Source organism: Enterobacter cloacae complex sp. 277I4, assembly GCF_050031465.1.
GTDB classification, from domain to species: Bacteria; Pseudomonadota; Gammaproteobacteria; order Enterobacterales; family Enterobacteriaceae; genus Enterobacter; species Enterobacter cloacae.
Genome location: NZ_JBLGWC010000001.1, coordinates 4341471 through 4397211, shown reverse-complemented (window position 1 = coordinate 4397211; position 55741 = coordinate 4341471). Strand labels below are relative to the sequence as shown.

The following is a 55741-nucleotide window of genomic DNA, read 5'->3' as shown; positions in this document are numbered from 1 at the left end:
CATCGGTGATGTTCTATCAATGACGATGAACAAAACCGCTGCCGACTTTGACGGGCTGAGTGATGCGCTGACCTATGCCGCGCCGGTGGCGAAAAATGCCGGTGTCAGTATCGAGCAGACCGCCGCGATGGTCGGCGCATTGCACGATGCCAAAATTACCGGTTCGATGGCGGGAACGGGTAGCCGTGCAATCCTGAGCCGCCTGCAGGCACCGACCGGTAAAGCGTATGAAGCAATCAAAGAGCTCGGTGTCAAAACCTCTGACGACAAAGGAAACACGCGCCCGATATTTTCCATCCTGAAGGAAATGCAGCGCAGTTTTGAGAAAAACAATCTCGGTACCAGCCAGCGCGGCGAGTACATGAAAACAATCTTCGGTGAAGAGGCGAGTTCGGCGGCAGCGGTGCTGATGACCGCAGCGTCGACCGGCAAGCTCGACAAACTCACCGCGGCGTTTAAAGCCTCGGACGGGAAAACTGAGGAGCTGGTCAAAATCATGCAGGACAACCTCGGTGGCGACTTTAAAGAGTTTCAGTCCGCTTATGAGGCCGTGGGTACAGACCTGTTTGACCAGCAGGAGGGCGCACTGCGCAAACTCACGCAGACGGCCACACGATATGTTTTAAAACTAGATGGCTGGATCACACGCAATAAATCACTCGCGACCACTATCGGTGTTATTGCCGGTGGCGCACTGGCATTGATTGGCATTATCGGCGGAATTGGTCTGGTGGCGTGGCCGGTGGTGATGGGTATCAACGCGATTATCGCCGCAGCGGGTGTGCTGGGAACAGTTTTTACAGTTACAGGCGGCGCGATAGCGACAGCACTCGGGGCAATCAGTCTGCCGGTGGTAGCGGTCGCCGGTGCGGTGGTGGCCGGGGCGCTCCTGATACGCAAATATTGGGAGCCAATAAGCGCATTCTTTTCGGGCGTAGTGGAGGGACTTAAAGCGGCCTTTGCGCCGGTGGCGGAAATTTTCGCACCGCTCGCACCGGTATTCGATTCTTTCATGGATAAATTGCGCGGGGTCTGGCAGTGGTTTAAAGACCTGATCGCGCCGGTTAAGGCCACGCAGGATACTCTCGACAGTTGTAAAAATGCGGGTGTGATGTTCGGTAAAGTGCTGGCAGACGCACTGATGTTACCGCTCAAAAGTTTCAATAAATTGCGCAGCGGCGTTGACTGGTTACTGGAAAAGCTCGGGGTTATCAATAAAGAGTCGAGCGACCTTGACCAGAAGGCAGCAAAAGCCAGCGCCGCAACGGGCTCGCAAAACGAGCCATACATCAGACCAAACGCGGCTTACGGTGGTTTTCAGTGGTATCAGCCAGTTCCAGCTCCCGCCGGAAAGACTTACGTCGACCAGAGCAAGCCTGAATATAACATTCACCTGAATGGTGGTATCGCGCCGGGTAGCGACCTCGACCGTCAGCTCCGCGAGGCTGTCGATAAACTCGACCGAGAAAACCGTGCGCGTCAGCGCTCAAGTATGCGTCATGACTGAGGGGGGGGATAAAGCATGTTAATGGTGTTAGGTTTATTTGTATTTGAACGCCGCACTCTGCCGCATCAGTCGATGCAGTATTCGAAGGACTACCGCTGGGCGTCAAATGACCGCATCGGAAAACCACCGGCTTATCAGTATCTCGGGGAGGGCGAAACATCTCGCACGCTTTCGGGCGTGCTGTACCCCGAAATCACCGGCGGACGTCTGTCACTGACAGCCATCGAGCTGATGGCCGATGAGGGCAGAGCGTGGCCGCTCATTGACGGTACGGGCATGATCCACGGCATGTATGTCATCGATAAAGTGACCCATACACACACCGAATTATTCAACGACGGCGCGGCAAGAAAAATTGAGTTTAGCCTTTCGCTGAAACGGGTCGATGAGTCGCTCGCGGCCATTTATGGCGACCTGAAAACGCAGGCTGACAATCTGGTGACGTCTGCCGGTAACTGGCTGGGAGGGCTGGCGGGGTGATTACAGGTATGAATATTCAGGCCGGGGCAAAGATAGCCCCGGCTTTTATGCTCAAGCAGGATAACGAAGATATTACGCAGGATTTTAGCGACCGGTTAATCAGCCTGACCATGACGGACAATCGCGGATTCGAGGCCGACCAGCTCGATATCGAGCTCGATGATACCGACGGGCAAATCGCACTGCCCCCGCGCGGCGCAACGTTAACGCTGTGGCTGGGCTGGCAGGGTAGCGGCCTGATAAAAAAAGGCACTTTCACGGTCGATGAAATCGAGCACCGGGGTGCGCCTGATACGCTGACCATCCGGGGGCGCAGCGCTGATTTTCGCGGGTCGCTGAACTCCCGCAGGGAACAGTCATGGCACGACACCACGCTCGGCGTCATTGTTGAGACCATCGCGGCGCGCAATAAGCTGGAGGCCAGCGTAGCCGACACGCTGAAAGCGATCCCCGTTCCCCACATTGACCAGACTCAGGAATCCGACGCGGTGTTTCTGTCCCGCCTGGCTGACCGCAACGGTGCGTCAGTATCGGTGAAAGCGGGGAAACTGCTATTCCTGAAAGCTGGGAGCGGTAAGACGGCCAGTGGGAAATCCATTCCACTGATGACTCTTGAGCGCGGCGATGGCGATCATCATCAGTTTGCCATCGCTGACCGCGAAGCCTACACGGGCGTTACGGCGAAATGGCTTCACACCAAAGACCCGAAGCCACAGAAGCAGAAGGTGAAACTTAAGCGCAAGCCCAAAGAGCAGCACCTTCGAGCGCTGCAGCACCCGAAAGCGACCAAAGCCCCGGCAAAGACAAAAGCCAAAAAAGAGCAGGAAGCGCGGGAGGGTGAGTACATGGCCGGTGAGGCTGACAACGTGCTGGAATTGACGACGATTTACGCCACAAAGGCGCAGGCCATGCGAGCCGCTCAGGCAAAGTGGGATAAGCTGCAGCGCGGGGTTGCGGAGTTCTCAATCTCGCTGGCGATTGGCCGTGCTGAATTATTTCCTGAAATGCCGGTGGCGGTAAAAGGCTTTAAGCGCATCATAGACGAACAGGCTTGGATAATCAGCCGGGTGGTGCATAACCTTAACGGGAGCGGCTACACGACGGGCTTAGAGCTTGAGGTTAAGGTTTCGGATTTGGAATACACAACGGAGGAGATGAAATAGGGGTGGGCTTCCAAAATGGTGAATTATTGGATATCATTTATTCACTAACGGTGAATCGAGGGTGTTGAATGTTCCATTGTCCGAAGTGCAAACATGCGGCTCATGCTCGCACAAGTCGATATCTGAGTGAAAACACCAAAGAACGGTATCATCAATGCACAAACATAAATTGCAGTTGTACCTTTGTGACAATGGAATCCGTGGAGAGATTTATTGTTACACCTGAATGCGTAAATCCAGCGCCTCCGCATCCGCTGCCTACAGGTCAGCGTCAGTTATGGATGTAAAAGAACCCGCTTAGAGCGGGTTTTTTTACATCACGAGGGTCATAATATCCAGATATTAACCGCCATTTCATCGCCACTACAAATTGAGCCAACAAAAAAGCCACTCGCTAGAGTGGCTTAATTATATGATTCTAAAGCTAAAATTTGGTGGCCCCTGCTGGACTTGAACCAGCGACCAAGCGATTATGAGTCATAAAATTGGCATGTTTTTAATTGTTCGGGATTGTCTCTGTTTGTATTTTTAATTGCTTATAATCAATTAGTTATGAAATTATTTTTGTTTCTGATTGGTTCTCTCATTTCCCCATTGTACTATCCTTACCTGACCCGTTACCTGACCCGAAATGGGCATCGGGTCAGGTAACGCTTATCCTTAGAAAGGTAAACTCATGGCCGCTAATCTTACCGAGACTGCTATACGTGGATTGAAGACAAAAAGCACGGCGTACTACGTATGGAGCAACAGCGCTCAACGTGGTACTGGCAGGCTTGGCGTTAAGGTTCAGCCTTCAGGCAGCAAAGTTTTTTATTTCCGTTACTACGTTGAGAAAGGGAAGAAAGAGAAGTTCATCCAGTTGGGCATCTGGCCTGAGATGAAACTGGTGACGGCCAACGAGCTTGCGAAAAAGTATGGTGCCTGGCTTGTTGAAGGGAAAGAACCCCAGCAAGAACTTGAGCAACAACGCCTGGCCGAGCAGCACATTATGCAGATCCATCGCTCTCAAGGATCGTTTGAGGAGCTGGTGCATGGCTACGTTAACAAGATGAAGCTCGACAATAAGCGGACCTGGGCTGATGTTCTGAAGCGCCTTGAAAAAGAGTGCTACACGGTTATCCCTCGCGAAACTAAAGCGAAAGATGTAACACCTCTTCAGGTCAAAACCATCCTCTCAGGCATTATCCAGCGTGATGCGGTAGTCCATGCAAACCGCATTCGTTCCTACCTGATGGCGGCATTTAACTACGGCCTGAAAGCCGATAACGATCCGATGAATACCAGCGTGGGTATTACGTTTGGTCTTGAAGTAAATCCGGTATCGGCCATACCGAAGCAGTCCTCGGCGGAGAAAGTGGGTGATACATGGTTAACGCTGGAAGAACTGCGTTTTGTCATGGAGCAGTTCGCACAGGCCACTAATGTTGGGCCGCTGATGCAGCATCTTATCCGCTTCTGTGTCTATGCTGGTGGACAGCGCCCGTTTGAAATGATTGCCAGCCAGTGGAGTGCTATTGATTGGCAACAGAAGACGTTGCTGGTCATAGCCGATGTATCGAAAAACAAGCGTGAGCACCTGATCCCGCTGACTGAATCGGCACTACAGGAATTAGCCTCAGTTAAAGAGCTGACTAAGGAAAGTAACAGTCCCTATATTTTTCCGTTATCAACGAACGGTGAGCGCCCAGTGCGCACGGATAGTCTGGCGCGTTCCATCATGTATTTTCGGGCCTTTAATCCTGAGTTTAAAGTTTTCACGGCGCGAGATTTACGCCGTACCTGTAAAACGCTGATGGGGGAGGCGGGGATCAGCAAAGAGATCCGTGACCGTATTCAAAATCACGCTTTGAACGACGTTAGCTCGAAACACTATGATCGTTATGATTACCTGCCTGAAAAGCGTAGGGCGCTTGAGATCTGGGAAGACCGGGTTAATAACTATCAGCGGCAGCATGAAAACAACGTTGTGAACCTGTTTGGGCGGAGGTAAGGGCTTGTCAAAATATGAGCTTAATTCAGCAGAAGAGCGATATCAGCCAGGCTCAAACGACCTAGTGCTTGCCAATAAGCTGGGGATCATTGATGAGCAGGAAATGGAGGCGCTGGAGTCTGGCTTGCTGCTGATGTTGTATGAGCAGCTATTTATTGAGGGCAAGCCGCCTGAGGCGCTGGCTTTTGAGCACGTCAGCAGGTGGCATCGCCAGTGGCTAGGGAATGTGTACGATTGGGCAGGGAGGCTACGTAACGCTAACCTGACTAAGGACGGCTTTCAGTTTGCGGCTGCCGACAGGATTCCGCTGCTGCTTGATGGTTTCGAGAAGCAGTTTCTTTCTCGGTCTGGTGAACTGAAATCCCTGGCTCGTCCGGAGCTGGTTCGTTATCTGGCTGAATGTCATGTGGAATTTATTTTGATCCACCCATTCAGAGAAGGTAACGGGCGTCTGTCGAGATTGCTTTGCGATGTGTTGTCGGTACTGGCGGGGAAGGGCTTATTGGACTACAGCCTGTGGGATGAGCACAAGGTGTTTTACTTCAAGGCAATACAGGCAGGTGTCTCAGGGAACTACAGCCCTATGATGCAGCTGATGAGCGATATCTTGCCAGACTAGCGGGCGAGGCCAACGGCTTTCGCCTGTGCCTGATTTTGTTTCAGTTGCTGCTCAATTTTTGGGATAGAAACACCCGTTTCGATTGCAGTTGAACTGGCAACGGCACGGAGGATTTTTGCTTTAGTTACTTGAGATGATGTATGTTTTCTCATGAAAAATTTCCTGATGGCTGCTGCTAGTATTGTAGGTGTTTGACGATAGTTTGGTCCAGTTAAATTCACATTGCTTATCGTAATTTTTTTTGGTTGCAAGATGTTTGTTGATTTTAAAAGGATAAAAAATGTTTGATAAGTCTGATTTGACACGAGAAAATTTTGAGGAACTACTGAGGATAAATAATGCTTTAAAAAGCGAAAACAGTAATCTTTTAGATGACATAAAAAAGTATCATAAAGATATGGAAAACTTCCTTGTTGATAGAGGAAATTTCATCAAAGATATTGAAATGCTTAGAAGTGAAAATAATGAGTTGAAAAAAGGGTTGTCAAATAATGGCGCGACATCAAAAGTTAAAAGCTCTGTCCCAAGAGCAGGAAAGGCAACAGTAAATGCAATTTATCTTCTCATTAAAGCTCACTATGGAATGGATAAGTTTGTTGCAAAGGATTTAATTAAAAAATTCGATTCCATAGCAAGGTCACATGATATTGTTTACTCCTTCCAATTAAAGACTGTTGAGTCTTGGTGTACAGAATTCAAAAAAATGGATGCTAAACAGTAATCTCTTTAAATCTGAGAGTTACTTATCAGTACGCTTGTAATTCTCAGGTAATACAAGGTTCTTGAATTTATTGAAAGTCGTTTCAGCAATCATCCTTCAGCTCTTCTCCAGCATGAATCTTTCACATATTATTTCTGTGATATATGGTTTGCTGTGTGCAATTTATCTCAGTCATATCATAGCACCCCTTAATAAGGGAAAATGCATGCATGGCATAACCTGTTGATAGTAAAGTTTTTTATTTTGTTTTAAGTTCTCTTTTCCTTAATGAGAATCGTGAATGTTGCGCACGTATCTTGGCTCGACCATTATAATTTCACGCTATCAACAAGGAAACTCAAATGATGCCTTTCAAGTTAACAAATGAACAACGTATAAAAGTATTAAGAGATTATGGTGAGACTTGCGATCGATTAGTACGAGAAAAAGAACGGCAATATATTACTTCAATTTCCCGCTCTACCGCGTGGAAACTGGAACAGGTTGGTAAGTTTCCGCTACGTAAGCCTATTGGCCTGAAATCCTGCGGATGGCTATTAAGTGATCTGCTCTATTGGATCAATGAACGTTAGTTTCAAGGGAGATCATTTTCTGAGTGACCCGCGTTAACCCTGCTACTTCCGCTATTAATAGCGGAATAGCAAATTGTGCGGGAATTTTTAACGTGAATTGTATTAGAGGTGTTATATGTTTAACGGTCGTCCTTTCCCTGTGCATGTGTTCCCGCAGATCATCAGAAATGCTGTATATGAAGCGGAGCAGCAGACCCAGGCTCCCCAAGCTTTGATTGCTGCATCGGTATTGGGAGTAATTTCGCTTGCCTGCCAGAACCGGATTGATGTGTGCAGATTGAATAATCTGCGCAGCCCTGTATCGCTTTTTTTACTGACACTGGCTGATTCTGGTGAGCGCAAAAGCACTGTGGACAAACTACTGATGAAGCCAATGTATCAACTGGAAGAAGAATGGTCTAAAAAATATACCCAGGACCTAATTGTCTGGAGGAATGAAGAAACGGTTTTTAATATTGAAAAGAAAGCACTGATGTCAAAATTGAAATCCGATATTCGCCGTAATAAAGATCACTCCACAACGAATGAACGGCTGAAAGTGTTACTGGCTGCGTCTCCAAAAGCACCGGTCCGGTTAAGGCAGATATACAACGATGCCACACCTGCGGCGATAAAAGACTCTCTCTGTGGACGCTGGCGGTCCATAGGACTTATGTCTGATGAAGCTGGCACTATTTTTGACGGCTATGCGCTGAATGAACTGCCGTTCATCAATAAAATGTGGGATGGCGCAATGTTTCCCGTGGAAAGAAAAAGCGAGCCAGATAAATTAATCAAAGATGCCAGAATGACGCTGGGGTTGATGATTCAGCCTGATGTGTTTAAAAAAGGGTATCTGGAACGAAAAGGCGATGCCGCGAAAGGGATCGGATTCTTCGCCCGATGTTTGATATGTCAACCGGGTTCAACACAGGGCAACAGGCAAATTACCAGTCCGGTTGTCTCAAATGAGCATCTGCCGGTATTTCATCAACGACTGATAGACATTGTTAATGAGAGCATTGCGAGAAATGAGGAAAATGAGCGTCAGTGTCTGCGTTTCTCTCCCGAAGCAGAAAAACACTGGCTCGAATTTTATAACAAAGTCGAGTCAGAAATGGGGTTGCTTGGCTTCCTGTCTGATTTTAAGGATTATGCATCTAAAATGGCGGAGAATATGGCGAGGCTTGCTGCCTTACTACATTACTTCAGTGGTGATGAGGGCGATATATCTATTGCCGCTGTAAAAGCAGCAGTGGATATAATGGCCTGGTATATTGAAGAATACATCCGTTTGTTCTCCAAAAAAGAAAAGTTTTCTTTAGATGTTGCGGAAACAGATGAGCTTTACTGCTGGATAAAAAACTATTGCATTCGTTATTGTAAACCTTTTATTACGAAAAACACCATACTCCAATATGGTCCTAATAAATTCAGGAATCGTAGTAAAGCAAATGAATTACTCAGTACATTATTCTCTCAAAATAAAATCCTTGTAGGAAAAAAGGGGAAAACCACATTAATAGCTATCGCTGGCTTGAACTCCTCAACTTCATTCTGATTAATTGTTTTTAATTCAAGAGCAAAAATGAATAATTAGCCCAGTTCAGTTAATGGTTTGTTGTCATGATAGGTAATATATATTAAATCCATCACTTACTCCAATATCATCAAACAGGATGCTATATGACATACGATAGTGAATTCGGATCACACATATCCCTATATCGGGATAGAATCAAACAGGTTATTGAAGACTCCCTCAATGAACATCCTAACTCAATGATTCTTCGTGTTGATCTGCATGACCCAATTGATACAGAAGAAATAGATAACCCATTCTTTCAACCTAGGGTTGACTCTGCTGCTATATCTCGCTTTACCAGTGCGTTAAAAGCAAAGCTTGAACACGATAAGCATATTAAAACTCAACGGAAAGACTGGCCTGATACCCGACATTCAACCTTACGTTACGCATGGGTCCGAGAATATACCAAAAATGGAAAGCGGCATTACCATTTGATACTGTGCTTCAATCAGGATGCTTATTATCATGTAGGTGATTACGATTTAAACCGTAATACGATAAGAACAATGATAACAACAGCTTGGTACAGTGCGCTTGGCATCCCGATAGATAGCTCGGGGAAGTTAGTTAATTACCCGCCAAATGGCAAATACCTTCTCAATCGTAAAAGGGACAACTTTGAGCAGACTTATAGCGATTTGATGAATAGAGTGGATTACATGACCAAAGTAAGAACTAAAATAGTCGGTGATGGGGACCGTAATTTCGGCTGCAGTCGCGGGTAATTTATTTTTTACAACGATGGCCTTTCTTATGGATGGAAAGGCCAAACCCATCAGTTAAAGATGGTTGTTTTACTATAATCCAACGACCTCATCCCCGATATTAGTCAAAATCATTAATTCTTTAATCTCTCGTTGTGCCAACTGTAATTCAAACTGCTCTTGAATTAACATCCACTTCGACCAACTTCCACCGACTACATGCGATAACCGGAGTGCCATAGCTTTCGTCAGTGAAACTGAACCGTTCAACAATTCAACTATCTCTTGCTCGCGACATCCCATGTAAACCGAAAATTTATTCAGTCCTATATTTGATACCGCTAGTATTTCGGCCAGTTTAATGCCGGGATGATCAGGAAGTAAGGTCATGCCGTATTCATCCTGATAAATTCCATAAATAGAACAGCCAGTTTCTCTCAGTTCTCGTAAATTCTTCCCTGCAAACTTCAGCTCGTGTGAAAGCCCGAGAAACTCACCAGTAAATTCATATTCTGCTTCAGGCCTATGGTGGCATTTGATCAATGCAAATGCCGCCCCTACTTTTTCAACTGTTACAGTAACCGACATTGAACCACCTCCGTCAAGATAATCGATGAACGTTTTAGACTGTCCAGCTGTTCGACACCACTTCTGCCTGCTTCAAAATCAGTTCCACGGCGCCCGGCGTTTTGTCCGGCGGATACTTATACTTACGCAGCGTCTGGCGCACCAGAATACGCAATCGGGCACGCACGCTTTCACGCACCTGCCAGTCCACGGTGGTGGACTGCCGCAATTTCAATGTCACTTCGATGGCCAGCTTTCTCAGCGTATCATCGCCCAGTTCACGCACTGCACTTTCATTTTCAGCCAGCGCATCATAGAAGGCGATTTCATCCGGGGTCAGCCCCAGCGCATCATCACGCGCCATCGCCTCCTGGAACGCTTTCGCCATCTGGATCAGCTCTTCAATCACCTGCGCGGTCTCAATGGCGCGGTTATTGTATTTGAGCAGCACCGCTTTCAGTCGATCGGAGTATTTCTTCTGCTGCACCACGTTATTGCCCGAACGGGCATGAATGCCGTCATTGAGCAGTTTTTCCAGCAGTTCCACTGCCAGATTACGCTGCGGCATTTCCCGCACTTCTTCCAAAAACTCATCGGACAGCAAACCTATGTTCGGTTTATCCAGCCCGGCGAGTGCGAAGACATCCTCAACCCCGGTCGCGACAACCGCGTTATCGAGGATCTTGCTCAGCAGAGAGTTTTTTTCTGACTGGCTAAACTTTGCCTTCGGATCGAGCTTGATAAGCCCCACCCTGACCGCCGAAAGAAACGCGAACTCCTCCTGTAAGGGTTTCGCCTCATCCAGCGTATTACACAGTGACCAGGCTTTACTCATCGCCAGCGAAACATCGAGGTAGCGTTTTTTACCGTCATCCAGTCCCAGAATGTAGTTCACGGCATCACGCAAGAAGGCCAGCGGATCGCGGGAGAAGCCCGTGTAATCAAATCCCGGCTTACCCGCCGAACGGGCAAACATCCCATGAATGACATCCATTTTTTCCAGCAGAATCGCAAAGGCTTCCCTGGCATCGACCGTTGTCTGTCCTTTGCCTTTTGAATCGGTATAGGTTTTCAGCGCCTGCTTCAGCTCGTTGGCAATGCCGATATAATCCACCACCAGCCCGCCGGGTTTATCCCGGAACACACGGTTAACGCGGGCAATCGCCTGCATCAAATTATGGCCGCGCATCGGTTTGTCGATATACATGGTGTGACAGCATGGGGCATCAAACCCGGTCAGCCACATATCCCGCACAATCACCAGTTTCAGCGGATCGTTCAGATCTTTAAAGCGGGCTTCCAGGCGTTTTTTGGTCTGTTTGTTGTAAATATGCGATTGCAGGTGATCTTTATCTGACGCCGATCCGGTCATGATGACTTTGATCGCCCCTTGTTCAACGTCTTCACTGTGCCATTCAGGGCGTATCGCCACGATGGCATCGTACAGTTTCACGCAGATCTCGCGGCTCATGGCGACAACCATCGCCTTGCCGTTCATGGCAGTGTTACGTGTTTCAAAATGCTGAACCAGATCGGCGGCGACCTGCTGAATACGTGGCTCTGAACCGACCAGCTTTTCCAGACGGCTCCAGTCACCTTTGGTTTTCTCCTGCTGGCCGGTCTCTTCATCTTCCACCAGCTCATCCACCTGATCAGAGAGCGTTTCCAGCTCGTCATGGTTCAGATCGAGTTTTGCCAGCCGGGATTCGTAGTAAATCGGCACCGTCGCGCCATCATCAACCGCATCCTGAATATCGTAGATAGAGACATAATCACCGAACACGGCACGGGTATCTTTATCTTCCGAGGCAATCGGCGTACCAGTGAAGCCCATAAACGACGCATTCGGTAGCGCATCGCGCATATGCTTGGCGTAGCCGTATTTATAGGCCCCGGTTTGCCGGTCCAGCGTGGCGCTCAGGCCATATTGGCTGCGGTGCGCTTCATCGGAAATCACCACGATGTTGCTGCGGACGTTAAGTGCCGGATGGCTCTGTTCACTGTCCAGCGGCGCAAACTTCTGCACGGTGGTAAAGATAATGCCGCCGGATTCACGGGCGTTGAGCAGCTCGCGCAGTTCGTCGCGGTCGTTGGCCTGTAACGGCGTTTGCTTGAGTAAATCATGCGCCTGGCAAAACGTGGCGTAGAGCTGCCCGTCAAGATCGTTACGGTCGGTCACCACGACGATGGTCGGATTATTCATCTCTGTTTGTTGCAGCAGCTTTCCGGCGTAACAGCACATGGAGATACTTTTGCCGGAGCCCTGGGTATGCCACACCACGCCCGCTTTTTTACTGCCGGGGGTAATGTTGCTGCGCAGCGGAAGATGTTTACCGGTAGAGGCCACAATCGTTGCCGCAACCGCTTCACGCACCGCGTGGAACTGATGGTAAGCGGCAATCTTTTTGATAAGCCGTTTGCCATCGTTTTCAAACAGCACAAAGAAACGAATGTAATCGAGCAGCAGTTCGCTATTAAAGAAGCCCTGCACTACCGTTTTAAGCTGCCAGTGAAACTGCGGTTTATCATCTTCGTTCGCCACCGTTTTCCACGGCAGAAAACGCTCTTCATCAGCGGTCAGAGAGCCGATACGCGCATTTTGCCCGTCGCTCACTACCAGCGCTTCGTTACAGATAAACAGGTCGCTGAGTTCGTTTTTATAGGTCTGCAGCTGGTTAAACGCAGCCCAGATATCGGCATTGGCATCAATCGGGCTTTTCAGCTCAATCACCGCCACCGGCAGGCCGTTGATATAGCCAATCACATCCGGACGACGAACCTGTTTTATCCCCTGAATAGCCACCTGATTTACGACCATAAAGCGGTTATTGCCGGGATGGTTGAAATCCATCAGCAGGGCTTTATCGTGAACCGTTTTGTCTTCACGCTTGTACTCAACGGGTACGCCGTCGAGCAACAGGTGATGGAATGCTTTGTTGCTGACGACCAGATCCGGGCTTTCGGGGCGGGTAATACGGAGTATCACCTCTTCCAGCACGGAAACAGGGAGATGGGGGTTGATGGTTTGCAGCTGCTCCAGCATCACCGGGCGCAGAAACACATCATGAAATGAAGCACGCAGCGGGTTGTCGCCATCCGGCGCGATATCTGGCCCGTGCAGCACTTCCCAGTCCTGTTCAGCAAACCATTTCAGGCATTGCTGCTCTAAATCGTCTTCGCTCAGCATTACTCTTCCTCTCCCTCGGTGATCATACCGGTCTGTTTCAGCTCAATCGCCAGTTCCAGCAGGCTCGGGCGGATCGCTTTTTCCAGACGGTTCATGCTATCCATCATCCAGTCGATAATGACAGGCCAGATCTCTTTATTGCCGCCGTCAAACGTCTTTGAACAGACGATCTGGCAGCTTTTTCGCTCTGGCAGCAACCGCCAGTCGAGCGGCTCGCCAAACAGCGATTCAATGTGCGTTTTACGTTCCTGAAGGCGTTCAAATAACCAGGTGTTTTCCAGCGCATCTCCGCGCGAAATATTGAGCTGCACGCGAGCGTCTTTCTGGGAAAAGATAAGCTCAAACGGCACGCCGCTAACGCCCGACCCGGCAGCCAGCCAGTGATCGGTTGAGGGAGCGCGGTTGTTAAACAGTGAACAGGGGCTGGTGCGGAATTTTTCCAGCGCCATCGTCCAGAACTCGCGGCGCAGATAGTGACGCTGCTGCAGTTCGCTACTGCTGGAGGTGGACTGCTCTTCCGCCTCTTTTTGCGCCATGCCAATCATGTACGACTCCGCTTCCGGGGTTGGGATAACCTGGCGGATATCGACAAACACGTCTTCACCAAAACGGTAGGGGGTCACTTTGAAGCACTGGGCGCGGATACCAAACTGCATCAACCACAGCGCGGTATTGGTGACCTCTTTGCGGAAATTGGCCGCAACCATGATGACGCGCTGGGTGCCTTTGCGGTTGAGCACCCCTTCTTTCAGGCTTTCCCAGCCCATAAATTCGGCGATGACCTCTGCCGCCTGGCGGTTCTCGTTGGGCTCATACTGATCCAGATAAAGCTGGAAGATCTCCACCACGCTCTCCTGACGCAGGTTGGCGCAGTAGCCGGCATATTTCAGCGCCTGCCAGACGACGTCGCGCCCGGAATCATCAAGCTTATTTTCGATGATGACCAGGTTGCCTTTTTTATCGAGCGCCAGCAGATCGAGACGTTCTTTGGTGTCGTCAAAACCGGCGAACTCTTTCTGGATAATCAGCAACTCATCGTCGTTGTCGCGGGTTAACGCCTGGGGATTCTTTGCCAGCCACTCCTGCAGGTGATCGCGCTCGCGAAAGCCGAGGCTGCTGAACGACACCTCTTGCAGAGAATGCAGACTATTGGTCGGCGTATCGACTTTATACATTTTCCGCCTCACTTACCGCCTGCTCGGCTTCCGGTAGGGTGATTTCACCCGAGAGGAGTTTGGGGAGAAGGGTGTCGCGGAGTAATGCCAAAGATTGAGAGTGTTTTAAATTTACATGTGCACGCTGATGCAAAAGCAAGGCTGATGATTCAAACAAATTTACTAATGCCATAGGGGGGAGTGGATAGCTCAAACTATGTATATGATTACGGTTCAAAGAAGGAACAGCTGAACCTGCATTAAACGCTTTCATATCTAATAGTCGCAGCAACTCATAAGCGTAACAGGGTGTTGCACGTTTGAATTCCTTTACCCAAAGGGTTGTATTCAATGGCCAATAATCTTCAAGCGTTAAATAAACTTTACCAAGCACACCAGAACGACCAGTTATAACGCCCGGAGCTTTAGCCATTGCCACATTATGAGTACCGTTGGGGCCACTGGCGGCAATCAGAGGAAACTCACCATCTTTTCGTGCCGATGAAGGGAGATCAAAACCTCTCTGTAATACCAACAAATCTTGAAGCTTCCCTAACTCCCATGTCACAGGGATATTTCCCAACTCACTATCCTGCATCGCGGACGGAAACAGTTCTGCCGTGGCTTTTAACTCGGCATATTGTTCAGGGTGTTCACGCTCAAAAACCACCAGCGCATCATCATCTTTTCCGGAAATCGCTGTCATAGCGGCAAGCATCGCGTCTTCCTGCGAACCGCCCGCTTCCAGCACTGCCATTTTGGCCTTTACGGGTTCAAAATTAACAAACCAGCTTTTGAACAGGGCTTGTGCCATTTGTTCGAGGGTTTGGTTTATCTGATTATTCGTGAATACTTTCTCTTCCTGCAATTCGATGAGCTTACTAATATTACAAGCATTCTCAACAGGTAAAACACTTACTGGAATATTATTAATAAGGTCTTTGCTAACATTAGGAAAAGTTGATCCTGTCGCAGCTGCCAGCAATTTAGGAAGATAAGTCTCTAATACAGCTTTAACGTAAGGTGTCGGATATCCGTTTCGACCTCTTATTGCAGCAAGACCTCGACCTATACAATATTTTTGATCAGAATAGTTCATCCTGCCGGTTGTTGAACCACGAACACAAAATAAAATATCTCCTGGTAGCGATATTTTTTTTGCATATGCAGTATGCTGCACAGGTGCAGGGTAACGGTCAGTAAACTCTGTAGGTCCATTCAATAAGGGGAGTCCTATCCCCTCATTATTAACCTCTTCGCCTTTAGGGGATTGCCCCATAATAATCTCTGCAATATGAGAGAATGGGATCTCAAAACTCATAACCCAGCCCCCCCAGATTCGCCTTAATCTGTGCTTCTAGGTTCGCGCTCTCTTCCAACTGATCTTTCAGTTGCGTCGTCAATCGTGCCATTTTCTCGGCAAAGGGTTCATCATCTTCGTCTTGCTCGGTAGCACCAACATAGCGCCCAGGGGTCAACACAAAGTCGTTTTTCTGAATATCTTCCAGCGTTGCAGAGAAGCAGAATCCGGCTTCGTCTTCGTACTCTTTATCTGCCTGCCATTTGTGGAAGGTGTCGGCAATTCTGGCGATATCTTCACGAGTAAAGTCACGCAGCACGCGGTCTTTCATAAAGCCAATCTTGCGGGCGTCGATAAACAGCACTTCGCCTTTGCGGTGCGCTTTGCCGTTGCCGCTGGATTTGTCTTTGGTCAGGAACCAGATACAGGCCGGGATTTGGGTGTTGGTAAAGAGCTGGCCCGGTAGCGCCACCATGCACTCGACCAAATCGGCTTTGATCAGGTTACGGCGGATTTCGCCTTCGTTGTTGGTGTTGGAGCTCATCGAACCGTTCGCCAGCAGCAGCGCCATCGAACCTTTTGGCGCAAGGTGATGGATCATGTGCTGCATCCACGCAAAGTTGGCGTTGCCCTGCGGCGGTGTGCCGTATTTCCAGCGCACGTCGTTTTCCAGCTTGGCGTTCCACCACTCCTTCATGTTGAACGGCGGGTTCGCTATCACGAAGTCAGCTCGCAGATCCGGGTGCTGGTCGTCCAGCAGGGTGTCGGCGTTTTTGCTGCCGAAGTTAAAGTCGATACCCCGGATCGCCATATTCATTGCCGCCAGCTTCCAGGTGGTCGGGTTCGACTCCTGGCCGTAAACAGAGATATTGCGCTTCTGCTCGGCGGCGTTGTACTGCTTCTCGCCCGCGTGCTCTTCGATAAAACGGTCGCTGGAAACAAAGAACCCGCCGGAACCCATCGCCGGGTCATACACGCGCCCGTTATACGGTTGCAGCATTTCAACAATCAGGGTGACGATACTTTTTGGCGTGTAATACTGGCCGCCCTGCTTACCTTCCGCCAGCGCGAACTGGCCGAGGAAATATTCGTACACGTGACCGAGAATATCTTTGCTCTTTAAGTTGAGCTTCTTGCCGTTATATTCCGGGTTGCTGAAGTTGGCGTCAGAGAAAGTATTAATCAGCCCGGTCAACACTTCGTTGCCCAATTGATACTGGCTGATACGGTTCAGAATACCTTTCAGCTTCGGGTTGGTTTTTTCGATTTCATCGAGCGCGTTATCCACCAGCCAGGACACAGAGCGCAGCGTCACATCCTTGCCGGTGGTTTCATCCACCCACAGCACGGTGCCGGTCGGCAACATGGCTTTGTTTTTCAGCGTGTCCCAGCGCGCGGCTTTCGGCACCCAGAAGATGTTCTTTTCGGTGTAGTAATCTTCCACCTCCAGTTCATCCACAATCGCCTGTGCGTACTCTTCATCAGAGTCGTAACCGTCGCGCGACATGGCATAGATGTTGTCCGGGTTGCCGACATCGCGGAACAAGGTGATTAGCTCCTGCTGACGCGCCTCGAAGGCATCGGACACATACTTGAGGAAGATAAGCCCCAGCACCACGTGCTTGTAGTTGGCGGCATCCATGTTGGCGCGTAGCTTGTCGGCGGCTTTCCAGAATTTGTTATCCAGCTCGTTCAGGAACTGTTGTTCGGCGTTGTTCATGAAAATCCTCAGGGGCGATCGCAGCGATAGTGCAAACATGCCTATCTTAAATTTGGTTTTGGAATGCTAATCGCAAAATGATACCCGGAATGACTAGGTTCATAAACGAGATAGCGCAAAGAAGTGGAAGATGGGCTATGGCTAAGTTGACATTAAGTTCCGGGTAATGGTGCCAACTTACTGATTTAGTGTATGATGGTGTTTTTGAGGTGCTCCCGTGGCTTCCATCTCCATCAGTTGTCCCTCCTGCTCAGCTACTGAAGGCGTGGTGCGTAACGGTAAAAGTACTGCCGGACATCAGCGCTATCTCTGCTCTCACTGCCGTAAAACATGGCAACTGCAGTTCACTTACACCGCTTCTCAGCCCGGTACACACCAGAAAATCATTGATATGGCTATGAACGGCGTCGGTTGCCGTGCCACCGCACGACTAATGGGCGTGGGCCTCAACACCATTTTGCGCCATTTAAAAAACTCAGGCCGCAGTCAGTAACCTCCCGGATACAGCCGGGCAGTGATGTCATTGTCTGTGCGGAGATGGACGAGCAATGGGGCTACGTCGGTGCAAAATCACGTCAGCGCTGGCTGTTTTACGCGTATGACAGGATACGGAGGACGGTTGTGGCGCACGTCTTCGGTGAACGCACTCTGGCCACACTGGAGCGTCTTCTGAGCCTGCTGTCGGCCTTTGAGGTCGTGGTATGGGACGGATGGCTGGCCGCTGTATGAATCACGCCTGAAGGGAAAGCTGCACGTTATCAGCAAGCGTTACACTCAGCGCATTGAGCGACATAATCTGAGACAACATCTGGCAAGGCTGGGACGGAAGTCACTGTCGTTCTCAAAATCGGTGGAGCTGCATGACAAGGTCATCGGGCATTATCTGAACATAAAACACTATCAGTAAGTTAGAGTCATTACCTCGAGATGCGGCAAAGCCCTTGTTCCCCCTCTTTCAGGCAATCCGCACGCTGAACGGTACACCCATCAGTGTCATTTTATTCAACGCCTTCACCCGCGCCCTTGCCTCGCCCACCTGCGCATCGTAATCACGCAGCGACAACCGTTCTCCGAACTGCATCTTCATCCGCGACATCGCCGTTTCCGCCAACGAACGCAGATGGTAGCCGATTTTAAGGTGTATCACGGCGGCTCATACTCTCAATAAATCCCTGTTAGTAAATGCCCCTGTTATAGCTCATTCATTGCCTGAGCCAGCAGTCGCGCAGCTACCTCAAGCGCAGGGGATTGAAAAAATCTTCAGATATATATCATCACTCTGAACATACCCGACTAACGGCAGAATCTCACGACTCTGCCGTTTTTGTATTATTTTTCAGAGGAGTAGTAATGAAAAATTCTGAAGGTTTGAAGTCATTTCAGCAATCGCTTTCCGGCCTACCGCAGTGGGTAACAGAGCGGATTCTGCAACAAATTAACCAGTTAACTGACTACGAGCCAGTGATCGGCATTATGGGTAAGAGCGGTGCCGGTAAATCCTCACTCTGCAATGCCCTGTTTGCCAGTGAGGTATCACCGGTCAGCGATGTGGCCGCCTGCACCCGTGAACCTTTACGCTTTCGTCTGCAGGTTGGCGAGCGCTATATGACCGTCGTGGATTTACCCGGTGTAGGCGAAAGTGGCGCTCGCGATACCGAGTATGCTGCGCTGTATCGCGAACAACTCCCCCGGCTCGACCTGGTTCTGTGGCTGATTAAGGCCGATGACCGGGCGCTGACGGTGGATGAGCACTTTTATCATCAGGTGATTGGGGAGGCATACCGGCATAAGGTGCTGTTTGTTATCAGCCAGTCGGATAAGGTCGAGCCCACCAGCGGTGGGGGGCCATTGTCCAAAGAGCAGAAGCAGAATATCAGCCGTAAAATCTGTCTGCTGCATGAGCTGTTCCAGCCCGTACATCCAGTGTGTGCCGTGTCGGTCCGTCTTCAGTGGGGACTGCGGGTGATGGCCGAGCGAATGATTAAGTGCCTGCCACGTGAGGCCACCAGCCCGGTGGTGTCGCAACTCCAGCCTTCCTTTCGCACGACGGTAGTCCGGGAACAGGCGCGTAGCGATTTTGGTGAAACCGTCGGTGCTGTACTCGATAGCATCAGTGCCTTTCCCCTGATACCCGCCCCGGTGCGGGCCGTCATTCAGGCCGTGCGCACCACCGTGGTGTCAGTGGCCCGTGCCGTCTGGGATTTCTTCTTCTGAGTATTTAAACCATCCCTGTTATTTCCCTGACCCTGTCGCCGATGCGACGGGGATTTCTTTTATTTGTTTTCCCATTATGAGGAGTCTGCTTATGACCCGTCTGGCTTCGCGCTTTGGCGCAGCAAACCTTATCCGTCGCGACCGCCCGTTAACCCGTGAGGAGCTGTTTCGCGTGGTGCCCAGTGTGTTCAGCGAGGACAAACATGAATCCCGCAGTGAGCGTTATACCTATATACCTACCATCTCCCTGCTCGACAGCCTACAGCGAGAAGGCTTCCAGCCATTCTTTGCCTGTCAGACCCGCGTGCGTGACCCCGGTCGTCGTGAACATACAAAGCATATGCTGCGTCTGCGGCGTGAGGGGCAGATTACCGGTAAACAGGTACCAGAAATTATCCTGCTCAACTCCCACGATGGCACTAGTTCGTATCAGATGTTGCCGGGACTATTTCGTGCGGTTTGTCAGAACGGGCTCGTCTGCGGTGAGTCGTTTGGCGAGGTGCGGGTGCCACACAAGGGGGACGTGGTGAGTCAGGTGATTGAAGGCGCGTATGAGGTGCTGGGGATTTTTGACCGGGTGGAGGAGAAACGGGATGCCATGCAGTCGTTGCTGTTGCCACCACCTGCGCAGCAGGCACTGGCAAAAGCCGCCCTCACATACCGCTTTGGTGAAGACCACCAGCCGGTGACTGAATCGCAGATCCTCTCCCCTCGCCGCTGGCAGGATGAGAGCAATGACCTGTGGACCACGTACCAGCGTATTCAGGAGAACCTGATTAAGGGCGGGCTCAGTGGCCGTAATGCCAAAGGAGGACGGTCACATACCCGTGCCGTTCGCGGTATCGACGGGGACGTGAAACTTAACCGGGCACTGTGGGTGATGGCGGAAGCCCTGCTCACGCAACTGCAGTGACCGTTTAATGTTGCTGCTTTGTTAATATCGGACACCACCTGTCCGCATCGCACCGTGCTGACGGTCCTCACTCACCGAGGGAAGGCCTGTAACCCCCGCTGCCTCTGGCTTTTGCAGAAATGAAAAATAGTTTCTGTGGTGTCCATACCCTGTCCGACCCCCTCTTTAAAGTAATCACATCATTTTCAGTCAGTTAACTTTCACGGAGAACGTCTCATGACACAGGCAGAACGCCGCCATGACCGGCTGGCTGTCAGGCTGTCACTGATAATCAGCCGTCTGGTGGCAGGGGAAACGCTGAGTGTGCGTAAGCTTGCCGCTGAGTTTGGTGTGTCGGTGCGCACGCTGCGGCGTGATTTTCGTGAGCGGCTGATGTATCTGGACCTGGAGTATCAGTCCGGATATTGCCGCTTACGCACTGCGGGCAGTGAGACGCAGATGGTGCCCGACGTGCTTATCTTTGCCCACCGCAGCGGGATGGCCGGTCTTTTCCCTGGCTTTGACCGTCGTCTGGTAAACGCACTGCTGATGTGCGATGAGTCTCCCTGCGTAATCGCACCCGCCAGTCCGGCTCCTTCGCCATCAGGCGCATTGTCTTTCTGGCGACTGATTCAGGCTATTACCGGGCGCAGGCGGGTGACGCTAATTGCCTAGGGGCAGCGCTGTGAGCGGCTGCCTCCCTGTCGGTTACTCATCCACCAGCAGGCCTGGTATCTGGTGGCAGAGCACGACGGACATATCGCCGTATTCACCCTGGATGAAATCCATCTGGTTCAGCCCTTGCAAGAGACTTTTCGCCGCAACGACAGTCTGTGCAGTCTGGTTGAAGACCCGGTGTTTATTCAGGCCTTACCCCATTTTCGCTTTATCCAGCAGTCACTGCTTGCGTTTATTCCGGCCGACAGCCCACCGGAATAGTGCAGGTCTATCTCAACTCATCCGCAGGGAGAGCCTATGCCATTCATTGCCATTATTGCCATTGTTGTCATCGTCATCATTCTGAACAAAACCGGGGTGTCCGACAGCCTCACGGCCCTGACCCTTGCGACGGTTGCTGCACTCTTGACGGGCGGAGGTGCAGCAGGGGCCGCCAGTGTCGCGCTGACACCGTTCGTCGGCGTGCCGGTGGGTATTTTCGTGGGCATTTATGTCTTTGCCAAAGTGGTTCGTCTCATTTCAGGAAAAAAATAATGAAACGTAAAACACTGCCTCTGCTGGCGCTGGTTGCCACCACGCTGTTGCTAAGCGCCTGCGATGACAGAAGTGATGGCCTGAAGGCCATCAGCAAATTTAAGGATCTCACCCCACCGCGTTTCAGTGATGTGGTTAGCCACCAGGATGATGTCAGCGAAGAATGGTCACAGGTTGACTACGTATCCGGTCCCACCTTGCAGGTTTTACGTACCCGCCAGTCGCCCGATGGCTGCGAGGGTGGCAGTTACTACTACCTCGTGGATATGCAGGAAAAAACCGTCCAGCCACTGATGAATGCGCTGTGTATTGCCGATAACATCAAACTGGAATACCAGGAGGTGACGGACCCGTATACCAAAGAAAGATACTTTGAGTACGCCCATGACGGCAAACTGATGGGGCGACTGCTGATACCCTCAAACCCTGAGAACCAGGAATAAAACAACGACAAAGGAGACAGGAATGACAATACGTTCACTAAGTCGATTTATGCTGGCGGGTGTACTGCTCGCGAGCTTTAATGCCTCTGCGATCCCGGGGTTCTGGCAGCAGGGTTACGGTCAGGGCAATACGGAATACAGTGTGACCGAAGCCAGCGGGAAGACGTTTACCATCAACTGCACAGGGAACCCGGACCAGAATGGTTTTTATCAGCATTCAGTCTTTCTTACCCTTGCCGATGACAAGATGGTCAGTTCGCACGATGACGGCACCACTATCACCGTAGTGATGGATCACCAGCAGTACATTATTCCGTCCAGCCTGGGCTGGCGTAACGGCGATAACGCCTGGTTTGACTTCATCAGCAATATCTCTGAGGCCGGGCAGTTTGACGTTTACGTCAATGACCGTAAAGCGGGGACTTTCACTGTGGACCTGAAGAACGCAGAGAAAGTTCTACCCACTCCCGGAGACTGCAGTAACGACTGATAGCTGTTCCTTCCTCAGCAAATCCCCCCCCCGACAGCCAGCAGGCTGCCGGGGTTTTCTTTTATCAGGAGCCCGAAAATGTCCCGACCGGTATTCTTTACATTATAAGAATGAGCTTTGACCCGTTAAACTAACAGCACGGATCGGACATAAATCAAGATCAATAAGGCCTACATTGAGCGTGAAGCGGAAGTTAAATGGTTAGACGTTAGCATCGACTTACAGAGGTCTAACCCAATGCGGCAGCTTTATATTTGTAAGATGCTCTTCCTCAACGACAAACGCTAGGCTGTAACGGGCTCGGGTAATGGCCACGTACAGCTTGTTTCTAGATTCCTCCGTTTTATCTTTATCGAACACGCCAAGGTCACCACCCAGATACTTGAGATGTTTCTCCGGTGAAATAATTAGTACGCGGTCGAAACCGAGACCTTTACAGGAGCCGAAGGTGTGACAGGTGAGACCTGGTGGCAAATAGCCTTTTCCCATGGGCGATGACCATCGCAAAACTTGAGGTTTGAATATATCGAGATAATCGTTCACCTGAGATGGTTTTATGAGAAAACAACCGCAGTGATGGGCCATCTCAGCAGGAACTTCTCCCACCTCTGATTGCGTTTGTTCATAAATACCGGGATGAATGGTATCCGCGAGATCGCAGATTTCCTGGATACATCTGCGATTCTTCGCCAGCGAGAACGGACTAAAATTGAGGTCTTTGAAGTATTGAATCTTTTGCTCAGGTGTTTCCGGTGCCTTGTGGCCGAACGTGGTCGTGTAAATAGTTTGACGAAAATCGCCTACACAGCAAATAGAGTTATGCATTGCCTTACTGAGTGCTTTGATAACGTCAAAATCCCATCCAACCAAATCCTGAACCTCATCAAAAAAGATCCTCTGATAAATCTCTTTCAATCTGCTAGCGGGGGCATTCTTTGTTGAAGCGGAGATTCTTGTTGCCAGCTTCGCCAGCAGCCCAGTGTAAGCTTTGGTTTTGCACGGCGTCAGATAATGAAGAGGATTCAGCGCCCCATTAATTTTTTCCCCTCTTTTGGGATGCCATTTCCTCGTACCAGGTATCAGGTGAGGGTTATGCTCGGTGAACATTGTAGAAGTGATTCGCTCTGGAAACATGGCCGTTTGATATGGTCTTACTAAGTCTTCTAGGTAAAATGAAAACAGGCCTTTCACAACAAAATCATCGCTGTGTTTGCCGTACAATTCCACAAAGCGAGAACGGAGCTCTGCCTGGTTGTTCATGGTGTAGGTGACGACCAATACGCGTCCGCCCGCCTTTATGACTTCAATGGCATCCTCAATGACTTTTTGGGTTTTTCCTGATCCTGCACCGGCAATCCAGAATTCATTAGGCAAAGTCGAACACCTCATCGAGGAAAGGTGGATACCTGAAATTCAGAGTGCCATCGAACAGCTTGATAGCTGAGTCGACCTTGCGAGCGCCCTTACCGTTTCCCTGGACGCTTCGAAACCAGTCGATCAGAAAGTCGCGTCGCTTATCTAAGTCGACTACTTTATCGTAGAGGTTAAACGTCTGTGTCGATAACACCACTTTGGCGAAAGCGTCCAGCGTAACCAAGTCGGTTGCATTGGCATATATCATCGCGGGTTCAAGCGAAAACTCCTCATTTTTGGCAGAGGAGATAAGTTTGATATTGGGATAGGCCGCATAATCGGCACGCACTTTCACGACGTTTTCATCATAGTCGCCATCGTTATCTCTGAGGACGTTAATCCGAGTACCAATTTCCATACCTACGGAGATGAACGTATCAAACCCGACTCCGCGCACGACGATGATATCAATACCATCCTGCTCGGGCAGGCGGTTATGCTTGCGGTGGTAAATCTTCTTGAGTACTAACTCGTCTGACGGTCCCTCGACAAGGATGACTTTGTGCGACAGTGCCACGCGCAATGTGTCATAGCCCGGTAAGCGCTTTAAGGTTTTGACCACTGCAGGGGCAAGCTTATGCAGACGTTTGTATCCCGACTGAACCAAGCAGATTTTATCAATGCTCAGCTTGTTGAGCACATACGAGCTGTGAGTGGTAAGGAAGAGTTGTTTGTCTCCCCGCTGATTTTCAATGTAGTGAACCAGCTTATTGAGGTTAGTGTGAGAAAGGTGATTTTCGGGCTCCTCCATCATCACCAAATCGATATCCTTCGACTTGTTCTGAATCGCGAGCTTGATCTGCACATTACTCTGCTCACCCTTGCCAATGAACTGGAAAGGGACATCATCTACTTCAAGTTGAAGGCTGGTCTGAATAGATCCCGCTGGTAAAGTGCTTGCGGCAATGGACAGCTTTTTTTCTGTGATCAAGTGGTCCGTATCCAGACCGGTGTTGACTGTCCTGACCTCACCTGAGTTGTTAAAAACCTGCTGATTCTCACGATAATTGAGGGTCAGCTTAACCAGTTCCTCTTTCTTTAAAGCGGTATTAAGTATGGTAGAGATGTACTGATTCTTACCCAGAGTGGGGTGGATACGAGTTGGGTCGATGTATAACGCCCTGAATTTCTTCGCTACGGCTTTAACAGGATTCCATCCGAAATCCAGCCATTCCAGCTTGTAGAATTCGATCGGGATACTCGTAATGTGTGGGTTTGTCAGTAAGTGGTCGGCGTAAACGTCCTTGAGTGTGTCATCAAAGCGCACCAGCACCGTGATCCCTTGAGCATCGGCTTTAAGGAAATTATTTGTACCCCGGTATTCAGGAACCCCCTCAATGAATGCCTCTATTGCCAAGACAGGTAAGTGCGTGGCCGATTTATCAGAAGCCAAAAAAAGCTGCACTGCATCCTTATTAAAAATGTCTGGCGTAAACTCGCTGTTGAAGGGGCGGCCCCGATAGCTGTAATTCAGTACGATTTCCAGGGCTTCCAGAATAGTACTTTTACCGGCGTTGTTATCACCTACAAAGATATTTACGTCATCGTTGAATTCAAAATGTTCATCTTTGAATTTCTTGAAATTGGTAAGCTTAATCGATTTAACCCGCACTCTAATTCCCTCAAGATACTGTCAAATGATACCCCTTAAAGACATTAACTCACCGATATACCTGTGTCCACATGCAGGCTCGTTGTCCCCTTAAATCCTGCAGGCACTGAAGGGGTGGTCTACATCAATAGGCCAAGATATGAGAGCTGTTCTTGGACAACTTAAAGTCTGCTATTTGGCATAGAACGGTCTATCAGCATTATAAAAGTTTTCAGGTATATATCATTCCTCTGAATAGACCCGATTAGCGGCAGAATCTCACGATTCTGCCGCTTTTTTATTATTTTTCAGAGGAGTAGTAATGAACAATGCTGAAAGTTTGAAGCCGTTTCCCTAATCGCTTGCTGATATACCACAGTAGGTATCAGCTAATTGCGCAGCATGGCTACTGATTCCTGCCAGTATCACCGACTTTAACATTAAAGACGACCAAGGCGGTCACATCTGCCTGATAGATACTGATACCGAAGATCTGATAGTTGTCTGGCATGGAACTTTGAACCCGATGCTGGTGAAGGTCTTAACCGCTACATCCGCACCTCTGGCATCCGTACAGGCAACTCCACCCGCTGACCGCGAAGCATTTACCCGCAACATTTCACCTCCCCGAACACACTTTATATCCCCATACGCCAGCCATCGCCGCTGGCGTTTTTATTGACGGAGACATACCCATGACAACACAGACGCAGTACGATCTCGCACCCGCTAACCAACCCGAATTTGAACTGACCGTCACGCCAGTTCCCGATGAACAGCGCATCGATTTCTGGCCTCAGCATTTTGGCACTATCCCACAGTGGATAACCCTGGAGCCCCGTATTTTTGCCTGGATGGAGCGTTTCTGTGCGACCTACAGTGGCGGTATCTGGTCATTCTGCACCCTGAGTAACGGTGGCGCATTTATGGCCCCAGAGCCTGAAGGTGACGATAAGTGGCATCTGTTCAACGGCATGAACGGTAACGATGCACAAATGAGTGCGGAAGCCGCAGGTATTGCTGTCTGCCTGATTGAATATAGCCATCACGCCTGCCGTACCGAATGCGATGCCATGACGGAGCACTATTACCGTCTGCGGGACTATGCCCTGCAGCATCCTGAAGCCCACGCCATTCTGCGCATCATCGACTGACCGAAGGAGCAACGAATGAAACAGCTTTCCTTTTTACCCGGCGAGATGACGCCACAGGACCGGCGTCTCATTCAGCGGGCGCTCAGGGCGCTGGACCGGCACCTGCATGAACCCGGGGTGGCCTTCACCTCCTCACACGCTGTCCGTGAATGGCTGAGACTGCATATGGCCGCACTTGAGCGGGAAGAGTTCCGGGCGTTGTATCTGGACAACCAGAATCAGTTGATTGCCCATGAAACGCTCTTCACCGGCACGATTAACCGTACTGAGGTGCATCCCCGGGAAGTGGTCAAACGTGCTCTGCACTTCAATGCCGCAGCAGTAATACTGGCGCATAACCATCCTTCCGGCGAGACGACACCCAGCCAGGCCGATAAAACCCTCACGCAGCGACTGGTGCAGGTGCTTCAGTTGGTGGATATCCGCGTTCCTGACCACCTGATTGTCGGCGGCAGGCAAATCTATTCGTTCGCAGAACACGGTCTGCTGTGAGGTATGACATGAAAATTATCAGTAAACGCCGGGCAATGACGATATACCGCCAGCATCCTGAGTCCCGAATCTTTCGCTACTGCAGTGGAAAATATCAGTGGCACGGTAGCGTCTGTCATTACACCGGCAGGGACGTTCCGGATATCACCGGAGTCCTCGCGGTATACGCCGAACGCCGCCAGGACCGTAACGGGCCCTATACCTGCCTGATGAGCATCACCCTGAACTGACAATAAAAGGAGAGCCGCCATGACCCACATCATCTGGGGCCTGCAGCGGAATATCACGCCGCGCCTGGGAGCCCGTCTGGTACAGGAGGGCAACCGACTGCACTACCTGGCTGACCGGGCCAGCATCACCGGTATGTTCAGTGACGTCGAATGCCTGAAGCTGGATGACACATTCCAGCACTTTATCCGCCAGATGGAATCGATGCTGACCACCGGTGAACTCAGCCCCCAACATGCCCACTGCGTCACCCTGTACCACAACGGTTTTACCTGTGAAGCCGACACCCTTGGCAGTTGCGGCTACGTATACATCGCCATTTACCCCACTCAGCGTTAATTACCTTCACGAGAGCAAACATGAAAACTTTACCTGCAACAACTCTGCGGGTGGTGAAGCCCTGCCTGTCACCCGTGGCTATCTGGAAAATGTTACTGACACGCCTGCTGGAACAGCACTATGGTCTCACCCTCAACGACACACCGTTCAGTAAGGAACGTGTTATACAGGAACATATCGATGCCGGGATCTCGCTGGCTGATGCCGTGAATTTTCTGGTGGAAAAATACGAACTGGTGCGTATCGACAGGAAGGGGTTTAGCTGGCAGGAACAATCCCCTTATCTCCGGGCTGTAGACATTCTGCGAGCACGGCAGGCAACTGGCTTGTTGCGGCAAAGCCGTAAAAATTTGGTACGGTGAATATTACAGGCAGTGCTACTGGCTTTCATCACTATCCGGGGATGCTGGCAGCGAGATGAAGAGGGCAGGGTAGCAATTCCTTACCTGACCCATTACCTGACCCAAATTGCATCCAAAGAAAAAGGAGTTAGACGATTTCTCATCTAACTCCTTGTTTTATCTGGTGGCCCCTGTTGGGTTTGAACCAACGACCAAGCGATTATGAGTCGCCTGCTCTAACCACTGAGCTAAGGGGCCCTGGCGGTGGATTATAATGTAACTCCCCGCAGCAATCCAGCCATTCACACCCGCCTGCTGTTTTTATAAACAACGCATAATCAATCCTTTATACTTCCATGATGATGTATCAATCGGGAGTAAATATGATCAACGATATTCTGGCCCCGGGATTACGGGTGGTGTTCTGTGGGATCAACCCCGGTAAATCCTCGGCGCATACCGGTTTTCACTTTGCTCATCCGGGGAACCGCTTCTGGAAAGTGATCTACCAGGCCGGGTTTACCGACCGGTTACTCAAGCCTGAAGAGGAGCAGCATCTGCTGGATACGCGCTGCGGGATCACCATGCTGGTGGAGCGACCAACCGTGCAGGCAAGCGAAGTCAACCTGCATGAGCTGCGCACTGGCGGGCGGGAACTGATTAAGAAGATCGAAGACTACCAGCCTGCCGCGCTGGCGATTCTGGGGAAACAGGCCTATGAGCAGGCGTTCAGCCAGCGCGGGGTGAAATGGGGTAAACAGGCCATCACCATCGGCGTGACGCAGGTATGGGTGCTGCCAAACCCCAGCGGACTTAACAGGGCAACGCTGGATAAACTGGTGGAAGCTTACAGGGAGCTCGACGAGGCGCTGGTGGTGCGGGGGCTTTAGGGGGCTCTGCGGCCTGATTCCCTCACCCTGGCCCTCTCCCACAGGGAGAGGGCATAAACAAAAAAAAAGCTCCCGATTGGGAGCTTTTTGCTGTTTACCTGGATTAATCGTCCAGGAAGCTACGCAGTACTTCAGAGCGGCTCGGATGGCGCAGTTTACGCAGCGCCTTCGCTTCGATCTGACGGATACGTTCGCGGGTAACGTCAAACTGTTTACCCACTTCTTCCAGCGTGTGGTCGGTGTTCATATCGATACCGAAACGCATACGCAGTACTTTCGCTTCACGGGCGGTCAGGCCAGCCAGAACGTCGTGCGTGGCAGCACGCAGGCTCTCGGTGGTGGCAGAGTCCAGCGGCAGCTCGAGGGTGGTATCCTCGATGAAATCACCCAGATGCGAATCTTCATCATCACCGATTGGTGTTTCCATGGAGATTGGCTCTTTGGCGATCTTCAGCACTTTACGGATCTTGTCTTCCGGCATCAGCATGCGTTCAGCCAGCTCTTCCGGCGTCGGCTCGCGACCCATCTCCTGCAGCATCTGGCGGGAAATACGGTTGAGCTTGTTGATGGTCTCAATCATATGCACCGGAATACGGATGGTGCGCGCCTGATCCGCGATAGAGCGGGTAATTGCCTGACGGATCCACCAGGTCGCATAGGTGGAGAACTTGTAACCACGACGGTATTCAAACTTATCTACCGCTTTCATCAGACCGATGTTGCCTTCCTGAATCAGATCCAGGAACTGCAGACCGCGGTTGGTGTATTTCTTGGCGATAGAGATAACCAGACGTAAGTTTGCTTCAACCATCTCTTTCTTCGCACGGCGGGCTTTCGCTTCACCGATGGACATACGACGGTTGATGTCTTTGACCTGCTCGATGGTCAGGCCGGTCTCTTCTTCAATCTGCTGCAGCTTCTGCAGACCGCGATGCACGTCTTCTTTCACGTCGTGCAGTTTTTCAGACCATGGCTTGTTCATTGCGATAGCCGCGTTGAACCAGGTTTCGCTGGTTTCGTTGCCGGTGAAGAGGGTGATGAAGTTCTTCTTCGGCATTTTGCACTGCTCAACGCACAGCTTCATGATGATGCGTTCCTGGGTACGTACGCGATCCATCATCACGCGCATGCTGTTCACCAGGTAGTCGAACTGTTTTGGCACCAGGCGGAACTGTTTGAAGACTTCAGACAGTTTCAGGATCTCTTCCTGGGCAGCAGCGTGACTGCGACCTTTGGCTTTGATGGTGTCACGCGTCACTTCGTACTGGGTACGCAGTTCGGCGAACTTCTCACGTGCCAGTTCCGGGTCGATGCTGTTGTCATCATCGGCGCTGTCGTCGTCGCTCTCTTCTTCATCTTCGTCTTCGTCGTCATCCATCTCTTCCTGAGACAGTTCAGAACCGACGTGAGTGGCGGTTGGCGCCATATCTTCTTCAGCGTTCGGGTCGACAAAACCGGTGATCAGATCGGACAGACGCGCTTCTTCCGCTTCAACACGATCGTACTGCTCCAGCAGATAGGTGATCGCTTCCGGGTACTCAGCAACAGAGCACTGAACCTGGTTGATCCCGTCTTCGATGCGTTTTGCGATGTCAATTTCGCCTTCGCGGGTCAACAGTTCAACGGTACCCATTTCGCGCATGTACATGCGGACCGGGTCAGTGGTACGCCCGATTTCAGATTCCACGCTGGACAGTACCTGTGCAGCAGCTTCTTCCGCATCTTCGTCAGTGTTGTTGGAGGTTTCAGCCAGCAACAGATCATCGGCATCCGGTGCTTCTTCCATCACCTGAATGCCCATGTCATTGATCATTTGGATGATGTCTTCGATTTGATCTGAATCGACGATATCTTCCGGCAGATGGTCATTGACCTCGGCATAGGTCAGATAGCCTTGCTCCTTACCACGTTGGACAAGAAGTTTCAGCTGTGACTGCGGGTTTTGCTCCATAAGACGGTATCCACACTTAATTCGTTTGATTGGTGTCGGCGATGGTTTGCCAACCTTTAAAGCGAGGGCGTACTTATATTTTTGCCGCTGCCTCTCAGTGCGGCTGCCGGGGGCTTCCCGATCGATATTCGGCACTTAAGCCGTTAAATACTTTTGTCTTTTTGCTTATTTCTTCGCCAGTTCCTGGTTTATCATCCAGAGCTCCCGGCGTTCTTCGCTGCTCAAACCGTGCGTGCGCTCGCGAGCAATCAACTCTTCCTGGCGCAGCTCGAGCATCGAATCAAACATATGGTTGAGTGAGTCGGTGAACGTTTTTTCTGCAATGTCCTTATCTGCTATATCGTCCCACATCGACAATTTTTCAAGGGTAGCGGCCTCTTTTGTGCCGCGATAATGTTCTAAAAGTTGTCCGGTGGTCAGACCTGGCTGAGACAAACATGTGTTGACCAGTTCTGAAAATAAGCCAAGTCCGGGCAATTTTTCGTGGTTCAAACCCGCCAGCGATGGCACTTGCGGCGCAAGTTCGGGGTTTTGGACCAGTAACCCTATCAGTATACGCATGGTTGTGCGTTTTAGCTGAGGCGCGGGGCGAACCGTGCCGTTTTCAGCCTGTTTTGGCATTAAACGTTCAAGCTGGCTGTCATCCAGAATGCCGAGCTTGTTGCCTAACTCCTGACGCAGATAGATGCGCAGCGTTTCGCCGGGCACCTGGCTGATTAACGGCAGCGCCAGCGTGCTGAGCTGCGCGCGCCCGTCAGGGGTACTTAAATCAACCTGCGGCATCAGGCTGTTAAACAAGAACGTGGAGAGCGGCTGAGCCTGCTCCATCCGCGCTTCAAACGCCGCTTTGCCCTCTTTACGCACCAGCGTATCCGGGTCTTCACCGTCGGGCAGGAACATAAAGCGTAACTGCCGCCCGTCGGTCATATAAGGTAGCGCAGTTTCCAGCGCACGCCAGGCGGCATCGCGCCCTGCGCGGTCACCGTCGTAGCAGCAGATGACGTTGTTGGTCACCCGAAACAGCAGCTGAATATGATCGGCCGTGGTGGACGTGCCCAACGAGGCTACTGCGTAATTGATGTCATACTGCGCCAGCGCAACGACATCCATATACCCTTCGACGACGAGAAGGCGCGGAGGTTCCGCATTTGCCTGCTGCGCCTCATAAAGGCCGTAAAGCTGACGGCCCTTATGGAAAATGTCAGTTTCCGGGGAGTTGAGGTACTTGGGCAGGGCATCACCCAGCACGCGACCACCAAAACCAATCACCCGGCCACGCTTGTCGCGGATCGGGAACATCACCCGTTCGCGGAAGCGGTCGTAGCTTCGTCCCTGGTCGTTGGTGACCAGCATACCTGCGTCGATCAACGATTTACGATCTTCGCTATTGCCGCCAAAACGCTTTAACACGTTGTCCCAGCCGGGCGGGGCGTAACCAATAGCGAAACGCGCAATGACATCGTCGCTCAGTCCGCGCTTGTTCAGATACTGACGCGCAGGCTCAGCCGCAGAATGCTTAAGAGACTGTTGGTAAAACGAATTCAGGCCATCCATCAGTTGATACAGCGTTTGACGCTGATGGCGCTCTATCTGGCTTGGTCCACTGCCCGCTTCATACGGCACTTCAAGGTTGTGCATCGCCGCCAGCTCTTCGACGGTTTCAACAAACTCGAGCTTGTCGTAGTTCATTAAAAAATCGACGGCATTACCGTGTGCGCCACAGCCGAAGCAATGGTAAAACTGCTTTTCACCGTTGACGGTGAAGGAGGGGGTTTTTTCGTTATGGAAAGGACAGCACGCATGGTAGTTCTTGCCCTGCTTTTTCAGCTTTACCCGCGCGTCGATAAGATCGACGATGTCGGTTCTTGCCAGCAGGTCATTGATGAAAACGCGTGGGATTCGTCCGGCCATATGCCCCAAAAGTTTTTAGCAACTCATAAACGAAAACAAGCCGCGCATTCCTTCCGGAAGCACGGCCTTACGACTATTACTCTGTCTGTCAATTGAGGACTGTCGCCCTCAACGGATTAGTACAGACGAGTACGGCGTGCGTTTTCGCGAGCCAGTTTCTTCGCGTGACGTTTCACTGCAGAAGCTTTAGCGCGCTTACGTTCAGTCGTTGGTTTTTCATAGAACTCACGACGACGAACTTCAGCCAGAACACCTGCTTTCTCGCATGAACGTTTGAAGCGACGCAGTGCTACGTCGAACGGCTCGTTTTCACGTACTTTAATTACCGGCATGTAACTCTCACCTTTGATAAATTCGGTTTGCCGCTGGCATCAACGCCAGCTTATTTCAAAATGGTGCGGAATTTTACTGCAAATGCTGCTGCTTTGTAAAGCACCGACGCGTTTTTGAAAGGGACTTTTATAAGGGGGAAGAGTATACACGAGCGGATGTCCTGGGGCGAACAAAGTTTTACATCAACCCGCCCAGGCTCTACACTGCGCGGTACTGAAACGAGGTAAAACAAGTCATGCGTGTACTGGGTATTGAAACATCCTGCGATGAAACCGGCATCGCCATTTACGACGACGAAAAAGGGCTTCTGGCCAACCAACTGTATAGTCAGGTGAAATTGCATGCTGACTACGGCGGCGTCGTGCCTGAACTGGCCTCTCGTGACCACGTGCGTAAAACGGTTCCCCTGATTCAGGCGGCGCTGAAAGAGGCCGGATTGAGCTCAACTGATATTGATGCCGTCGCCTACACGGCAGGCCCGGGTCTGGTCGGCGCGCTGCTGGTCGGTGCGACGGTGGGCCGTTCCCTGGCCTTCGCGTGGGATGTTCCTGCCATTCCGGTTCACCATATGGAAGGGCATCTTCTGGCACCGATGCTGGAAGAGAATCCGCCCGAATTCCCGTTTGTGGCGCTGCTGGTCTCTGGCGGCCATACCCAGCTGATTAGCGTGACGGGTATTGGCAAGTATGAGCTGCTGGGCGAGTCGATTGATGACGCTGCCGGAGAAGCCTTCGACAAAACCGCTAAGCTGCTGGGTCTGGATTACCCGGGCGGCCCGATGCTCTCGAAAATGGCGTCGCAGGGCACGGAAGGGCGTTTTGTCTTCCCGCGTCCAATGACCGACCGTCCGGGGCTGGATTTCAGCTTCTCCGGCCTGAAAACCTTCGCCGCCAATACCATCCGCAATAACGATGACAGCGAGCAGACCCGTGCGGACATCGCTCGCGCATTCGAAGATGCGGTGGTCGATACGCTGATGATCAAGTGTAAACGCGCGCTGGATCAGACCGGCTTTAAGCGCCTGGTGATGGCGGGTGGCGTCAGCGCTAACCGTACGCTGCGTGCGAAGCTGGCGGAGATGATGCAAAAGCGTCGCGGGGAAGTGTTTTATGCGCGCCCGGAATTCTGTACTGATAACGGGGCGATGATCGCCTACGCCGGGATGGTGCGCCTGAACGCTGGCGCAACGGCGGATCTGAGCGTCTCCGTACGTCCACGCTGGCCGCTGGCAGAGCTGCCGGAAGCTTGATCGACGCTCCCGTCTTAGCGGCGGGGGACGTTTACATCCCGATCTCAAACATCTGGTTCTTGATGATCAAAGAGTAAAGCTGGCAGTCGTTTTGTACGTCCAGCTTTTCCATCGCCCGGACCTTATGTGCGCTGACCGTTTTGATGCTTAAATGCATAAACTGTGCAATCTCCTTCAAATTTAACCCCTTACATATCAGGCGCAGCACGTCAATTTCCCGCGGAGAGAGTTTCTCCACGTCCGTCTTTTCATGACGGAAAAGCATATTCACCAGCTGGTTTTCGATATAAATCTCGCCTTTCAGGACCGTGGTAATCGCCTGGCTTAAGGTTTTCTCGTTGATATCACGTGATAAGTACGCTCTGACTCCTTCCTTTAGCGCCTGACGGATAAGCGTGGCGTTTGCATAAGGCGAGAGCAAGATAATATTAAGCGCAGGATAGGTCTGTTTAAGCCATCTCAAGAGCTTCAGCCCGTCCATTCCCCCGAGCGGAGGGCGGCTGAGGCTGGTTGTCAGCGAATAGCCAAGTATAGCGATATCCGGATTATGCTGGCCAAGAAGCGACTGAAGTTCAGCGGAGGCCGCTGCCTCACCGATCAGAACGCACCTCTGATCCATGCCAACGGCGGGTAACGAGAGGGACTGCATCATGGAGGATAAGCCGCGTCGAATTAACGAGGATTCTTCAGCGATAACGATTTTAATGTCCATAATGATGCGTCGTATTAACCCTTTCATGAAATGGCGGGGCCAACGGCGGTTGGAGCACCTCGCAAGATATAATGTTATTAAAATTCATTTTGCGGTAAAGTCGCAGCAGCAACGAGAATATTTTTAACGCCGACGGCTCTTGATTATTTCATAATGATTAAGCTTTACGTTTTCTGTATCTAAGTGTATCGTCGCATTGCGAAATATAAATTAATGCAGTGTGGAATTTTCTTAATTATTTAGAGAAAACTCTGTTCATCAGAGTAGGCCACTCTTATTCTTCGCGGTCCGTGTGTCAGTGATACTGAAAAAGGAAAAATTTCAATTCACACAGGAACCGTGATTATCATGAAAAAAAGCGCTTTATCTCTTTTTATTTGTGCAGCAATTTCATTCTCTGCTGCGGCTGAAACTCTGGTGCAAAATGAATTTGCACAGGATAATGCCACCTACACCGCAATTGTGCTCAAGCTAAAACCGACGACAGGTCTGTTAAAAGCCACAAACAATAAAATTACCTTGAGCGATTCTTCCCTGACAACCGCAAATATGTTCCGTCCGACTAACTTGCGTAGTTCTACTCAGTCCTCTGAATTGACGGAGCTTAATAAACGCTATGGTTTTGACCGTTATCTGCGCATCGAGTTACCGAAAGATAAAAGTCAGGATAAAACATATATTAACCATATTATCACCGAGCTTGAACAAAATCAGAACGTAGAGTTTGTGTACCCGGAAGCCGAGCCGGTATCGCTGGATGACACGGCCCTTACGCCACAGTTAAAGTCCTCACTGAATGATAATTTAACGTCTGCCGCCGTTCCGGATTTCCGCAATAAGCAGGATTATCTCAAAGCGCCGGATGTTAAGCGCACCGGTTATTATATGGGAGGCGTCAACCGCGACAGTGTTGATCGCTATGCAGGCAGTGCGGGTGAAGGGGTAACGATTATTTCGGCGGAGATTGATGCCTGGAATACCAGCCATGCCAACTTACCGCCGATGAGCCTCAGCTCTGGTAAGACGACGTATGTTGCAAGCCATGATCACGACACCGCTTCAGTGGGGATTATGGCGGCGAAAGATATGGGCACCGGTATTCGCGGTTTAGCCTGGAAAAGCCGGATGGGGTATGCGGCCTCCGCGAGTAATAACCTCTATAATTTAATCCCCCAGCTAAAAGCGGGTGATGTGGTGCAGATCGGGATACAAGTTGCGGGTGGTTATCCATCGGGTTGTCAGAAGGATTGCTGGGTCGCAATGGAATCCCAGACCGCCTATTACGATATTATTAAGGCGCTGACCGACAAAGGTGTTCACGTTATTGAGGCGGCAGGTAACGGGAATATCAACATGGACAGCCCAGGGTTCCGGGGGGAGTATGACGTGAATGTCCGGGACTCCGGGGCTATTTTGGCGGGTGCGTTTTGTGCGAAAGACGGTAAAAAAGCGTCGTTCAGCTCCTATGGCTCGCGCATTACCAGTTCTGCCTGGGGCTGCTGGGATGTGGTGACCACCGGTTATGGCGATCTGTATAAAAACGCTGGCGTTAACGATTCCTATACCGCGACTTTTGCCGGAACCTCTTCCGCGAACCCGATTATTGCGGGTGTGGTAGCAAGCCTGTCAGGCATCGCCAAAGCCAACGGTATTACCGTGACACCGCGTCAGATGCGTCAGATTCTGGCGGAGACCGGTACGCCGCTGGCGAACGGGGATTCGGCAAAAGTGGGGACACAGCCTGACATGGAGCGTGCGGTAGCCCGTATTATGGCGCTGAAAGACGGTAACACCCCTGTCGCTCCGGCCCCAACCGCTGCGGCAGGCGCGGATTACACCATGGTCTCCCCGACCACGGGCGTGAGCACCTACCCGCTGGATGGCAGCAAGAGCCTGAATGCCAAATCGTATAACTGGAGCGTGACAAAAGGGGCGGAAACCTTCTCGCTGGAGGCGAACCTGAACGGCACGCTGGTGAAGAGCGTGGATAGCGCGCATGCTTATGCCGTTATTCCTGCCAACAGCGAAGGAGAAGCGGTCTTCACGCTGACCACAACCGGCGCGGATGGCCGGACCGCGACGGACAGCATGACCATTAAGGTCACTAAGCCGGCGGTACCCGAGAAAGACGACACCCCGGAAAAAGACGATACGCCGGTAAAACCTGCCGCACCGGCCTATAACGCCAAAATCGCTTACCCGACCAAATGCACCAAAGTCTCTTACAACGGTAAAATTTGGTTCAACCAGTGGTATGTCAACCCGGGTCAGGAAACCCCGGGAACCGGCGGCCAGTGGGGCGCGTGGCGCGAGCAGGGTTCTTCCAGTAACAGCTGTAAATAACCCTCACGGCCTGGCATTGCGCCAGGCCTTTTTTCAGATCCTCAGCATCCCTTTCTCTTCCAGAAACGCAATAATCGTTGCCAGGCCGTCTCCTGCCTTCAGGTTGGTAAAGGTCCACGGACGCTCGCCACGCATGCGGTTGGTGTCGCGCGCCATCACCTCCAGCGAGGCACCCACGTACGGCGCGAGATCGGTTTTGTTGATCACCAGAAAATCGGATTTGGTGATCCCTGGCCCGCCCTTGCGCGGGATCTTCTCCCCTTCGGCGACGTCGATCACGTAGATCGTCAGATCCGCCAGCTCCGGGCTGAAGGTGGCGCTCAGGTTATCGCCGCCGCTTTCGACGAAGATCAGATCCAGATTGCCGAACTTCTCGCTGAGCGCTTCCACCGCGGCCAGGTTCATCGAGGCATCTTCGCGAATGGCGGTGTGCGGACAGCCGCCCGTCTCTACGCCCACAATGCGCTCCGGCTCAAGCGCGCCCGCTTCGGTCAGAATGCGTTGATCCTCTTTGGTGTAGATATCGTTCGTCACTACCGCCAGATGATACGTATTGCGCATCGCCTTGCAGAGCGCTTCCAGTAGCGCGGTTTTGCCCGAACCGACCGGGCCGCCCACGCCAACGCGCAGGGGATGTTTGTAATCAGCCATGTTGCATCCTCAGGAACGGAATAACCGTGAATATTGTGTTTCGTGGCGGGCAGAGGCGATGGCGGAAAGCGGCGTCGCCGCGCCCAGTGCCTCATCGTCACGTAAAAATGCCTGTTCAAACCCGGCGGCAAAATGGTCGCTGAGTTCGATAATCAGCTGTTGTGCGGCCTGTTGCCCAAACGGTACCAGCTTGACGCCGGCCATTACCGCGCTCTCAATCCAGCTGTAGCCCAGACTCAGCGCCAGCTCGTGCGCGCTAATACCCCAACGCACGCCAAGCCACGCCATGCCGCTGAGCTGGCTTTGCATAAACAGCGGCTGCCAGAGGGGCGGGCAGTCCGGCTCCCAGCTTTTGATGAGCCGCGTAAAGGCGGCGCCGCGATTGCGTTCTTCTTCCCGCAGTTCACGGGTTTCCCGGCAGGCGAGCAGGTATGACGTCCAGCGTTTTGCTGCCGCCAGATCGCCCTCTTCACAGGCCCGGTAGAGCCGGGCAAAAAGCGGCAGGTCGACGCAGAAAAAGCTCTGCTCCATCTGCAGGGTTTGCCAGTTTTTGAACGCCTCTGCGTCGGTAACCCAGCCTGTCTCGACGGCCCACTCCAGCCCCTGCGACCAGGTAAACGACCCGACCGGCAGGCTGCTACTGGAGAGCTGCATCAGACGCAGCCGCTGGCGGGCGAGTTCCATCAGCTCATCAGCGCCAGCAGGGCAGAGACGATAAGCCCACCGCCAAAGGTTTTACGCAGTCCGTCGTGGCGGCGCAGCAGTAACCCGACAGCGAAGCTGGCGCACAGCACCGTGGCGCTGGCCAGCATAAAGCCGCTGGTGAAGAGCCAGAAGCTGTGGCCGGACATCTCCACCCCGTGCGCCCAGCCGTGGAACATCGCCAGGGCAGGCACCGCCAGCAGCAGACGATTTTCAGTTTTAAACATCATCACGCCGCAGACGCCCAGCGAGGCGATAATCAGCATCTCCATGCCGCTAAAGCCGCCGAGCAGGCTGCCCGCAATGGCACCGACAAGCATCATCCCGAGAGTGGCAAAAGGCAGCAGCAGCTTGCGGCCGCTCAGCGCGGAGAGCACGCCCGCACCGGCGAGCATCAGCAGGTGATCAAGTCCGGTCAGCGGGTGGAAAAAACCAGCATGGAAGCTGTCGGCACCGTGTCCCGGATGTGCCAGTGCAGGCAGGGAAAAGGCCAGCAGTAACAGGGGTAAATACTTACGCATGATTAATCCTTAATGTGAATGAGCGTGAGAGTGGCTATGGCTGTGGGCCTCGCTGGTGTAGGCCCCCGCTTCAGGTTCAAACGGCAGGCTGGCGAAGGTGACCGCCAGCCCAAACTGGCGCAGCATGTCGTCGAGGACGTGATCGTGGTGATAGCGCAACTCGCCGGGCATGATTTGCAGCGGCACGTGGCGGTTGCCCAGGTGATAGCAGGCGCGGGCGAGGAGGAACGGATCGTCGCAGCGCACCACGGAGACGGACTCCGGGGCGGCAATCACTTCGATGACTTCGCTGCCGTCTTCGTTACAGAGCAGGTCGCCGCCGCGCAACAGTAAACCGCGCGGCAGCATGAGCCCGGCTTCGCGCCCGTCATTCAGCGCCACGCGGGCGCGGCTTTTCACCCGCACGTCAATCGGCAGCGTGACGCTGGCGGTAATCGGATGCGCATGGTCCAGGCGTTGGGTTAAATAGATCATCATCACTCCTCAAAACAGGAAATAGCGTTGCGCCATCGGCAGAACGTCAGCCGGTTCGCTGGTTATCAGTTCGCCGTCGACGCGCACTTCATAGGTTTGCGAATCGACGGTGATATTTGGCTGCAGGCCGTTGTGGATCATGTCGGCCTTTTTCACCGTGCGGCAGCCTTTGACCACCGCCGTGGCGCTCTGCAGGTTGAGCTGTTGCGCTATCCCCTGCGCGTCCGCAGCCTGCGAGACAAACGTCAGCCGGGTGGCGTGACGCGCGGCACCCAGTGCGCCAAACATCGGACGATAATGGACCGGTTGCGGCGTGGGGATAGAGGCGTTGATATCGCCCATCGGAGCGCAGGCGATCATCCCACCCTTGACGATGGTGGCGGGTTTCACGCCAAAGAACGCCGGGGACCAGACCACTAAATCCGCCAGCTTGCCCGCTTCGATGGAGCCCACTTCATGGGCGATACCGTGCGTCAGCGCCGGGTTAATGGTGTATTTGGCGATGTAGCGCTTCACGCGAAAGTTGTCGTTATCGCCAGTCTCTTCCGGCAGTGCGCCGCGCTGCACCTTCATGCGGTGCGCCACCTGCCAGGTGCGGAGAATCACTTCGCCCACGCGGCCCATCGCCTGGGAATCAGAGGAGGTCAGCGAGAATGCGCCGATATCGTGCAGCACATCTTCCGCAGCGATGGTTTCCCGGCGAATACGCGATTCGGCAAAAGCCACATCCTCGGCGATATCCGGGTCGAGGTGGTGGCAGACCATCAGCATATCGAGATGTTCATCGATGGTATTGACCGTATAGGGCAGGGTCGGGTTGGTGGAGGAGGGCAGAATATTCGGGTGCGCACAGGCGGTAATAATATCCGGCGCGTGGCCGCCACCGGCCCCTTCCGTGTGGAAGGTATGGATGGTGCGCCCGCCGATGGCCGCCAGCGTGTCTTCGACGAAACCGGATTCGTTCAGCGTGTCGCTGTGCAGCGCCACCTGAATATCCATCTCTTCCGCCACCTCCAGCGAGCAGTTGATGGCCGCAGGCGTTGCGCCCCAGTCTTCGTGGATCTTAAGCCCGATGGCCCCGGCGGCTATCTGCTCGCGCAGGGCATCCGGGTTAGAACCGTTGCCTTTACCCAGCAGGCCAATATTCACTGGCAGGGTATCGGCAGCCTGCAGCATGCGGGCGATATACCACGGCCCCGGCGTGCAGGTGGTGGCGTTGGTCCCTGCCGCGGGACCTGTACCGCCGCCGATCATCGTCGTGACGCCGGAAACCAGCGCCTCTTCGGCCTGCTGCGGGCAGATCCAGTGGATATGAGTGTCGATCCCGCCAGCGGTGACGATCTTCCCTTCGGCGGCGATCGCTTCTGTGGCGGCACCGATCGGGATCGTCACGCCGGGCTGAATGTCCGGGTTACCGGCTTTACCGACGGCGAAGATCCGACCGTTCTTCACGCCGATATCCGCTTTCACGATCCCCCAGTGATCGACAATCAACGCGTTAGTCAGCACCAGATCCACGCAGTCATCCGCGGTCATCTGCCCCTGGCCCATACCGTCGCGGATCACTTTCCCGCCGCCGAATTTGACCTCTTCGCCGTAGACGGTGAGATCGTTTTCGACTTCGATCCACAGCTCGCTGTCGGCTAAACGCACTTTATCGCCGGTGGTGGGGCCGAACATATCGGCATAAGCCTGGCGCGAAATCTCAGCCATTTTTCACTTCTCCCATCACGTCACCCCGGAAACCGAAAATGCGTTGCGCCCCGGTGACCTTCACCAGCGTCACTTCGCGCTTCTGGCCGGGTTCGAACCGCACCGCGGTGCCTGCCGGGATATTCAGTCGAAAGCCCCGGGTGGCTTCCCGGTCAAATTTCAGCGCCGGATTCACCTCGTAAAAGTGATAGTGCGATCCCACCTGTATAGGTCGGTCGCCGTGGTTTTCGACGATGATATGCCGGGTTTCTCGCCCGACGTTGAGGGCAATATTGCCGGACTGGATCTGGTATTCGCCTGGGATCATCACGCGCTCCTTACACGATCGGGTTATGCACGGTGACGAGTTTTGACCCGTCCGGGAAGGTGGCTTCCACCTGAATATCCGGGATCATCTCCGGTACGCCTTCCATCACCTGGTCACGCGTCAGGACGTGACGGCCCGCTTCCATCAGCGAGGCGACGGTTTCGCCATCGCGCGCGCCTTCCATAATGAAGGCGCTGATCAGCGCGACCGATTCCGGGTAATTGAGCTTTACCCCGCGCGCAAGGCGGCGTTCGGCAACCAGCGCGGCGGTGAACAGCAACAGCTTGTCTTTTTCTCTGGGGGTCAGTTCCATAACGTTTCTCTTATGTCTGCCAGATACGCGGCGAACAGGCGGTTTTGGTGGTGAGAAGCGGGCGAAGCGACTGCCAGATATCGCGCATCACCCGCTGGCAAATCAGGTTGTCATGGGAGAGAAAACGCACCGACAGCAGATCGTCAGTGAGCGTCGCCCCGGCAAAGGTATTCAGTGGTGCGAGCAGCTCACGCGCCGTGTCGAGGTGTGTTTCTCCGGCCGGATAGAACAGCAGCGTGCCGAGCCACGGCTGCCCGGCAACAGGGGTAAGATCGCCGTCGCTGAGATGCTGACGCTCAATCAGACGTGGCTCGTCATCCACCCAGACCTCAAGGCGGCTCTCCAGCGTGCCGTGGCTGAAGGTCTCGCCGATCACCGGGCGACCCAGACAGTACAGCTCCCACGCCAGCAGCGTGCTGGAGGCCTTCAGGTGGAAGACGGAGCGCAGCGCGGCATTGGCGCCGGGAAAGATAATAGTGTCCTGCGGCAGCCATTCCAGCGTGGACGCCTCATTGAGATAAAAGTGCTGGTTAAGGCGGGCCTGTGGGCCGCTGCTGCGATAGAACTTACTGGCGCCGGGCATGGTGATAAGCGCGTGGCTATTGGCGTCCAGACGTACGGTAATATCCAGCCTGTCACCGCCCACCACGCCACCCGGCGGGTGCAGCAGATAAAGGTGGCAGGTTTCCCCTTCGGGGTAGAACGGACGCTGTACCGTGAGCGGCCCGACATGGTGCGCGGCATGGAGGAGGGTTTTCTCAGGCGTGTGGCAAAACCGCAGGTCAAGCGAGGCCTGCCAGCCTTTGTACGAACTATCAGTGACCTGAGTTGCTAACATGGTGCTTCCATTCGCGCGCCCGGGAGATACGTTTCAGTATGCCCTGGCGGAAATGAAGGCTGTCATATGAGTCGCTTATGGATGGGGCCTGTATTTTGGGGCTGCGGTGGAAGGGTTCCGTTCACTATAGCTTTTCTGCTTTATGGGTATCCCGCTGCGGTGAACGTGTTAAGGGGGCCACCGCGGCCCCCTTAACAATCCCGGCTCCCGGCAAAGAAAATCGCCGCTGCGCGGTCCCTTCGGCTTATTCCCTCCGGCTATCGGGTCGGGCGTGATCCTACATCCATGTAGGTCACGCCCTCTTGGCGCATCCATGCGCCTCGCCCCGGCCTGCGGTCAACGCCTCAGCGATTTTCAGCCGGATCAGGCGTTTCCTCAACCTTCTCAGCAGCTTGAATGTGGCACGGGTGTTGAGTCCCCGCTGAAATCGGCGAATCGGAGACCGGATGACAAGGGCTGGACGCCAGGGATGGCGGCCAGAGGCGAATCGAGACAGGATGTCGAGTTGAGCCGACCGCAGGCAGCGGGTCGTGAGGTGAGCGCAGTGCGAAGCACCGATTTCGTCGCGGGGCCGCGGGGATTGATAAGGGGGCCGCGGTGGCCCCCTTATCACGTTCAGGGGTTCCGGAACGTCATATTCTGTTGGTCATAAAGTGAACGGAACAATTCCACTAAAAGTAAATAAAACCCTACCGCGTCTCTCTCTTCTTCCGCTTTAACCGCGCCCAGATTTTCGTCTCCTGACGTCGCCACAGACGCTGAATATTATCGTGATGACGCAGCAGGATAAGGCAGGAGAGCATCGACACCGGGAAGGTGAACTGGGGTTTAAACCACCAGACGTAGAACGGGGCAATCAGCGCGCTGACGATGGCGCCCAGCGACGAATAGCCGCTCAGAAGAATAGTCAGCAGCCAGGTGCCTGCCATTACGCCGGTGAGATCCCAGCCGATGGGCGCGATGGCACCAAAGGCCGTCGCGACGCCTTTGCCACCTTTAAAACCGAAGAATACGGGCCAGATGTGGCCGACACAGGCGGCAATGGCAATAAGCCCCAGCCAGAACGGGGTCACGCCCAGCGCATACGCGCCCCAGACGGGTAACATCCCTTTCAGAACGTCAAAAATCAAAACCGCTACGGCTGCTCCCTTGCCGCCAATTCGTAGTACATTGGTCGCTCCCGGATTCCCGGAGCCACTTTCGCGCGGGTCAGGTAACCCGGCAATGCGGCAGACCAGAATGGCGCTGGAGATTGAGCCGCAAAGGTAGGCGAGGAGAATCATTCCAGGCGCGATTGCACTCATAACGCTGTTCCGTTTTGAAAATGTATCTGTATTCTCAGCATCTGTGGATAATACGCATAATTCACCGGAAGTGGTATCCGGTTTAGCCAAAAAGCAGGCAGGTCGTGATGGATATTGTATTTATAGAGCAACTTTCGGTAATCACCACTATTGGTGTTTACGACTGGGAACAGACCATCGAGCAGAAGCTGGTGTTCGATATCGAAATGGGCTGGGATAACCGCAAGTCGGCAAAAAGTGACGACGTGAATGACTGTCTGAGCTATGCCGACATCAGTGAAACGGTCATCGCCCACGTTGAAGGGCAGCGTTTTGCGCTGGTGGAGCGCGTGGCAGAAGAGGTGGCAGAGTTACTGCTGACCAAATTCAACTCGCCGTGGGTGCGCATTAAGCTGAGTAAGCCGGGCGCGGTGGCGCGTGCCGCCAATGTGGGGGTCATCATCGAGCGTGGCACAAATCTGAAAGGAAAGATTTAACGTCATAATAGCTAAACCATTTTAGGTTATATCGGTCTTAAAGCTGTATCTTTCACGGTAGCTGTTGGGGCGACCGTTTTTTTATATTTTTTTAGGGGTTTATAGATGAGCGATATGCACTCGCTGCTGGTGGCGGCAATTCTGGGTGTGGTCGAAGGATTGACGGAGTTTTTGCCGGTTTCCAGTACGGGCCATATGATTATTGTTGGCCACCTGCTGGGCTTTGAAGGCGATACCGCAAAGACGTTCGAGGTGGTCATTCAGTTGGGGTCCATTCTGGCTGTGGTCGTGATGTTCTGGCGTCGTCTGTTTGGGCTGATCGGCATCCACTTCGGGCGTTTGCCACAGCGTGAAGGAGAGAGCAAGGGCCGCCTGACGCTGATTCATATCCTGCTCGGGATGATCCCGGCGGTGGTGCTGGGGCTGGTTTTCCACGACACCATCAAATCGCTGTTTAACCCGATTAACGTGATGTACGCGCTGGTGGTCGGTGGTTTCCTGCTGATTGCGGCGGAAGTGCTGAAGCCAAAAACGCCGCGCGCAGAAGGTCTGGACGATATGACGTATCGCCAGGCCTTTATCATTGGCTGCTTCCAGTGTCTGGCGCTGTGGCCGGGCTTCTCCCGTTCAGGAGCAACGATTTCCGGCGGGATGCTGATGGGTGTAAGCCGTTACGCGGCATCTGAGTTCTCGTTCCTGCTGGCGGTGCCGATGATGATGGGCGCCACCGCGCTGGACCTCTACAAAAGCATTGGTTTTCTCACCACGGGCGATATTCCGATGTTCGCCGTGGGCTTTATCACCGCCTTTATCGTGGCGCTGATTGCCATTAAAACCTTCCTGCAACTGATTAAGCGTATCTCGTTTATCCCGTTCGCGATCTACCGCTTTATCGTCGCGGCTGCGGTTTACGTGGTCTTCTTCTGACCTGCTGCCCTCAGTCTTTTGGCTGAGGGCAATGCTTTTCCTTCCACTCTGATACCGCCTGAATCCGCCGTTTCGTCAGCTCTTCGCGAATTTCCGGGCCTTTAAATCCTGCTTCGACGACCTCTTTGGTTGGCACGGCTTTGGCCACCTCCCACGCGGCGCGCAGCAAGCGCCCCTGCGGATAGTCGCACGCTTCGAACCCGGTGCGCCCGCGCACGTCAGCCTCGCTGGTGAGCGCGATCTGCTCGACGCGCTGGGGTTTACGCCAGGCATCGATGTTATCGAACAGCTTAACGATGGTGGCCGGTTTCAGGATCGGGAAGGTGTGGATAAGGTCGTGGAATTCGGCCACCAGTTTCGCCAGATCGCGGATCTCGTTCGGTACCCGCAGGCGCTGGCACAGCCCCTCGACCAGCTTCACCCCAGCCGGGCCGTGCCCGTGGTGGCGAGGCCAGAATTCTTTTGGCGTTAAGCCTTTACCGAGATCGTGGCACAGCGTCGAGAAGCGCACGTCCACCTCCGGGCTGAGCATGGCCGCCATACTGAGCGTCATCAGGGTGTGCACGCCAGTGTCGATTTCCGGGTGCCATTTCGCCGGGGCGGGTACACCAAACAACGCGTCTATCTCCGGGAACAGCACCTTCAGGGCGCCGCAGTCGCGCAGCACCTGGAAAAAGACCTGTGGATTGCGGGTGGTGAGGGCGTTTTCCGTCTCTTTCCAGACGCGCTCTGGCGTCAGGTGTTCAAGCTCACCCGCCTCGGTCATGGCGGTCATCAGCGCCATCGTCTCATCGGCAATACGGAAACTGAGATGGGCGTAACGTGCGGCAAAGCGCGCCACGCGCAGCACCCGGAGCGGATCTTCCGAAAACGCCGGGGAGACGTGACGTAAAAGACGGTTGCGCAGATCGTCCTGGCCACCATAAGCATCAACGATCTGGCCGTTCTCGTCCTGCGCCAGCGCGTTGATGGTGAGATCGCGACGCAGGAGATCCTGCTCCAGCGTGACGTCCGGCGCGGCATAGCAAGTGAAGCCGGTATAGCCGGAACCGGATTTACGCTCCGTACGCGCCAGGGCGTACTCTTCGCGGCTTTGCGGATGGAGGAACACGGGAAAATCGCGGCCTACCTGCTGGTAGCCCGCGTTAAGCATCTCTTCGGGGGTGGCGCCTACCACCACCCAGTCTTTATCTTTGACCGGCAGACCTAACAACGCATCACGTACCGCACCACCGACCAGATAACTCTTCACGCCCTACACTCCCGTTTTCTCTTTTGGCAAGATAATACGTAAGTCTGGCAGAGAAGACGAATTAGTTCATCCAGCGGTCTTTACGTTTACGGCTTGGGATCAGGTGTGGCAGAACAAGACCCAGCACCAGGCCGACACCCAGCACGCCGCCGCCATACATAAACCACTGCATGATGATGGTGCGCTGTTTGTCATCGAGCTGCAGATTAGCGGCATTCACCTTCTTCTGCGCCACAATCAGCTCATTTTTCAGTTTCTGGTTCTCTTCTTTCAGACCGTTAATCACGCTGTCGCTCTGCGCGACTTTCTGCTGCATTTCAGCGGTGCGCTGGTTCCAGGTACCGTCAATGTTGTTCAGCTTGTCGGTGAGGGTTTTCACCTGGTTTTCCAGATCCGGCACGCGGGTGCGCAGGCTTGGCACGGTGCTCAGCTCTTTCAGTGGGATCCAGGAGGTACGGCCGGAACTGTCGCGAACCTGACCATAATTGGTCTCGGTGTTGGTCTGTAACAGGGTGACTTCCTCGCCGGCATTTACCGTACCCACGAGGCGATAATTATCTCCGGGGCCGCTACGTACCCAGGTGTTCAGTTCGTCAGAAACGTAACGCTTTTCTTCAGCGTGGACCGCAGCCGCGGCGCTAAAAGCGAGTAAAGTAAGTCCAATCAGGCGTAATTTAAGCATATCAGTCGTTATTTTCATAAATAGTGGAACGATAGTAGTGGCATCAGTGTCTCTACGCAAAGGATTCGTCATCAATCAGAATCATCTGTGTCCCGATCGCCGCCGCTGCAAACTTTTTACGCCCGTCAAATTGCTCATTGCGTGGCAATTTGGCGCAAAATACTATGTACTGACAAACAAATGGCGAGGAAGTTCGCCTTCATCGACGCGTCTGTGACGCACGCAAAAGTACAAGGCTATGGCACAAGAGATCGAATTAAAGTTTATCGTCGAAAAAGACAGCGTTGACGCGCTCCGCCAGCATCTGCAAACGCTGTCCGGCGAACACCATGAACCCGTACAGCTGCTCAATATCTATTACGAAACGCCGGACAACTGGCTGCGTCGTCATGATATGGGCTTGCGCATCCGCGGCGCGAACGGGCGCTACGAGATGACGATGAAAATCGCCGGTCGCGTTGTGGGCGGTTTGCATCAGCGCCCCGAATACAATATCGACATCAATCAGCCAGAACTTGAGCTGGAACGTTTTCCGGCAGAAGTGTGGCCAAACGGCGAACTGCCATCCACCCTGGCAGCAGAGGTGCAGCCGCTGTTCAGCACCGATTTCTGGCGCGAGAAATGGCTGGTAACGGAAGGCAAAAGCCGCATTGAAATCGCCCTTGATTTGGGCGAGGTGAAAGCGGGGGAATACCAGGAGCCAATTTGCGAACTGGAGCTTGAACTGCTGGAAGGCGAGACGAACGATGTGCTGAAGCTGGCGCGTAAGCTAGTGAGTCAGTCAGGCTTGCGTCAGGGCAGCCTCAGCAAAGCCGCCCGCGGCTATCATCTGGCCGCCGGGAATGCGCCACGGGCGCTGAAAGAGACCCCTGTGTTACGCGTAGCCCCGAAAGCCAGCGTTGAGCAGGGCATGGAGGCGGCTCTGGAGCTGGCGCTTTCGCAGTGGCAGTACCACGAAGAGCTCTGGGTGCGTAATGTGAAAAACGCAAAAGCCTACGTCCTGGCCGCCATCGGTCTGGTTCGTCATACTCTGATGCTGTTTGGCGGCATCGTGCCTCGCAAAGCAAGTGCTCACTTACGCGATCTGCTGACGCAAACTGAAACGCTGATGCTCTCTGATGTGTCTGCGCAAACGGCGATCTACAGCCCGCAAACCGCGGCCGCCAAACTGGCGCTGACCGAGTTTCTGGTGACGCGCGGCTGGCGCACTTTCCTGGACGCGAAAGCCCAGACCAAAATCGCAGAAAACTTCAAACGTTTCGCAGATATCCACCTCTCCCGCCATGCCGCAGAGCTGAAAACCACCTTTGCTTATCCGCTGGGTGACCAGTACGGCGACCAGCTGATCCGTCTGACGCGCAACATCGACTGCATGCTACTGCTGTCGGGTGCCTATGATGACGTCAAAACGCAGGCATGGCTGGAAAACTGGCAGGGGCTGAAACATGCCATCGAAACCCGTCAGCATATTGAGATTGAGCATTTCCGCAACGAGGCCATTTCGCAGGAGCCATTCTGGCTGCACAGCGGAAAACGTTAACTCTGGCAAGGAACCCCTATAATGCCGCTTTCTTCGCAGTTACAGCAGCAGTGGCAGACCGTTTGCGAACGTCTGCCTGAGTCATTACCGGCGTCATCGTTAAGCGAGCAGGCAAATTGCGTGCTCACGTTCAGTGATTTTGTGCAGGAAAGTATTACTGCTAACCCGGACTGGCTGGTGGAGCTTGAAAACGCCCCGCCGCAGGCTGACGAGTGGCGGCATTATGCAGGCTGGCTGCAAAGCGCGCTGGCTGAGGTGGCGGATGAAGCCACGCTGATGCGCGTTTTACGCCAGTTTCGCCGCCGGGTGATGGTGCGCATTGCCTGGGCGCAGGCACTTGAGCTGGTCAGTGAAGAGTGCACGCTCCAGCAGTTGAGCGAGCTGGCGCAGACGCTGATTGTCGCTGCGCGAGACTGGCTTTACGCCGCCTGCTGTAAAGAGTGGGGCACGCCGTGCAGCGAGGAAGGGGTTCCTCAGCCGCTGTTGATTCTGGGGATGGGCAAGCTGGGTGGCTGCGAGCTGAACTTCTCCTCCGATATCGACCTGATTTTTGCCTGGCCGGAGAACGGCTCCACGCGCGGAGGCCGTCGTGAACTGGACAATGCCCAGTTCTTCACCCGTCTTGGCCAGCGTCTGATCAAGGCGCTGGATCAGCCGACGCAAGACGGTTTTGTCTATCGCGTGGATATGCGTTTGCGTCCGTTTGGCGACAGCGGCCCACTGGTGCTGAGCTTTGCGGCGCTGGAAGATTACTACCAGGAGCAGGGGCGCGACTGGGAGCGTTACGCGATGGTCAAAGCGCGGATCATGGGTGACAGCGACGACGCTTACGCCAACGAACTACGCGCCATGCTGCGTCCGTTTGTGTTCCGTCGCTATATCGACTTCAGCGTGATCCAGTCCCTGCGTAACATGAAAGGGATGATCGCCCGTGAGGTACGCCGTCGTGGGCTGAAAGATAACATTAAGCTCGGCGCGGGTGGCATTCGTGAAATCGAGTTTATTGTCCAGGTCTTCCAGCTTATCCGCGGTGGTCGCGAGCCGTCGTTGCAATCCCGCTCGTTGCTCCCGACGCTGTCGGCGATTGAGCAACTCCATCTCCTGCCAGAGGGGGACGCGCAAACCCTGCGTGAGGCATACCTGTTTCTGCGTCGTCTGGAAAACCTGCTGCAAAGCATCAATGACGAGCAAACCCAGACCCTGCCGGGGGATGACCTGAACCGGGCGCGTCTGGCCTGGGGTATGCGCGTGGACGACTGGGCCGCATTGACCGAACGGCTGGAGGCGCATATGGCAGGCGTGCGCCGTATCTTTAACGAGCTGATTGGCGATGATGAAAGCGAATCGCAGGACGATACGCTCTCTGAACACTGGCGTGAACTGTGGCAGGATGCCCTGCAGGAAGATGACACCACGCCCGTGCTGGCGCACCTGAGCGACGACGATCGCCATCGGGTGGTGGCGCTGATCGCCGATTTCCGCCTCGAACTCAACAAGCGTGCCATTGGTCCGCGTGGTCGCCAGGTGCTGGATCACCTGATGCCGCACCTGCTGAGCGATGTCTGTTCCCGTGCCGACGCCCCGGTGCCGCTTTCCCGCATGATGCCGCTGCTGAGCGGCATTATTACGCGTACCACCTATCTTGAACTGCTGAGCGAATTCCCGGGGGCGCTGAAGCACCTGATTACGCTCTGCGCGGCGTCACCGATGGTGGCCAACAAGCTGGCGCGTTATCCGCTGCTGCTGGATGAATTGCTCGATCCCAATACCCTCTATCAGCCGACGGCGACCGATGCCTACCGCGATGAGTTGCGCCAGTATCTGCTACGCGTGCCGGAAGAAGATGAAGAGCAGCAGCTTGAGGCGCTGCGTCAGTTCAAACAGGCCCAGATGCTGCGCGTGGCGGCGGCAGATATTGCCGGTACGCTGCCGGTAATGAAAGTGAGCGATCACTTAACCTGGCTTGCGGAAGCGATCATCGATGCGGTGGTGCACCAGGCATGGATCCAGATGGTGGCGCGTTACGGCCAGCCGAAGCATCTTGCTGAACGAGAAGGCCGCGGTTTTGCCGTGGTGGGCTACGGTAAGCTCGGCGGGTGGGAGCTGGGATACAGCTCCGATCTGGATTTAATCTTCCTGCACGACTGTCCGGCCGACGTGATGACCGACGGCGAGCGAGAAATTGACGGGCGCCAGTTCTATCTGCGTCTGGCCCAGCGCATTATGCACCTGTTCAGCACCCGCACGTCATCGGGCATTCTGTACGAAGTGGATGCCCGTCTGCGCCCGTCCGGCGCGGCTGGCATGCTGGTGACCTCAACGGAATCCTTCGCCGATTATCAGAAAAACGAAGCCTGGACGTGGGAGCATCAGGCTCTGGTGCGCGCCCGCGTGGTGTATGGCGATCCGCAGTTAAAAACGCAGTTTGATGCCATTCGTAAAGCGGTGATGACCACCCCGCGTGAGGGCAGTAAGTTGCAGACCGAAGTGCGCGAAATGCGTGAAAAAATGCGTGCGCATCTGGGCAATAAACACCGCGATCGGTTTGATATTAAAGCCGATGAGGGTGGCATTACCGACATTGAGTTTATCACCCAGTATCTGGTGCTCCTGCACGCGCATGACAAGCCGAAGCTGACCCGCTGGTCGGATAATGTGCGCATTCTGGAGCTGCTTGCGCAAAACGACATCATGGATGAGCAGGAGGCGCAGGCCTTAACCCGCGCCTACACCACGCTGCGCGATGAGTTGCACCACCTCGCCTTGCAGGAACAGCCGGGCCACGTGGCGCTCGACTGCTTTACCCGTGAACGCGACCAGGTAAAAGCGAGCTGGCAGAAGTGGCTGGTGGAACCGTGCGTAACAAAACAAGTGTGATATCATCGCGCGCAAATTGTGAATCTTTCTGGAGTCAGGAATGAAAGTAACACTGCCAGAGTTTGAACGTGCTGGAGTTATGGTTGTCGGCGATGTGATGCTGGATCGCTACTGGTATGGGCCGACCAGCCGTATCTCCCCGGAAGCACCGGTACCGGTCGTTAAGGTCGATACCATTGAAGAGCGTCCTGGCGGCGCGGCAAACGTGGCGATGAACATTGCTTCTCTGGGCGCGCATTCGCGTCTGGTGGGCCTCACCGGTATCGACGATGCGGCGCGTGCGCTGAGCAAGTCGCTGGCGGACGTGAACGTGAAGTGCGATTTCGTTTCTGTTCCGACGCACCCGACCATTACCAAGCTGCGCGTGTTGTCGCGTAACCAGCAGCTGATCCGCCTCGACTTTGAAGAAGGGTTTGAGGGTGTGGATCCTGAGTCGCTGCACGAGCGCATTAATCAGGCGCTGGGCAATATCGGCGCGCTGGTACTTTCGGATTACGCCAAAGGGGCACTGGCAAGCGTACAACAGATGATCCAGCTGGCGCGTAAAGCCAATGTGCCGGTACTGATCGATCCGAAAGGCACTGACTTTGAGCGCTATCGCGGCGCAACGCTGCTGACGCCTAATCTCTCTGAGTTTGAAGCGGTGGCGGGCAAGTGCAAGTCGGAAGCGGAGATCGTCGAGCGCGGCATGAAGATCATCGCTGACTTCGAGCTGTCTGCACTGCTGGTGACCCGCTCCGAGCAGGGGATGACGCTGCTACAGCCGGGCAAGGCGCCGCTGCATATGCCAACCCAGGCGCAGGAAGTGTATGACGTGACCGGTGCCGGTGATACGGTGATTGGCGTGCTGGCGGCAACGCTGGCGGCGGGTAACTCCCTCGAAGAAGCGTGCTACTTTGCGAACGCCGCGGCGGGCGTGGTTGTCGGTAAACTCGGGACCTCTACCGTTTCGCCAATCGAACTGGAAAACGCTGTGCGCGGCCGCGCCGATACCGGTTTTGGCGTCATGACGGAAGAAGAGCTGAAAGTGGCCGTTGCCGCCGCGCGTAAACGCGGTGAGAAAGTGGTGATGACCAACGGCGTATTCGACATTCTGCACGCGGGCCATGTCTCTTATCTGGCGAATGCACGCAAGCTGGGCGATCGTCTGATTGTGGCGGTGAACAGCGATGCCTCGACCAAACGTCTGAAGGGCGAAACGCGTCCGGTGAACCCACTGGAGCAGCGTATGATTGTGCTCGGCGCGCTGGAAGCGGTGGACTGGGTTGTGCCGTTTGAAGAAGATACGCCTCAGCGTCTGATTGCAGGCATTCTGCCTGACCTGCTGGTAAAAGGCGGCGATTACAAACCGGAGCAAATTGCGGGCAGCGAAGAGGTCTGGGCCAACGGCGGTGAAGTGATGGTGCTCAACTTTGAGGACGGGTGTTCAACCACCAACATCATCAAAAAGATCCAGAAAGACAGTCAGTAAAAAACGGGCCAGTTGGCCCGTTATTTCACCCTCTCCCCGTGGGAGAGGGCTGGGGTGAGGGCATCAGGCCGCACTTAGGCCTGGTCATCCACCGGCGGTATCGCTGGTGCCGGCTTCACTTCTTCCGGGGTATTGCGGTTTTCCAGCTCGGTAAGACGCTGTTCCAGCAGCGCCAGCTTTTCACGGGTGCGCAGCAGAACATGTGTCTGCACGTCAAACTCTTCGCGGCTCACTAAATCAAGGCGAACCAACTGCGCCTGCAGCGTCTGGCGGATTTTCTTCTCAACGTCATCACCAAATTCACGAATACCTTTTGGCATGGACTCATGAACCTGACGCGCAATTTGCTCAATTTTCTTCGGGTCAATCATAGTGGCTTCCCTTGATAAGACGGTGTTGATGAACATTGTAGCGCGTCATGCTCCAGGATAAAGCAGATTTGTTTGAAGCTTATGCATTGCCCAGGTTAATCAATAGCGTTATAGTTATCTCGCTTATTCTCAGGGCGGGGCGAAATTCCCCACCGGCGGTAAATCAGCGTCATGCTGAAAGCCCGCGAGCGCTTTGGGTGAACTCTCAAAGGTCAGCAGATCCGGTGTAATTCCGGGGCCGACGGTTAAAGTCCGGATGGGAGAGAGTAACGATCCAGTCGGGCATGGGCCCGCTCACGTTATCTTTTTGCCGCTTATACGGCGCTCCTAAGACTGCCCTGATTCTGGTAACCATAATGTTAATGAGGTTTTTTTACCATGAATCAGACGCTACTTTCCTCTTTTGGCACTTCAACTCAACGTGTTGAACATGCACTGGATGCCCTGCGCGAAGGCCGCGGCGTGATGGTGCTTGACGATGAAAACCGTGAAAACGAAGGCGACATGATTTTCGCCGCCGAAAACATGACCGTTGAGCAGATGGCGCTGACCATCCGTCACGGCAGCGGCATCGTATGCCTGTGTATTACCGAAGACCGCCGTAAGCAGCTCGAGCTGCCGATGATGGTCGAAAACAACACCAGCGCCTTTGGTACCGGCTTTACCGTGACCATCGAAGCCGCGCATGGTGTGACTACCGGTGTCTCCGCGGCTGACCGTCTGACTACTGTCCGTGCAGCAATTGCCGATGACGCCAAGCCATCCGACCTGCACCGTCCTGGCCACGTCTTCCCGCTGCGTGCGCAGGCGGGCGGTGTGCTGACCCGTGGTGGCCACACTGAAGCGACCATCGATCTGGTGACGCTGGCAGGCTTCAAACCTGCGGGCGTACTGTGTGAACTGACCAACGATGACGGCACCATGGCGCGCGCACCAGAGTGCATCACCTTTGCACGCCTGCACAACATGCCGGTGGTGACGATTGAAGATCTGATCGAGTACCGTCAGGCGCACGAGCGTAAAGCCAGCTGAACGGTGCATAAATGAGAAAGCCGGGGAAACCCGGCTTTTTTGTCTCTAGTGGTAGTTAATTTTAAACAGCACGACCGTTTCAAACGGACCAGAATCGATACCCTTTCCCTCTGCACGTGAAAGCTCAGCGGTGTACGTGGTCTCGAAATGCAGCACCGAACCGGTAAAATCAGCGTACTCATCATACTGATTGAAGGTGTAGGGCTGTGTGCCGTTAAGAATGCGCAGCTTCAGGCCATTACCAATCAGCAACGCCGTATCACTGGCCGTCAGCTCGCTATCGGTATAGAACGACGAGTCGATCTTAAATCCGTCTGAACACTGCGCATCCTGTACTTTACTGGTTTTAACCGAGAACGTTCGCGTACGCGTGCCCTGATTGACGATGTCACGTGCGCTGAAGGTGCCAAAGTCGATCTCCTGATTTTCAGGGTAAATACTGAACGTCGCTCCGCAGTCCAGTACCCTGATGTTTTCCAGCCCGTTAATGTGGTATTTGAGGTTTTTGGCATCAGGAAGCGCATTTACGCCGCCTTTGCCGTCAAACTGCACGACGATGTAATCACCAAGCGTGCTGACGTAGCCCTGAGGCGGTATCGCTTTGAGCTTAACGTACAGCCTGAAGCGTGCCGCAAAGGTTCGTGAGGTATGTACATCCCACGCATTCCCCGAACAGATGTATTTCTCCCAGCCCATCGCTTTTAGCTGTTCGGCCGTGTATTTGCTCAGGCTGTTGTTGTCCAGACACTGACGGGTATCCACGCCGTAGGTTTGCCCGATGGCATCGTAATCTGCACCCTCGTAGGTCACACCGAGCTCGTAGTAAGGATCCGACACC

At 53.3% G+C, this 55741-nt stretch carries 57 protein-coding genes, 1 tRNA gene, 3 pseudogenes and 1 riboswitch (2 of these 62 only partly in view); of the genes and pseudogenes, 34 read left to right on the top strand and 27 right to left on the bottom strand.

All coding sequences use genetic code 11. From position 1 onward, the window contains the following. The 6 genes from ACQG19_RS21395 to ACQG19_RS21370 all read left to right on the top strand — a co-directional run. Positions 1-1507, top strand: partial view of a phage tail tape measure protein gene (locus ACQG19_RS21395; RefSeq protein WP_246932598.1) — the 3' portion only. Its footprint begins 941 nt before the window's first position; only the last 1507 of its 2448 coding nucleotides appear in the window; the start codon falls outside the window, past its left edge; it ends in the stop codon at positions 1505-1507. 15 nt (positions 1508-1522) lie between these two features. After that, positions 1523-1987, top strand: a complete 465-nt coding sequence (locus tag ACQG19_RS21390) for a phage tail protein (protein WP_029883057.1) — start codon at positions 1523-1525, stop codon at positions 1985-1987. Further along, positions 1984-3150, top strand: a complete 1167-nt coding sequence (locus tag ACQG19_RS21385; RefSeq protein ID WP_083020627.1) for a phage late control D family protein — start codon at positions 1984-1986, stop codon at positions 3148-3150. Before ACQG19_RS21390 ends, ACQG19_RS21385 begins: the two co-directional genes overlap by 4 nt. 68 nt (positions 3151-3218) lie before the next feature. Next, the gene (locus ACQG19_RS21380) at positions 3219-3437 is read left to right on the top strand and encodes a DNA-binding transcriptional regulator (RefSeq protein ID WP_032618577.1); all 219 of its coding nucleotides are present in this window, start codon (positions 3219-3221) and stop codon (positions 3435-3437) included. Between the two features lie 389 nt (positions 3438-3826). Then, a complete protein-coding gene (locus ACQG19_RS21375) occupies positions 3827-5143 on the top strand; it encodes a tyrosine-type recombinase/integrase (RefSeq protein ID WP_045269869.1) in 1317 nt (438 codons plus the stop codon). A gap of 4 nt (positions 5144-5147) precedes the next feature. After that, positions 5148-5762 (top strand): Fic/DOC family protein, encoded by a 615-nt coding sequence (locus ACQG19_RS21370; protein WP_426725985.1) that lies wholly within the window; start codon positions 5148-5150, stop codon positions 5760-5762. Here the strand turns inward: ACQG19_RS21370 and ACQG19_RS21365 are convergent. Continuing rightward, positions 5759-5914, bottom strand: coding sequence for a hypothetical protein (locus ACQG19_RS21365; RefSeq protein ID WP_001225594.1), 156 nt, complete (start codon positions 5912-5914; stop codon positions 5759-5761). The two genes, ACQG19_RS21370 and ACQG19_RS21365, sit on opposite strands and share 4 nt — an antisense overlap. A 128-nt stretch (positions 5915-6042) precedes the next feature. On the opposite strand from ACQG19_RS21365, the gene ACQG19_RS21360 reads away from it, so the two are divergent. From ACQG19_RS21360 to ACQG19_RS21345, 4 genes are all read left to right on the top strand, one after another. Beyond that, a complete protein-coding gene (locus ACQG19_RS21360; protein ID WP_000459847.1) occupies positions 6043-6483 on the top strand; it encodes a hypothetical protein in 441 nt (146 codons plus the stop codon). A 341-nt stretch (positions 6484-6824) separates the two neighbouring features. Next, positions 6825-7055 carry a helix-turn-helix transcriptional regulator gene (locus ACQG19_RS21355; RefSeq protein WP_000982619.1) on the top strand — a complete coding sequence of 77 codons (231 nt, stop codon included), beginning with the start codon at positions 6825-6827 and terminating at the stop codon, positions 7053-7055. 115 nt (positions 7056-7170) lie between these two features. Then, the gene (locus ACQG19_RS21350; protein ID WP_000481743.1) at positions 7171-8595 is read left to right on the top strand and encodes a YfjI family protein; all 1425 of its coding nucleotides are present in this window, start codon (positions 7171-7173) and stop codon (positions 8593-8595) included. 125 nt (positions 8596-8720) lie between these two features. Beyond that, positions 8721-9347, top strand: a complete 627-nt coding sequence (locus tag ACQG19_RS21345; RefSeq protein WP_023294607.1) for an inovirus Gp2 family protein — start codon at positions 8721-8723, stop codon at positions 9345-9347. Positions 9348-9419: 72 nt separating this feature from the next. Here the strand turns inward: ACQG19_RS21345 and ACQG19_RS21340 are convergent, their stop codons facing one another. Genes ACQG19_RS21340 through ACQG19_RS21320 form a run of 5 tightly spaced genes read right to left on the bottom strand, consistent with a single transcriptional unit; the run spans position 9420 to position 17254 of the window. Further along, positions 9420-9914 (bottom strand): helix-turn-helix transcriptional regulator, encoded by a 495-nt coding sequence (locus ACQG19_RS21340; RefSeq protein ID WP_006809979.1) that lies wholly within the window; start codon positions 9912-9914, stop codon positions 9420-9422. 34 nt (positions 9915-9948) lie between these two features. Further along, positions 9949-13080 (bottom strand): type I restriction endonuclease subunit R, encoded by a 3132-nt coding sequence (locus tag ACQG19_RS21335; RefSeq protein WP_058673473.1) that lies wholly within the window; start codon positions 13078-13080, stop codon positions 9949-9951. Then, positions 13080-14255 (bottom strand): DUF4268 domain-containing protein, encoded by a 1176-nt coding sequence (locus ACQG19_RS21330; protein WP_001581473.1) that lies wholly within the window; start codon positions 14253-14255, stop codon positions 13080-13082. Before ACQG19_RS21330 ends, ACQG19_RS21335 begins: the two co-directional genes overlap by 1 nt. Further along, on the bottom strand, positions 14248-15555 hold the full coding sequence (locus ACQG19_RS21325) for a restriction endonuclease subunit S (RefSeq protein ID WP_032634419.1): 1308 nt from the start codon (positions 15553-15555) through the stop codon (positions 14248-14250). The genes ACQG19_RS21330 and ACQG19_RS21325 overlap by 8 nt, the downstream gene beginning before the upstream one ends. Beyond that, a complete protein-coding gene (locus tag ACQG19_RS21320) occupies positions 15545-17254 on the bottom strand; it encodes a type I restriction-modification system subunit M (RefSeq protein ID WP_045344294.1) in 1710 nt (569 codons plus the stop codon). The genes ACQG19_RS21325 and ACQG19_RS21320 overlap by 11 nt, the downstream gene beginning before the upstream one ends. A gap of 217 nt (positions 17255-17471) precedes the next feature. Here ACQG19_RS21320 and ACQG19_RS21315 point away from each other — a divergent pair, with 217 nt between their 5' ends. From ACQG19_RS21315 to ACQG19_RS21305, 3 genes are read left to right on the top strand one after another with little or no spacing between them, the layout of a single operon-like run. Next, entirely contained in the window at positions 17472-17747 is a 276-nt protein-coding gene (locus ACQG19_RS21315; RefSeq protein ID WP_072207158.1) for an IS1-like element transposase, read from the top strand. Between the two features lie 44 nt (positions 17748-17791). After that, complete coding sequence (locus ACQG19_RS21310; RefSeq protein WP_001391592.1) at positions 17792-17983, top strand: IS1 family transposase; 192 nt, start codon at positions 17792-17794, stop codon at positions 17981-17983. Continuing rightward, on the top strand, positions 17943-18161 hold the full coding sequence (locus ACQG19_RS21305) for an IS1 family transposase (RefSeq protein WP_001385545.1): 219 nt from the start codon (positions 17943-17945) through the stop codon (positions 18159-18161). Before ACQG19_RS21310 ends, ACQG19_RS21305 begins: the two co-directional genes overlap by 41 nt. A 48-nt stretch (positions 18162-18209) precedes the next feature. On the opposite strand, the pseudogene ACQG19_RS21300 reads toward ACQG19_RS21305, so the two are convergent. After that, positions 18210-18389: pseudogene (locus ACQG19_RS21300) on the bottom strand (IS5/IS1182 family transposase); the annotation flags it as partial. Positions 18390-18604: 215 nt separating this feature from the next. Here ACQG19_RS21300 and ACQG19_RS21295 point away from each other — a divergent pair. From ACQG19_RS21295 to ykfB, 6 genes and pseudogenes are all read left to right on the top strand, one after another. Next, positions 18605-19468, top strand: coding sequence for a GTPase family protein (locus tag ACQG19_RS21295; RefSeq protein ID WP_058673474.1), 864 nt, complete (start codon positions 18605-18607; stop codon positions 19466-19468). Between the two features lie 91 nt (positions 19469-19559). After that, complete coding sequence (locus ACQG19_RS21290; protein WP_000197389.1) at positions 19560-20381, top strand: DUF932 domain-containing protein; 822 nt, start codon at positions 19560-19562, stop codon at positions 20379-20381. A 216-nt stretch (positions 20382-20597) separates the two neighbouring features. Then, positions 20598-21299: pseudogene (locus ACQG19_RS21285) on the top strand (WYL domain-containing protein). A 36-nt stretch (positions 21300-21335) separates the two neighbouring features. Further along, positions 21336-21572, top strand: a complete 237-nt coding sequence (gene ypjK / locus ACQG19_RS21280; RefSeq protein WP_001115854.1) for a protein YpjK — start codon at positions 21336-21338, stop codon at positions 21570-21572. Then, complete coding sequence (locus ACQG19_RS21275) at positions 21572-22015, top strand: YfjS/YafY family lipoprotein (RefSeq protein ID WP_058673475.1); 444 nt, start codon at positions 21572-21574, stop codon at positions 22013-22015. Before ypjK ends, ACQG19_RS21275 begins: the two co-directional genes overlap by 1 nt. 22 nt (positions 22016-22037) lie before the next feature. Continuing rightward, the gene (ykfB, locus tag ACQG19_RS21270) at positions 22038-22505 is read left to right on the top strand and encodes a protein YkfB (RefSeq protein WP_058673476.1); all 468 of its coding nucleotides are present in this window, start codon (positions 22038-22040) and stop codon (positions 22503-22505) included. A gap of 219 nt (positions 22506-22724) precedes the next feature. Here ykfB and ACQG19_RS21265 read toward each other — a convergent pair whose 3' ends face one another. Together ACQG19_RS21265 and ACQG19_RS21260 are read right to left on the bottom strand one after the other, a co-directional pair. Continuing rightward, positions 22725-23879 carry a UvrD-helicase domain-containing protein gene (locus tag ACQG19_RS21265; RefSeq protein WP_045268636.1) on the bottom strand — a complete coding sequence of 385 codons (1155 nt, stop codon included), beginning with the start codon at positions 23877-23879 and terminating at the stop codon, positions 22725-22727. Beyond that, complete coding sequence (locus ACQG19_RS21260; protein WP_045268637.1) at positions 23872-25530, bottom strand: ATP-dependent nuclease; 1659 nt, start codon at positions 25528-25530, stop codon at positions 23872-23874. The genes ACQG19_RS21265 and ACQG19_RS21260 overlap by 8 nt, the downstream gene beginning before the upstream one ends. A 388-nt stretch (positions 25531-25918) precedes the next feature. On the opposite strand from ACQG19_RS21260, the pseudogene ACQG19_RS21255 reads away from it, so the two are divergent. The 6 genes and pseudogenes from ACQG19_RS21255 to ACQG19_RS21230 all read left to right on the top strand — a co-directional run bounded on the left by ACQG19_RS21255 (position 25919) and on the right by ACQG19_RS21230 (position 28084). After that, positions 25919-26103, top strand: a pseudogene (locus ACQG19_RS21255) (DUF905 family protein). 101 nt (positions 26104-26204) lie between these two features. Continuing rightward, positions 26205-26663 (top strand): antirestriction protein, encoded by a 459-nt coding sequence (locus ACQG19_RS21250; protein ID WP_045268638.1) that lies wholly within the window; start codon positions 26205-26207, stop codon positions 26661-26663. Positions 26664-26678: 15 nt separating this feature from the next. Beyond that, positions 26679-27155 (top strand): JAB domain-containing protein, encoded by a 477-nt coding sequence (locus ACQG19_RS21245; protein ID WP_058673375.1) that lies wholly within the window; start codon positions 26679-26681, stop codon positions 27153-27155. Between the two features lie 8 nt (positions 27156-27163). Further along, a complete protein-coding gene (locus tag ACQG19_RS21240) occupies positions 27164-27385 on the top strand; it encodes a DUF987 domain-containing protein (protein WP_007893437.1) in 222 nt (73 codons plus the stop codon). A 19-nt stretch (positions 27386-27404) separates the two neighbouring features. After that, the gene (locus tag ACQG19_RS21235) at positions 27405-27722 is read left to right on the top strand and encodes a type IV toxin-antitoxin system YeeU family antitoxin (protein ID WP_045268640.1); all 318 of its coding nucleotides are present in this window, start codon (positions 27405-27407) and stop codon (positions 27720-27722) included. Between the two features lie 20 nt (positions 27723-27742). Then, positions 27743-28084: a TA system toxin CbtA family protein gene (locus tag ACQG19_RS21230; RefSeq protein ID WP_045268641.1), complete on the top strand. Its 342-nt coding sequence runs from the start codon at positions 27743-27745 to the stop codon at positions 28082-28084. 161 nt (positions 28085-28245) lie between these two features. Here ACQG19_RS21230 and ACQG19_RS21225 read toward each other — a convergent pair. Continuing rightward, positions 28246-28321 (bottom strand) — tRNA-Ile (locus ACQG19_RS21225). Positions 28322-28446: 125 nt separating this feature from the next. On the opposite strand from ACQG19_RS21225, the gene mug reads away from it, so the two are divergent. Beyond that, entirely contained in the window at positions 28447-28953 is a 507-nt protein-coding gene (mug, locus tag ACQG19_RS21220) for a G/U mismatch-specific DNA glycosylase (protein ID WP_020689452.1), read from the top strand. 103 nt (positions 28954-29056) lie between these two features. On the opposite strand, the gene rpoD is transcribed toward mug, so the two are convergent. From rpoD to rpsU, 3 genes are all read right to left on the bottom strand, one after another. After that, positions 29057-30904 (bottom strand): RNA polymerase sigma factor RpoD, encoded by a 1848-nt coding sequence (gene rpoD, locus ACQG19_RS21215; RefSeq protein WP_013098777.1) that lies wholly within the window; start codon positions 30902-30904, stop codon positions 29057-29059. Positions 30905-31069: 165 nt separating this feature from the next. Beyond that, positions 31070-32815 (bottom strand): DNA primase, encoded by a 1746-nt coding sequence (dnaG, locus tag ACQG19_RS21210; protein ID WP_014833324.1) that lies wholly within the window; start codon positions 32813-32815, stop codon positions 31070-31072. 116 nt (positions 32816-32931) lie between these two features. Then, a complete protein-coding gene (gene rpsU, locus ACQG19_RS21205; RefSeq protein ID WP_001144069.1) occupies positions 32932-33147 on the bottom strand; it encodes a 30S ribosomal protein S21 in 216 nt (71 codons plus the stop codon). A gap of 236 nt (positions 33148-33383) precedes the next feature. Here rpsU and tsaD point away from each other — a divergent pair, with 236 nt between their 5' ends. Then, a complete protein-coding gene (gene tsaD / locus ACQG19_RS21200) occupies positions 33384-34397 on the top strand; it encodes a tRNA (adenosine(37)-N6)-threonylcarbamoyltransferase complex transferase subunit TsaD (RefSeq protein ID WP_040021821.1) in 1014 nt (337 codons plus the stop codon). A gap of 31 nt (positions 34398-34428) precedes the next feature. Here the strand turns inward: tsaD and ACQG19_RS21195 are convergent, their stop codons facing one another. Continuing rightward, positions 34429-35109 carry a LuxR C-terminal-related transcriptional regulator gene (locus ACQG19_RS21195; RefSeq protein ID WP_029883055.1) on the bottom strand — a complete coding sequence of 227 codons (681 nt, stop codon included), beginning with the start codon at positions 35107-35109 and terminating at the stop codon, positions 34429-34431. A 348-nt stretch (positions 35110-35457) separates the two neighbouring features. Between ACQG19_RS21195 and ACQG19_RS21190 the strand changes: the two genes are divergently transcribed. Then, positions 35458-37452: a S8 family peptidase gene (locus tag ACQG19_RS21190; RefSeq protein ID WP_246932596.1), complete on the top strand. Its 1995-nt coding sequence runs from the start codon at positions 35458-35460 to the stop codon at positions 37450-37452. A 33-nt stretch (positions 37453-37485) separates the two neighbouring features. Here ACQG19_RS21190 and ureG read toward each other — a convergent pair whose 3' ends face one another. The 9 genes from ureG to plsY form a co-directional block, all read right to left on the bottom strand. Continuing rightward, positions 37486-38103 (bottom strand): urease accessory protein UreG, encoded by a 618-nt coding sequence (ureG, locus tag ACQG19_RS21185; RefSeq protein WP_222168886.1) that lies wholly within the window; start codon positions 38101-38103, stop codon positions 37486-37488. A gap of 9 nt (positions 38104-38112) precedes the next feature. Continuing rightward, the gene (locus ACQG19_RS21180) at positions 38113-38787 is read right to left on the bottom strand and encodes an urease accessory protein UreF (RefSeq protein ID WP_013098771.1); all 675 of its coding nucleotides are present in this window, start codon (positions 38785-38787) and stop codon (positions 38113-38115) included. After that, the gene (locus ACQG19_RS21175; RefSeq protein WP_222168887.1) at positions 38787-39326 is read right to left on the bottom strand and encodes a HupE/UreJ family protein; all 540 of its coding nucleotides are present in this window, start codon (positions 39324-39326) and stop codon (positions 38787-38789) included. Before ACQG19_RS21175 ends, ACQG19_RS21180 begins: the two co-directional genes overlap by 1 nt. A 9-nt stretch (positions 39327-39335) precedes the next feature. After that, positions 39336-39800 (bottom strand): urease accessory protein UreE, encoded by a 465-nt coding sequence (gene ureE / locus ACQG19_RS21170; RefSeq protein WP_020689459.1) that lies wholly within the window; start codon positions 39798-39800, stop codon positions 39336-39338. A gap of 9 nt (positions 39801-39809) precedes the next feature. Continuing rightward, on the bottom strand, positions 39810-41513 hold the full coding sequence (gene ureC, locus ACQG19_RS21165; RefSeq protein ID WP_023620522.1) for an urease subunit alpha: 1704 nt from the start codon (positions 41511-41513) through the stop codon (positions 39810-39812). Beyond that, the gene (locus ACQG19_RS21160; protein ID WP_040021813.1) at positions 41506-41820 is read right to left on the bottom strand and encodes an urease subunit beta; all 315 of its coding nucleotides are present in this window, start codon (positions 41818-41820) and stop codon (positions 41506-41508) included. The genes ureC and ACQG19_RS21160 overlap by 8 nt, the downstream gene beginning before the upstream one ends. A 10-nt stretch (positions 41821-41830) precedes the next feature. Further along, on the bottom strand, positions 41831-42133 hold the full coding sequence (locus tag ACQG19_RS21155; protein WP_003862556.1) for an urease subunit gamma: 303 nt from the start codon (positions 42131-42133) through the stop codon (positions 41831-41833). Positions 42134-42143: 10 nt separating this feature from the next. Continuing rightward, positions 42144-42971: an urease accessory protein UreD gene (locus ACQG19_RS21150; protein ID WP_222168888.1), complete on the bottom strand. Its 828-nt coding sequence runs from the start codon at positions 42969-42971 to the stop codon at positions 42144-42146. Positions 42972-43660: 689 nt separating this feature from the next. Further along, positions 43661-44275, bottom strand: coding sequence for a glycerol-3-phosphate 1-O-acyltransferase PlsY (gene plsY / locus ACQG19_RS21145; RefSeq protein WP_013098765.1), 615 nt, complete (start codon positions 44273-44275; stop codon positions 43661-43663). Positions 44276-44382: 107 nt separating this feature from the next. Here plsY and folB point away from each other — a divergent pair, with 107 nt between their 5' ends. Together folB and bacA are read left to right on the top strand one after the other, a co-directional pair. Next, positions 44383-44751 carry a bifunctional dihydroneopterin aldolase/7,8-dihydroneopterin epimerase gene (folB, locus tag ACQG19_RS21140; RefSeq protein WP_013098764.1) on the top strand — a complete coding sequence of 123 codons (369 nt, stop codon included), beginning with the start codon at positions 44383-44385 and terminating at the stop codon, positions 44749-44751. Positions 44752-44856: 105 nt separating this feature from the next. Beyond that, on the top strand, positions 44857-45678 hold the full coding sequence (gene bacA / locus ACQG19_RS21135) for an undecaprenyl-diphosphate phosphatase (RefSeq protein WP_014833310.1): 822 nt from the start codon (positions 44857-44859) through the stop codon (positions 45676-45678). A 10-nt stretch (positions 45679-45688) separates the two neighbouring features. On the opposite strand, the gene ACQG19_RS21130 is transcribed toward bacA, so the two are convergent. After that, positions 45689-46930, bottom strand: a complete 1242-nt coding sequence (locus ACQG19_RS21130) for a multifunctional CCA addition/repair protein (protein WP_020689463.1) — start codon at positions 46928-46930, stop codon at positions 45689-45691. 61 nt (positions 46931-46991) lie between these two features. Then, the gene (locus ACQG19_RS21125) at positions 46992-47612 is read right to left on the bottom strand and encodes a TIGR04211 family SH3 domain-containing protein (protein ID WP_246932594.1); all 621 of its coding nucleotides are present in this window, start codon (positions 47610-47612) and stop codon (positions 46992-46994) included. A 238-nt stretch (positions 47613-47850) separates the two neighbouring features. Here ACQG19_RS21125 and ACQG19_RS21120 point away from each other — a divergent pair, with 238 nt between their 5' ends. Genes ACQG19_RS21120 through hldE form a run of 3 tightly spaced genes read left to right on the top strand, consistent with a single transcriptional unit; the run spans position 47851 to position 53500 of the window. Next, positions 47851-49152: an inorganic triphosphatase gene (locus tag ACQG19_RS21120; protein ID WP_222168890.1), complete on the top strand. Its 1302-nt coding sequence runs from the start codon at positions 47851-47853 to the stop codon at positions 49150-49152. Positions 49153-49170: 18 nt separating this feature from the next. After that, positions 49171-52029, top strand: coding sequence for a bifunctional [glutamate--ammonia ligase]-adenylyl-L-tyrosine phosphorylase/[glutamate--ammonia-ligase] adenylyltransferase (glnE, locus tag ACQG19_RS21115; RefSeq protein ID WP_222168958.1), 2859 nt, complete (start codon positions 49171-49173; stop codon positions 52027-52029). A 40-nt stretch (positions 52030-52069) separates the two neighbouring features. After that, positions 52070-53500, top strand: coding sequence for a bifunctional D-glycero-beta-D-manno-heptose-7-phosphate kinase/D-glycero-beta-D-manno-heptose 1-phosphate adenylyltransferase HldE (hldE, locus tag ACQG19_RS21110; protein ID WP_426725984.1), 1431 nt, complete (start codon positions 52070-52072; stop codon positions 53498-53500). Between the two features lie 74 nt (positions 53501-53574). Here the strand turns inward: hldE and ubiK are convergent, their stop codons facing one another. Beyond that, positions 53575-53871: a ubiquinone biosynthesis accessory factor UbiK gene (gene ubiK / locus ACQG19_RS21105; protein ID WP_246932593.1), complete on the bottom strand. Its 297-nt coding sequence runs from the start codon at positions 53869-53871 to the stop codon at positions 53575-53577. A gap of 121 nt (positions 53872-53992) precedes the next feature. Beyond that, positions 53993-54143: riboswitch (FMN riboswitch) on the top strand. A gap of 106 nt (positions 54144-54249) precedes the next feature. Here ubiK and ribB point away from each other — a divergent pair. After that, entirely contained in the window at positions 54250-54903 is a 654-nt protein-coding gene (ribB, locus tag ACQG19_RS21100) for a 3,4-dihydroxy-2-butanone-4-phosphate synthase (RefSeq protein ID WP_008502964.1), read from the top strand. A 45-nt stretch (positions 54904-54948) separates the two neighbouring features. On the opposite strand, the gene ACQG19_RS21095 is transcribed toward ribB, so the two are convergent. Then, positions 54949-55741, bottom strand: partial view of a type 1 fimbrial protein gene (locus ACQG19_RS21095; RefSeq protein WP_047023586.1) — the 3' portion only. It continues 266 nt past the right edge of the window; 793 of the gene's 1059 nt are visible here — the last part of the coding sequence; its start codon lies off the right edge, out of view; it ends in the stop codon at positions 54949-54951.

Bases quoted from the DNA above. Each gene is read 5' to 3' on its own strand.
- ACQG19_RS21390 (WP_029883057.1), top strand. From the start codon at position 1,523: ATGTTAATGGTGTTAGGTTTATTTGTATTTGAACGCCGCACTCTGCCG.
- ACQG19_RS21380 (WP_032618577.1), top strand. From the start codon at position 3,219: ATGTTCCATTGTCCGAAGTGCAAACATGCGGCTCATGCTCGCACAAGT.
- ACQG19_RS21375 (WP_045269869.1), top strand. From the start codon at position 3,827: ATGGCCGCTAATCTTACCGAGACTGCTATACGTGGATTGAAGACAAAA.
- ACQG19_RS21365 (WP_001225594.1), bottom strand. From the start codon at position 5,914: ATGAGAAAACATACATCATCTCAAGTAACTAAAGCAAAAATCCTCCGT.
- ACQG19_RS21360 (WP_000459847.1), top strand. From the start codon at position 6,043: ATGTTTGATAAGTCTGATTTGACACGAGAAAATTTTGAGGAACTACTG.
- ACQG19_RS21355 (WP_000982619.1), top strand. From the start codon at position 6,825: ATGATGCCTTTCAAGTTAACAAATGAACAACGTATAAAAGTATTAAGA.
- ACQG19_RS21350 (WP_000481743.1), top strand. From the start codon at position 7,171: ATGTTTAACGGTCGTCCTTTCCCTGTGCATGTGTTCCCGCAGATCATC.
- ACQG19_RS21345 (WP_023294607.1), top strand. From the start codon at position 8,721: ATGACATACGATAGTGAATTCGGATCACACATATCCCTATATCGGGAT.
- ACQG19_RS21340 (WP_006809979.1), bottom strand. From the start codon at position 9,914: ATGTCGGTTACTGTAACAGTTGAAAAAGTAGGGGCGGCATTTGCATTG.
- ACQG19_RS21335 (WP_058673473.1), bottom strand. From the start codon at position 13,080: ATGCTGAGCGAAGACGATTTAGAGCAGCAATGCCTGAAATGGTTTGCT.
- ACQG19_RS21330 (WP_001581473.1), bottom strand. From the start codon at position 14,255: ATGTATAAAGTCGATACGCCGACCAATAGTCTGCATTCTCTGCAAGAG.
- ACQG19_RS21325 (WP_032634419.1), bottom strand. From the start codon at position 15,555: ATGAGTTTTGAGATCCCATTCTCTCATATTGCAGAGATTATTATGGGG.
- ACQG19_RS21320 (WP_045344294.1), bottom strand. From the start codon at position 17,254: ATGAACAACGCCGAACAACAGTTCCTGAACGAGCTGGATAACAAATTC.
- ACQG19_RS21310 (WP_001391592.1), top strand. From the start codon at position 17,792: ATGGACGAGCAATGGGGCTACGTCGGTGCAAAATCACGTCAGCGCTGG.
- ACQG19_RS21295 (WP_058673474.1), top strand. From the start codon at position 18,605: ATGAAAAATTCTGAAGGTTTGAAGTCATTTCAGCAATCGCTTTCCGGC.
- ACQG19_RS21290 (WP_000197389.1), top strand. From the start codon at position 19,560: ATGACCCGTCTGGCTTCGCGCTTTGGCGCAGCAAACCTTATCCGTCGC.
- ypjK (WP_001115854.1), top strand. From the start codon at position 21,336: ATGCCATTCATTGCCATTATTGCCATTGTTGTCATCGTCATCATTCTG.
- ACQG19_RS21275 (WP_058673475.1), top strand. From the start codon at position 21,572: ATGAAACGTAAAACACTGCCTCTGCTGGCGCTGGTTGCCACCACGCTG.
- ykfB (WP_058673476.1), top strand. From the start codon at position 22,038: ATGACAATACGTTCACTAAGTCGATTTATGCTGGCGGGTGTACTGCTC.
- ACQG19_RS21250 (WP_045268638.1), top strand. From the start codon at position 26,205: ATGACAACACAGACGCAGTACGATCTCGCACCCGCTAACCAACCCGAA.
- ACQG19_RS21245 (WP_058673375.1), top strand. From the start codon at position 26,679: ATGAAACAGCTTTCCTTTTTACCCGGCGAGATGACGCCACAGGACCGG.
- ACQG19_RS21240 (WP_007893437.1), top strand. From the start codon at position 27,164: ATGAAAATTATCAGTAAACGCCGGGCAATGACGATATACCGCCAGCAT.
- ACQG19_RS21235 (WP_045268640.1), top strand. From the start codon at position 27,405: ATGACCCACATCATCTGGGGCCTGCAGCGGAATATCACGCCGCGCCTG.
- ACQG19_RS21230 (WP_045268641.1), top strand. From the start codon at position 27,743: ATGAAAACTTTACCTGCAACAACTCTGCGGGTGGTGAAGCCCTGCCTG.
- mug (WP_020689452.1), top strand. From the start codon at position 28,447: ATGATCAACGATATTCTGGCCCCGGGATTACGGGTGGTGTTCTGTGGG.
- rpoD (WP_013098777.1), bottom strand. From the start codon at position 30,904: ATGGAGCAAAACCCGCAGTCACAGCTGAAACTTCTTGTCCAACGTGGT.
- dnaG (WP_014833324.1), bottom strand. From the start codon at position 32,815: ATGGCCGGACGAATCCCACGCGTTTTCATCAATGACCTGCTGGCAAGA.
- rpsU (WP_001144069.1), bottom strand. From the start codon at position 33,147: ATGCCGGTAATTAAAGTACGTGAAAACGAGCCGTTCGACGTAGCACTG.
- tsaD (WP_040021821.1), top strand. From the start codon at position 33,384: ATGCGTGTACTGGGTATTGAAACATCCTGCGATGAAACCGGCATCGCC.
- ACQG19_RS21195 (WP_029883055.1), bottom strand. From the start codon at position 35,109: ATGGACATTAAAATCGTTATCGCTGAAGAATCCTCGTTAATTCGACGC.
- ACQG19_RS21190 (WP_246932596.1), top strand. From the start codon at position 35,458: ATGAAAAAAAGCGCTTTATCTCTTTTTATTTGTGCAGCAATTTCATTC.
- ureG (WP_222168886.1), bottom strand. From the start codon at position 38,103: ATGGCTGATTACAAACATCCCCTGCGCGTTGGCGTGGGCGGCCCGGTC.
- ACQG19_RS21180 (WP_013098771.1), bottom strand. From the start codon at position 38,787: ATGGAACTCGCCCGCCAGCGGCTGCGTCTGATGCAGCTCTCCAGTAGC.
- ACQG19_RS21175 (WP_222168887.1), bottom strand. From the start codon at position 39,326: ATGCGTAAGTATTTACCCCTGTTACTGCTGGCCTTTTCCCTGCCTGCA.
- ureE (WP_020689459.1), bottom strand. From the start codon at position 39,800: ATGATCTATTTAACCCAACGCCTGGACCATGCGCATCCGATTACCGCC.
- ureC (WP_023620522.1), bottom strand. From the start codon at position 41,513: ATGGCTGAGATTTCGCGCCAGGCTTATGCCGATATGTTCGGCCCCACC.
- ACQG19_RS21160 (WP_040021813.1), bottom strand. From the start codon at position 41,820: ATGATCCCAGGCGAATACCAGATCCAGTCCGGCAATATTGCCCTCAAC.
- ACQG19_RS21155 (WP_003862556.1), bottom strand. From the start codon at position 42,133: ATGGAACTGACCCCCAGAGAAAAAGACAAGCTGTTGCTGTTCACCGCC.
- ACQG19_RS21150 (WP_222168888.1), bottom strand. From the start codon at position 42,971: ATGTTAGCAACTCAGGTCACTGATAGTTCGTACAAAGGCTGGCAGGCC.
- plsY (WP_013098765.1), bottom strand. From the start codon at position 44,275: ATGAGTGCAATCGCGCCTGGAATGATTCTCCTCGCCTACCTTTGCGGC.
- folB (WP_013098764.1), top strand. From the start codon at position 44,383: ATGGATATTGTATTTATAGAGCAACTTTCGGTAATCACCACTATTGGT.
- bacA (WP_014833310.1), top strand. From the start codon at position 44,857: ATGAGCGATATGCACTCGCTGCTGGTGGCGGCAATTCTGGGTGTGGTC.
- ACQG19_RS21125 (WP_246932594.1), bottom strand. From the start codon at position 47,612: ATGCTTAAATTACGCCTGATTGGACTTACTTTACTCGCTTTTAGCGCC.
- ACQG19_RS21120 (WP_222168890.1), top strand. From the start codon at position 47,851: ATGGCACAAGAGATCGAATTAAAGTTTATCGTCGAAAAAGACAGCGTT.
- hldE (WP_426725984.1), top strand. From the start codon at position 52,070: ATGAAAGTAACACTGCCAGAGTTTGAACGTGCTGGAGTTATGGTTGTC.
- ubiK (WP_246932593.1), bottom strand. From the start codon at position 53,871: ATGATTGACCCGAAGAAAATTGAGCAAATTGCGCGTCAGGTTCATGAG.
- ribB (WP_008502964.1), top strand. From the start codon at position 54,250: ATGAATCAGACGCTACTTTCCTCTTTTGGCACTTCAACTCAACGTGTT.